Raw genomic sequence first — 42,920 nt, 5'->3', positions numbered from 1 at the left:
CAACATTTCTTACAGAAATGTTGCATTTTTTTGTTTACAAGTTCTATATCGGATATTCATTCGGAAACTTTACCCCTGAAATAAAATTTTTTATCAGATTTTCTCAAGAACGGATTTTCTCATGATTTTTTTATTACCTGTTTTCCTTCCAACATTTTTTGGTATGACCGCTCCTTAAAAAAATACAGCTGAAAACGGAAAAGTATTTTTATTTGCAGATACATGATTTAACAATGAAAATCCGCATGTTTCATGTCGAAAATGCAACATTTCTGTAAGTTATGTTGCAAAAAAAATCATGGATGTGATTACAAAAAACGTAAGTGTGCAGGGAGGTAACAGATTGCTCAAACTTTCATTGAAACAGGGTGAATATTTAAACATTGGCGATAATATCCGCGTGGTATATGCCGGAGGCGCCGGAAATCATATCAGACTTCTGGTGGACGCACCGAGAGATGTCAATATTGCCCGGAATAAAACAGAAACAAACCCGGAGCGCAGGAAAGATACCTATTATGCTGAGCCGGGAATTTCCAGAGAAGCACAGGCAGAGATTAAAAAGATTTTATGGAATGAACGCATGAAAGCAGAGGCAAAAAGAGATGCAGAAAAGATGAAAGAGTAGTTTTTGCATCACACGATCATCTGGTAATAGGCAGGGCAAAACCCGGGACGCCCTGTTTGTTATAAATAAGCCCGGGGAACGGATTCCCCGGAGAAAAACATAATAGCTCATCAAAAAGATGAGACAAGGAGGATTATATTATGGTAGTACAACACAACATGCAGGCAATGAATGCCAACAGAATGTTAAACATCACAACAGGAGCACAGAGCAAATCCACAGAGAAATTATCTTCTGGTTACAGAATTAACCGTGCAGCAGATGATGCAGCAGGATTAACAATTTCTGAAAAAATGAGAAAACAGATCCGTGGTCTTGATCAGGCTTCCACAAACGCTCAGGACGGCGTATCTTCTGTACAGACAGCCGAGGGTGCTTTGACAGAAGTTCACTCCATGTTACAGAGAATGAATGAGTTGGCAGTTCAGGCAGCTAACGGAACAAACTCTAAAGAGTCTGACCGTCAGGCAATCCAGGATGAGATTGATCAGTTAACAACTGAGATCGATCGTGTTGCTGAGACAACCAAATTTAACGAAATTTATCTGTTAAAGGGTGACAATGCATCTACAAAGAATGTATATATGAAAGGTCATGATGCAGGACTGAAAGGAGCATTAACAGATAGTGCAAAATCTGCAACATTTGTTATGGATACGCTTAAAACTGGTGACAAGTATAAGATTGCTGGAAAAGAGTATACAATTGGTTCATCTAAAACAGAAATCACAACTGCTATTAATGCATTTGCTACAGCAGACAATGAAATCACAATTGATGGAATAAGTTATACATACAAAGATGCTAATGGCGGTAAAGCAGCTGGTTGGTATAAAGATGGAGATCAGACTAATGGAACTGCAATTGTCGTAGCAGATACAGTGAAGGGTGGCTCAAAAGCAAGTGTTAACGGAAAAGATTATACAGCAATGACAGATCAGGATGCTAATGACATTGATGATGATGATTCATCTGTTATTACAGCAGCGGAAGCTAAAAAGAAAATTAAGGCAGAACTTCTGGCTGCTAATAGCATTGGAACTGTTAACGGCGATGCAACTGTTTCTGATGGAGCAGATGCAGCTGGAAAGACAACCTATACAATCACAAAAGGATATGCAACAGTAGCTGATACATTGTCCTTCAACTTACATGTTGGTGCAGATGCAGATATGACCAATAAAATCACAGTCGATATTGATGTAATGAACTCTGCAAATCTCGGAGTAAAAGGCTTGAATGTAACAGACGCTACCGGAACAGCTGCTACTTATGCGGTAGATGCAATTTCCGATGCTATCGCAAAGGTTTCTTCTCAGAGATCTGCTCTTGGTGCTGTACAGAACAGATTAGAGCATACGATCGACAACTTAGACAACATTGTTGAGAACACAACAACTGCTGAATCCCGTATCCGTGATACAGATATGGCAGAAGAGATGGTTGAGTACAGCAAGAACAACATTCTTGCACAGGCTGGACAGTCTATGCTTGCACAGGCTAATCAGTCTACTCAGGGTGTACTTTCTCTGTTACAGTAATTGAAAATTACAGCATAAATAACAAAAAGAGCTCACACAGGAGCAATGTCATTAAGTTAAGAATTTTGACATAATTATAAAACACATCATATTTGCAATTGTTTGATAAATATGATGTGTTTTTTTCTTTTGTTTATTTTGCAGCACAACAAAAAGACAGATTGATTATCTGTCAAAAAAAACTTATAATTATCTATGATTAAGCCACTCTATATAGAAAGCTTACAGATGCCTGGGGTTTGACTTTGCGAGGGTCTTTTCGACCAGGTCTTACTGGTAATACATGCTTTTCTATTAGGTTAATCACATCAGGTGGACTAAGATTGCGTTTATTACGGAGATATTCTCTACAAATATAAATGGCGATTGTAAAGTTCACCTGTTTTGTTTTATCATTGTTTTTCATTTGTTTTATTACATGTGTTGTTATTAATTCACAATAGTTATACAAAAGTAATCGCGCATATATTTCTTGTTTAATAAAATCTGGTTTTCGTGCATGGAAACTTGTTAATCCTATGGCATATTTTAATTCTCTGAATGAAGTTTCTATTCCCCATCTCAAATGATAGATTTCCTTTATTTTTTTTACATCAAAAATATTTCTATCAAGATTTGTAATTATTATTTCATAAGAATTAGACCCTATAGGAAATCTAATAATACGAAATGATAATTCGTATGTTTTATCACTTTTTCGTGGAAGATAATCAAACACTTGATTTACAGGCATCCACTTATAGCCTGCTTTTTTTGTGGTCTTTGTATTTTTCCTCGAAAAAATCTGAGTGATATCTATATCAAACTCATCATTTGGAGGAAGATTTAACCCAGATGCAATTCCATTACTATTTTTATCTTTGACACGTATAGCGAATTTCCATCCTTTTTCAATTGCATGTGCAAAAATGTTATAGTTTTCATATCCTCTATCAGCAACAAGAATAACATTCTCTAGTTTCGATCTGTCAATCATTGTTGCACATGCTCTAAACTCGTTGTAATCCGCTGCTGTTTGCACTAAAACATCGGTGTATATACGATTCAAAACATCATAAAAGGCATTCAGATGTAGTTTATTAACAATTGAACCATGCTGATTACGTTCCCAAAAAGTTTCTGGATCCTTTTGATTGGTTGCAATGGTCAAGTTACTTCCATCACATGCAATTAAACGATAACCATGATAATTATTAGTAGTTGGAAGGTTGTCATCCGTAAAAGATTTAAACAAATATTCAAAAGCCTCTGGAAGTACTTTTGAACGTTGTTGCGTAAATGCTGACACAGACGGAGTATTTTTGTCAAAATCAAAGAAATCAAGTAGTTCTTTACTCATAGTAGCTCCACCCGAATTCATCATGATTCCTATAAAAGTTTTGAAATCAATTTTCCGTTTTCGAGAGAAATTGACATTGGGGTTTCAAAGAAATAAACATGGATTGTTAGCTAATTCCGAAATATGATTCTTTAGAGAATCTGAAACTTGATTAATATAATTGCTCATATGCGTTACCTCCTTGCAATCAAGATGTTCTTAATTACAAGGGCCGCTTTCGCTACCTCATTATCATTCAATAGCGAAAGCGGCCGCACATTTCGAATCATATGTCAAGCATTTATTACAAAATAAAAAGACACTAGCATCATTTCTGATGCTAAGATCTTGATTGGTCATCTTAACTTAATGACATTGCTCACACAGGAGCTCTTTTTGTTATTTTAAGGGAATGATTCATTTAAAATTTATTGTAGTTTTTTTACCTCATCTAGAGACAGCCCGGAAATAGCAGCAATTTTTTCAAGTGAGAACTCCTGTAATTGAAGCATGCGCCTGGCAGTTTCAATAGAATTTAGTTCTATACCATACTTTTCGCCCTCGGAGAAACCAGTCTCACGTCCATGTTTTTCACCCTCAGAGAAACCAGCTTCCCGTCCAGCTTCATATTCTGCTTTCCGTAATTTCTTCTCTTCCAATTCTTTATCATACTCAAAGATACTCATACTGATGACCTCATTTCGGTTGCGGGTAAGAAATTCGGCTAAAATCCCTTCCCTGACACACTCGTCTACGGCACGTTCCACGGCCTGATCTAAAGACATATCCGCTGCATAGTGCCGCACTCTGGCAACATATTGTGCATATTCATTTAATGTATTGCAATGCTGCATTAACTCTGCATTGTGTCCCACATTGACATTTAAAACCGTGACAATTAATTCAAGCTTTGGTTCACCTGACAAATGTTCAAATGCCGAGGAAAGCCGAAGTTCTGTGCAGTCGGGAGCTGCCGTCGATCCATTGTAAAACTCAATAAAATTTGGTGCAGGAATTTTTTGCAGAGTCGAAGAATAAAGAGATTTCTTATCCACGAGTTTCTGATATTCACTGCAAATATAAAACAGATCACGAAGAGGCATATTTGGATTGTAGGTTGACTGATGCTCATACAGATACAAATTAGTATCCATAATAAATGCCAGATCATTTTTCATCCCCATATAAATAGCATTCTCTAATGTGACGATTTCCAGATCATCTGGATTATTATAATCGCTCTGGTTTACTGCATTATAGAGGGACAGCAGGTTCTTCCGGTCAGAAAACAACATCCGAAAAACGGTGTCTTTATAATTCCGGTTTGCCGTCGGTGTTTTGACTGTAAAATTTCTTTTTGTCTTGTTACGGTTTCTTTTGCATTTTGCCATAAATCGTTTCCTCCTGAAATTGTAGGACAGCTTATTTATAAAACTGTTCGTGATTGCAGGAGAATGTAATCATATATTTTCCTAAGTTCCTTCGTCTCCTGCTTTTCAATTGTTAAATGGGTAACAAAAAGCATAGATACGAATGAAGCATACAGATTATTTGGGGCTAATCTGTCGCCGTTAGAATATAGATGACAAAAATGTCATGAAATTTGTAAAATATGCTTTAGATTATTGTAACACAAGGGTAGGAAATGAAGCAAGAAATTTTATAGCAAAATCCGTTCCACGTCATATCCATTATCCGTCAATTCTAAAATTGCAATGCCTTTTCCATCTCCGCGGTCAGCCCCGGCGCTGCCCGGATTGATAAAAACTTTTCCGTAGCGGTCGTAGTGCGTGAATACATGGGTATGTCCGAAAATTATAAAATCCGCATCCGTGAGATCAAAAGGCAGGTCAGCTTTGTTATGGACAAGATAAAATAATTTTCCATTAATCGGCACGGAGACAAACTCATGCAGGTAGGACGCCCACTCTCCGTGGTCACAGTTCCCACGGACTGCATACATCGGAATGCCGCAGTTTAAGAATCTGTTATAGGTACGTTCATTGTCAAAATCTCCGGTGTGAATGAGATAATCACAATTTTTGATATGGTCAAATAATTCTTTACGGCATACACCGTGTGTATCGGAAACTAATGCAATTTTCATGAATCAGACCTCGCTTCGTTTGTTTGTAATTTTTTTATCTCATCTAAAGACAGCCCGGAAATAGCAGCAATTTTTTCAAGCGAAAATTCCTGAAATTTAAGCATACGTCTGGCAGTTTCAATAGAATTTAGAAAAGTACCACGTTCTATACCATACTTTTCACCCTCAGAGAAACCAGCATCATGTCCAGCTTCATATTCTGCTTTCCGTAATTTCTTCTCTTCCAATTCTTTATCATACTCAAAGATACTCATACTGATGACCTCATTTCGGTTGCAGGTAAGAAATTCGGCTAAAATCCCCTCCCTGATACACTCGTCTACGGCACGTTCCACGGCCTGATCTAAAGACATATCCGCTGCATAGAGCCGCACTCTGGCAACATACTGCGCATATTCGTTTAATGTATTGCAATGCTGCATTAACTCTGCATTGTGCCTCTCATTGACGTTTAAAACCGTGACAATCAATTCAAGTTTTGGTTCACCTGACAAATGTTCAAATGCCGAGGAAAGTCGAAACTCTGTACAGTCAGCAATTGCCGTCGAACCATTGTAAAACTCGATAAAATTTGGTGCAGGTATTTTCTCTGATTGACGGCATTGTAAAGAGAGAGCAGATTTTTCCGGTCAGAAAACAACATGCGAAAAATAGTGTCTTTGTAGTTTCTGTTTGTAGCTGGCATATTGACTGCTGAGTTTCTGGATACTTTGTTATGGTTTCGTTTGTGTTTTGCCATAGGCTTCCTCCTGATTGGTGAGACAGCTCTTAAATAATACTGTCTTGGCAGGAGAATAAATATATTCTATATCTGATTTCTTTCGTCTCCTGCTTTTAAATTCGTTAATGGGTAATTAAAAGCATAGATACGAACGAACAACGCAGATCATTGGGGATAATCTGACGTTTCCAGAATATAGATGGCATAACGCCATAAAGATTTTGTAAAATATGCTTTGGAATATTATAACATAAACATGGGAAACAAAACAAGAATTTTTATGTATTACTTGCCACAGGGAATGACATTGCTGAAGCTATCACGGGTGCTAAAGTGCAGACCGGAGGAATTGCTGGCATATGTGGATTGTTTGTGAAAAATTACCTATTGAAAATATTTGCCACTCATAGTACAATGCAATTGTTATATGACTGACGGAAATAGTGGGGTTTACCACGTGAAGTATAACAAAAGAATGCCGACCGTCTGGGCGAAGAGTCCAGACGTGCGGTTCTTTTTAAAAAAGTGTGATGAACCATGCAAGGCCACACGGTGGCAGAAGGAGAGAAAAATGCAGACAGAATGGAGAAGCTTCCAGGGCGGAGCCTGGGAAACAGAAGTAAATGTAAGAGATTTTATTCAGAAGAATTATCATCCATATGATGGGGATGATTCCTTCTTAGAGGGACCAACACAGGATACCACCGATCTCTGGGATCAGGTATTAGAACTTTCCAGACAGGAGAGAGAAGCCGGCGGAGTGCTGGATATGGACACAAAGATCATTTCCACGATCACTTCCCATGGTCCGGGTTATTTAGATAAAGAGAAAGAGAAGATTGTCGGTTTCCAGACGGACAAGCCTTTCAAACGTGCTCTCCAGCCTTACGGCGGTATCCGTATGGCGATCAAGGCGTGCGAGGACAATGGATACAAAGTCGATCCTGAGGTGGTAGAGTACTTTACAACACACAGAAAAACTCATAATGCCGGTGTATTTGACGCTTACACACCGGAGATGAGAGCGTGCAGAAGCGCACATATCATCACTGGACTTCCGGATGCATACGGACGAGGACGTATTATTGGTGACTACAGAAGACCGGCTCTTTACGGTGTAGACCGTCTGATCGAGGACAAAAAAGAGCAGCTGAACAACACACGTACCATCATGTACTCAGATGTGATCCGTGAGAGAGAAGAGTTATCCGAGCAGATCCGTGCGCTGGAAATGTTAAAGAAACTGGCAGAAATTTACGGCTGTGATATTTCGAAACCTGCAAATAATGTATTAGAGGCAACACAGGCTGTCTATTTTGCATATCTTGCAGCAGTAAAAGAGCAGAACGGTGCGGCAATGTCCTTAGGACGTACCTCCACTTTCTTAGATATTTATGCAGAGCGTGATCTCGCAGAGGGAACATTTACTGAAAAAGAAATCCAGGAGATCATCGACCAGTTCGTGATGAAACTTCGTCTTGTAAAATTTGCGCGTACACCGGAATACAACACGATTTTTGCCGGCGATCCTACCTGGGTGACAGAGTCCATCGGTGGAATCGGCGTGGATGGAAGACATATGGTTACAAAAATGTCTTACCGTTACTTAAACACCTTGAACAACATCGGGGCAGCACCGGAACCAAACATGACCGTACTCTGGTCTGTAAAACTGCCGGAAAACTTCAAAAAATTCTGTGCCGAGACATCCATCAAACACTCTGCAATCCAGTATGAGAATGATGATATTATGCGTGTTGTCCATGGTGATGATTATGGAATTGCATGCTGTGTATCTTCTATGAGAATCGGTAAGGAAATGCAGTTCTTTGGCGCACGGGCAAACCTCGCAAAATGCCTGCTTTATGCGATCAATGGCGGTGTCGATGAGATGACAGGAAAACAGGTCGGACCGAAATACCGTCCGATCACATCCGAATACTTAGATTACGATGAAGTATGGGATAAATACAAAGATATGATGAAATGGTTAGCAGGAGTGTATGTGAACGCATTAAATATCATTCACTACATGCATGATAAATACTGCTACGAAAAATTAGAGATGGCATTACATGACAAAAATGTGAGAAGATGGTTTGCAACCGGTATTGCAGGATTTTCTGTAGTAGCAGACTCCCTTTCTGCAATCAAATATGCAAAAGTAAAACCAATCCGTGACGAGAATGGTGTGACCGTTGACTTTGAGATTGAGGGAGATTTCCCGAAATATGGAAATGACGACGATCGTGTCGATGAGATCGCAAAACAGGTGCTCCACACCTTTATCGGATATGTAAAAGGAAACCATACTTACCGTGGCGGTATCCAGACAACATCGATTTTGACCATTACATCCAATGTTTCCTATGGAAAAAATACAGGAGCAACACCGGATGGAAGAAAGAAAGGTGTAGCATTTGCTCCGGGTGCAAACCCGATGCATGGACGTGATACCCATGGTGCGGTTGCATCCCTGGCATCTGTCGCTAAACTGCCATTTATGGATTCACAGGATGGTATTTCCAATACATTTACCATTGTACCGGATGCACTGGGCAAAGATGAGGCAGCACAGGAGAACAATCTTGTTGCAATGTTAGATGGCTATGTAGTCAAAGGCGGACATCACTTGAACGTAAACGTTTTAAACCGTGACACATTATTGGATGCACAGAAACATCCGGAACTGTATCCACAGCTTACCATCCGTGTATCAGGATATGCGGTCAACTTTATCAAACTGACAAAAGAACAGCAGGATGAAGTGATCGCACGTACCTTCCACGAGCGGATGTAGTGCAACAGGTGCGTTTTGCGAATGGCGCGTGTGAGCGTTATTCATAGAAAAAGGAGAACAACATGGGAAAAAATTCACTCGTTAGAAACATTTGGCACAGTGGACGGTCCGGGCGTACGGTTTGTCGTTTTTTTTCAGGGCTGCCCGATGCGCTGCCAGTATTGCCATAATCCCGATACATGGAAGATAGAGGATGGGGAAGAAATGACAGCGGATGAGATCATAGACCGTTTCGAGCGCAACCGTTCTTTCTATCAGACCGGGGGGATCACGGCAACGGGTGGAGAACCCATGTTACAGCTTGACTTTCTGACGGAGCTTTTTACGAAGGCAAAGGAAAAGGGTATTCACACCTGTCTGGATACATCCGGAATTATGTTTCCAAAGAAACATACAGGAACAGATCAGAACAGTGAGAGAGAGATCAGCCTCACTGGAATAAGTGAAAACATGGCATCAGACAGAATGGAAAAGATAGAACAGCTCATGTCCGTGACAGATCTCGTCATGCTTGATATTAAGCATATCAACGATGAGGAACATCAGAAACTCACCGGGCAGCCGAACAGCAACATTCTTGCGTTTGCAAAGTATCTTGATTCAATCGGCAAGCCGGTCTGGATCCGTCACGTAGTCGTGCCGGGCATTACATTTGATGAGAAAGAACTGATGGAACTTGGTCTGTTTTTAAAGACGCTCCGCAATGTGGAAAAACTGGAAGTCCTTCCATATCATTCTATGGGAAAGGTCAAGTACGACAACCTCGGCATGGATTATGTCTTAAAAGATACGCCGCAGCTTACCAAAGCAGAAGCAAAGGAAGCGGAACACATCATCCGGGCAGCAATGGAACAATAGCAGGAGAAGTAGGTTTTATGAAAAACATTTTTTTTGAAGAAAAGTATTTACAGATTTCTTTTTTTGCGATTTAATAAGAAGCAGGTATAGAGTTCCAAAGAAGAAAGGATGAAAAAATATGAAAATCAAGAATATCAAAGATGTCGACGGATTTTTTAAAGTAATTGATTCCTGTGCCGGAAAAGTAGAATTGATCACAGGTGAGGGAGACAGATTAAACCTCAAATCAAAACTTTGCCAGTATGTTTCTCTGACAAGCTTATTAAAATCTGATGTAGAGATCCCGGAACTTGAAGTTGTAGCTTACGAGCCGGAAGATACAGAGAGGATCATCAAGTTTTTAATGACAAACTAGAAATGAACAGAAGCTGATCGTAAAAAAGCGGTCAGCTTTTTTTATTACATAGGAAATTACTTCCCATGTAATAAAAACGCTCCGCGAGGATGCCATGTTCTTATTTTCTTCTCTTTACAACATGCTATGACGGTTGCAATTCACGGCATGAAATAGTACAATAAATCGTCTTAAAAATGGAATAATAATGTTAGTATATAGCGAAAGGAATTAAGATGTCAAAAATAGAGTTTCACGAAATTACATTAGATGATAAGGCATGGATGGATGCCAGATTTCAGGAAGATGACAGAAATGCATGCGAGTACACGTTTGCCAATAATTTTGTCTGGCGGAAAGTGTATCATGTTGAAGTTGCAGAAAAATATGGGTGTGCAGTCATTCGTTTTGAGGAGGAGGGAGTGGTGATGTATTCCTATCCGATCGGGGCAGGTGACCGCAGAAAAGTGATCGATGAACTGATAGAAATCTGCAGGGAGGAAGAGCGTCCGTTGATCATGAGCCCGTTGAGCGAAGCAGACCGGGAGCAGATGCTTACATGGTATCCGGAACAGTTTTTGATCCAAGGAGACCGGAACGATTATGATTACATTTATTCCAGAGAAAAATTAGCAACGCTTGCGGGAAAAAAGATGCATGGCAAGAGAAATCATATTGCGAGATTTCAGGATGAGGATGACTGGTGCTATGAGGAACTGAATGATTCCAATATAGAAGAATGCCGCAATATGACATACACATGGATCAAAATGAGGGCAGAGAAATGGAATGAAGAGATGGAACTTGAGATGTCAGTGCTTCATGAGGCATTTGACCATAGAAAAGAACTCGGGCTTGTTGGTGGGATTATCCGGAAGGCAGGACAGATTGTTGCATTTTCTATCGGGGAACCGTTAAACAGTGACACTTATGTTGTCCACTTCGAAAAAGCATTTCCGGATATGCAGGGCGCATATCCGATGATTAACCAGCAGTTTGTTTTACATGCGTGTGAAGATTATACTTATGTAAACCGCGAGGAGGATACGGGGGATCCGGGACTGCGAAAGGCTAAGATGTCCTATTATCCGGAAATCCTGCTGAAAAAATATGTGGCGATTTCAAGTGATGTCATTTTTGCAGATAAGGACAGAAACAGGGAAGAAATCCACAAAATATGGGAGACCTGTTTTGGTGACGAGGCGGAACTGGTAGATTTTTATCTGGATAAACGGATGACAGAGGATAATATGCTGCTCATCTGTCAGGATGGGCATGCGGTTTCCATGGCAAGCTTTTTAGATATTAATGTCAGGGACGGTGAGGAGTGGAAGCCGGCCAAATATGTTTATGCAGTGGCGACACTTCCAGAATACCGTGGCAGAGGTTATGCAGGGAAAATCTTAAAGAAGGCAGAAGAGATTTTTAATATGCCATTGGTGTTAGTCCCGGCCGAAAAAGAGCTTGTCGGTTATTACCGTAAGGTTGGGTTCACAGAGGCGTATCCATCGGAGCGTTTACTGGAAAAACAGGATGTGCCGGAACTTTCTGCAGCGGAATTAAACAGTTATTCTGTGGAGGAGATCACTGCGGCAGAATATCAAAAAATCCGGGAGCAGAAATTGATGAGAGATGGTTTTATTGCATGGGATGAGGCGGCAATCCGTTTTGCGATGGATTTTAACTGTTTCTGTGGCGGAAGAACGGTGAAGGTAGTGTGGAGTGATGATATTTCCAGAGACGAGAGTGCAGAGGACGCTGATATTCTAATGTACTGCCCAGAGAATGGGACGCTGCACATTATCGAAACGACACTGGGTGAAGAACAGTTTGAGGAACTTCTGCCGGAACTTATGGCGCAGACAAAAACAGAACGTCTGGTATATGACAGAAAGGGTATCATGGTGCTTTCTTCTGATGACCAGGACAGGCAGGAAAGACTGCTTGCAGATGGTTATTTTGCGCTGTCGCTGGCGTAAAGACCAATCTGAGATTCTGAAATTTTCAGAAATTATATAAAATATATAAAAAGTTTTCGGTTTAAGACAAAAAAATGTTGATAATGTATAAAAACATGCTATAATAAAGTCATGATATAAGTAAGCATTCAGAAAGCTATCTGACATAGCCTGGATTGGATCATTATATCAAATAAGCGACAAAGGGGTTGGACATCATGAGAATTAAGATCACAGGAAGAAACATCGAATTGACAGAAGGACTGAAAGCCGCAGTGGAGGACAAGCTGAATAAGCTTGAGAAGTATTTTACTCCGGACACAGAAGTGAATGTAACATTGAGCGTAGAGAAGGAACGCCAGAAAGTTGAAGTTACGATTCCTATGAAGGGAAGTTATATCCGTTCCGAACAGGTAAGCAGTGATATGTATGTATCCATTGATCTGGTAGAGGAAGTCATTGAACGTCAGCTTAAAAAGTATAGAACAAAACTTGTAACAAAGCAGCAGAATGCAGCAGCAGTTTTCAAACAGGATTTTCTGGATGAGAAGTCAGAGGATGATGAAGAGATCAAGATCATCAGAACCAAGAAGTTTGATATGAAACCAATGTATCCGGAGGATGCATGTGTAGAGATGGAATTATTAGGACATGATTTCTATGTATTCATCAACGCAGAGACTGAGGATGTCAATGTTGTTTATAAGAGAAAAGGCAATACTTACGGATTGATCGAGCCGGAATATTAAAAGTGAGATCAGAGGAGAGCGGGCAGCTCTCCTCTTTTTAGGTTTAGCATGAAATTACTGTAAAGTGCCGGTATACAGGATGGATATGCCGAGCTGATTTTTCTGTAAAATCAGGAAAACGTGCGGAAAAAGCGAATTGTGCTGCAGATACCGGTGGCGTATAATGGAATTACTTCATGTGTAGTAACTTTGAGAGAGATGGAGAAAAAATTTTTTGATATTTTAAGAATTGTACAGAAAAATCCGGTATTCGGAAAAACGTTAATGTGCGGCGGTATGTTAGATGAAAAGCGCATGGAAATCCTATATGAGATTCTCTATGCGATTGACAGGGGGGAGCTTACGGATACCAGAAATGACATCTTTCAGTATGGCAGTCTGATCGGAAAAAAGGACTTACTGGCAAGACAGATTTTTTTGTGTTTATTGATTCTCTTAGATGAGCAGGAACAGATGATCAGGAAATGATTTGCAGATCGTAATAACAAAAGATTTTTTACAAAAGAGTTCTGTGTAAGGCACAGAATTGCCGTGTGGATTTTTAGATGGAAAAAGAGTCTGTAGTTCGGCTCAGAATAACAAGGGAGGAGAAAGTATTACTACACAAGGGGAGAGTTTTTAGAATAGTCTTACCGGATGTTCCGGTGAGACTATTCTTTTTTATCTTGTCATGAGTTGGAAAAAGGGTTACTATAATAAAGATTTGATAGGCAGACATATAATGTTAAAAAGTTGGAGCAAAATCCAAAATAAAGTCAGAATAGAGGAGATTACACCATGAATATTGTTGTTTTAGCAGGTGGTTTAAGTACAGAGAGAGATGTGTCTTTCAAGACGGGGGATATGGTATCCAAAGCACTTCGTGAGAATGGACATAACGTTATTTTACTGGATGTTTTTATGGGATACAGTGACAAAGAGGAAAATCTGACCGGAATTTTTGACCGCACAGAGGAAGTCAGCGTACAGGTAAAGGATATCCCGGAAACAGCACCGGATCTTGCAAAGGTAAAAGCGTCAAGAAAAGATCAGTCGGACTGCTTCTTCGGACCGAATGTCATCAACATGTGCCGCATGGCGGATATTGTTTTCATGGCATTACACGGAGAAAACGGCGAGAATGGTAAGATTCAGGCAGCATTTGACCTGTTTGGGATCAAATATACCGGAACCGGCTATTTGAGCAGTGCGCTTGCAATGGATAAGGGAATGGCAAAACAGCTATTTATCGCTGGTGGAATCCCGACACCACAAGGTATTTCCATGAAGAAAGAGAACCGGAAAGATTCTGCAAAAGAACTTGGCTTAAAGCTGCCATGTGTTGTAAAACCATGCTGTGGAGGTTCCAGTATTGGTGTTACGATCGTGCGCACGGAAGATGAATTCAAGAGTGCTTTGGATGAGGCATTCAAATGGGAGGATAACCTCATTATCGAAGAGTATGTAGAGGGACGTGAATTTTCAGTCGGTGTTATTGACTATAAGGCACTTCCAATCATTGAGATCGCACCGATTCAGGGATTCTATGATTATAAGAATAAGTACAAAGCAGGCAGTGCAGTGGAGACCTGTCCGGCAGAATTACCGGAAGAGATCACAGAGCAGATGCAGCACTATGCAGAGCGTGTGGCAGAAGTATTAGGACTGAATACTTACTCCCGTTCTGATTTCTTATTAAATAAGAATAACGAAATTTACTGTCTGGAAGCAAATACACTTCCCGGCATGACACCGACAAGTCTTCTTCCACAGGAGGCAGGTGTTCTTGGAATCAACTTCAATCAGTTATGTGAGAAGCTGATTGAGATTTCCTTAAAAAAATATGAGAAATAATGATGAATGACATATCGCCACCAGTTTTGCAGAACCGGTGGCAGTTTGTTCTATAATAACAGGAGCATGATATGAAAAATATGACCTTAGAGCATATCGCGGCAGTCTGCGGCGGTACTTACATAGGAAATGAAGCGGATAAAACGCGTGAGATCCAAGGAGCAGTGATCGACAGCCGCCTTGTGGAAAAAGATTACTTATTTATCCCGGTACGTGGAGAAAAGGTGGACGGACACAGTTTCATCCCATCTGTTTTTGAAAAAGGAGCACTGGCAGTGCTCTCTGAAGAGAAGTTAGAGAATCCGGCAGGCCCATACATTCTCGTGGAAAACACCTTAGATGCGATGAAGAAGATCGCAGCAGATTACCGCAGAGGTCTGGATATTAAAGTAGTCGGAATCACAGGAAGCGTTGGAAAAACGAGCACTAAAGAGATGATCGCATCTGTTCTGGCACAGAAATATAACGTGTTAAAAACAGAGGGAAACTTGAATAACGAGATCGGACTTCCACTCACGATTTTTAAAATCCGGGAGGAACATCAGGTGGCTGTGCTTGAGATGGGAATTTCCGAGTTTGGTGAGATGGACCGGTTATCCACAATGGCAAACCCGGACATCTGCGTGATCACGAACATCGGACTCTGCCATCTGGAAAATCTCATCACAAGAGATGGAATCTTAAAGGCAAAGACAGAGAGTTTTGCGCATCTGACACCGGATGGAATTGCGGTATTAAACGGAGATGACGACAAGCTCTGCGATAAGAAAGTTGTCAATGGAAAACCGGCAGTGTTCTATGGTATCGAAAAGGCTGCCAAAGTGGCTGAAACAGAGGAAGGAACTAAGACGCTTGCCGAGAAAACGGTTTACGCAACGAATGTAGAGGCAGTTGACCTGACCGGAACAAAAGCAGCGATCCATTATCCGTCGAAAGAGACAGGCGGGGAAGTGACGATGGAAGTCACGATTCCAATCGCCGGAGAACACAATGTATACAATGCGCTGGCAGCGGTGAGCGTGGCAAGAGAATTAGGACTGACCTGTGACGAGATGAAGCGCGGGATTGAATCAGTGCAGACGATCGGCGGCAGAAGTAATCTGATCCACAAAAATGGCATTACGATCATCGACGACTGCTACAATGCAAATCCGGTTTCCATGAAAGCATCCATCGATGTATTGTCCAACGCACCGGGCAGAAAAATCGCGGTACTCGGAGATATGGGCGAGCTTGGCGCAGAGGAAAAACAGCTTCACTATATGGTGGGAGAACATTTTGCAGGAAAGGGAATTGACGCACTTTACTGTGTGGGAACACTCTCACAGGAGATCACTAAAGCAGTGCGTGCAAATAGCAGTGCGACAGAAGTCCATCATTATGAGGACAAAGCAGACCTGATCAAAGACCTTGTGAAAGAGGTGAAGAGCGGAGATACAGTGCTTGTGAAAGCGTCACATTTTATGGGATTCCCGGAGATTGTGAAGGAATTGACGAAGTAAAAATAGGAATGTCCGATGCGACACGCCAAAACCCCCAGTGCCGAAACACTGGGGGTTTTCAAAATAGATTATTTTATGTTCTAATATGGTCTGACAGATACCTAAATCATAGATTTATTTTTCTCTAACATCTCAGCAATCACATCCTGACAGTAAGCTCCGATTTTTTTCTTCTGTTCCTTATCCAGCTCGTTCGGATAAATTGGTTTTCCGTATTCTACAATTACATGTGCTTTTTTGACACGAGGCATATGAGCCTCCAACACATCTGCGGAGTTCGTGATCGCCATCGGGATAATCGGACAGCCACTCTTTTCCGCAATCTTGAAACTTCCCTCTTTGAATGGGAGCATCAAATCGTCCGTTTTATTTCTTGTGCCTTCCGGGAAGATACACATGGAAATTCCATTCTTTACATTGTCGATTCCGGCAAGGATCGTTTTTAACGCTTCTTTTACATTCTCACGGTCGATAAACAGACAGTGCAGACGCCGCATCCAGGTGCGCAGCAACGGCACTTTTTCCATATCCTTTTTCGCAATGTAGCCGGTGAGACGCGGGCAGCGTGCATAGGTGATGATAATATCGAAATAGCTTCTGTGGTTTCCGATGTATAAGACCGCCTGATCTTTCGGGACATTTTCTTCACCGATGACGGTCACTTTCGTTCCACAGATAAATAAAATCACACGGAATGCCCACTGCACCATGCGAAGCTGGCCTAAGTCGGCAGCCTGTTTGTTGAATTTTGCAATGATCCATTCCACGCCGAGCACCGGGATTCCGATGATGAGGTAGAGAATTGCAAAGAGTAATGCAAGGATTAATCTTATCATAAGGAAAATTCCTTTCTACTTAATAAAATGTTTTATAGATAATTACGAAACTCCTCCTATTCTTCTTTTAATTGTTCAAAATCAACAAAAACATTCAAGACACGCTCTCGCTATGTGTCACTCGCAACGATTCCCCAATGTCTTTCATGTCTTTTGTTGATTTTTCACAATATGATTTAGGTTTTCAGGAGTTTCGTAATTGTCTATAAAATTAAAAAAATACGATGATACATATTGCACTGAAATATCAGCCTCATCTCATTATAAGGGTTGGGGAAGAGAAAAACAACTCATAAATTAGGAATATAGAAAGGTATGCCGGCATACAATGGTATAAGAGGTTACTGGAATGAGGTACGGGTGAACAGTAACTATAAGAGCAAAAATGCTGTGCCGCAGGGCACGGAACTGGAGGCGGGTATGCAGACGAAAAGGAAAAAAAGCAGGTATGTTTTTTGGAAAACGGAGGTTCTTTTTACGACGCTTTTTTTTGCAGCACTTCTTTTTGCCGGATGCAGTGTGGAACAGACGAACCGGACAAAAATCAGTGATCTTGATTACACGATCGCCGCAGAGGCAGACATACCGGAGGAACTGCAAAATGATATTGAGGAGAAAAAGGCTGCAGATTTTAAAATGACGTACAAAGACAGCGAATTTTTATACATAGTAAGAGGCTACGGAGAACAGGAGACCGGAGGGTATAGTATCTGTATCCGCAATCTGTATCTGACATCGAATGCGATCATTTTTGATACGGAACTGATTGGTCCGCGCAAGGGGGAAACCATCAGTAAGAGCCCAAGTTATCCACATATTGTGGTGAAAGTGGAGCTGCGGGATGAGAATGTAGTGTTTGAGTAGATTTGTATGAAAAAACATTCAAAAATAGAGAAAAATTGCAAATATTCATGAATTTTGTACAAAACACGCAAATCCGTTTGACAAAATTTTATTACAGTGCTAAAGTAAAGCGTGAAATAAGGAGGTAGAAAAATGCAACAGGCAGACATCAGTAAGGTACGTGCATCCGTACACCAGCAGTGTGGCAGTAAAGTTATGATCCAGCTTGACCGTGGGCGTAATAAGGTTGATATCCAGCAGGGCGTGATCCAGCATGCATATCCAAGTGTTTTCACGATATTGGTAAATGATGAGCGTGATGACAATCAACCTCAGTTATTATCCTTTAGTTACAATGATATTATTACAAAAGATATTCGCATGAAACTCTGCTAAGAAAGTGTGCAGATGGCTATTTTGTGAGCAAATAGTGATAAAAGCGTGTATAAAATTCTCTCTATTCGAATACAATGAAAAAAAGGATTTCGGATCGGGGGAATTTTTTTGCAGTTAAATAAAATAAAATTACATAGTTGCACGACATTTGCCAGTGCACAGAGCCAGATTACATTAGATGACGATTACAACGTGCCGGACTACCGGCCGGATATTGTAAAAGTGTTAAAAGAAAAGGGAGAACTTCATTTTGATGAGGCGAAGGCGGCAGCAGGCGCAGCGTGGTTAAAGGGACGCCTTGTTTTCAGGGTATTGTACCGCAGCGATCAGGAAAATGGAAAAATAAGCTGTCTGAAAGGAGAGATACCGTTTCAGGAAAAACTCAACATGGACGGTGTACAGGAATATGATGTGATACAGGCATCCGGAGAGATTGAGGATCTCACGATCGGAGTCATCCATTCCAGAAAGATCAGCGTGCGGGCAGTCATTTTGTTAAAGACAGAAGAACCGCGGGAAAAAGAGGATGAACTCTGTGTTGGGATAGAGGCGGATGACGGATGTGAAAAACGTTATCGGAACACAAATATCTTACAGCTTTTATGTATGAAGCGCGATCAGTGCCGCCAGAAAAGCGAGATCACACTGCCGTCAAGCAAACCCAATGTGCAGGAAATTTTATGGAAAAGCTTAGAAATCCGCAATCTGGATACAAAAATGGGGCAGGACGGTGTAAAACTGAGTGGCGAAGTGCTCATCTCCGTTTTGTATCAGGAGGAAGAGGAAACAGACCGCGTGCAGTGGTATGAGATGGTGATTCCATTGGACTGCGGTGTGGAATGTGACGCAGGAACGGAGGCAGATATTATTTATAAAGTGAAGGCAAGACCGGCTTCCATGGAACTTGAGGTAAAGCCGGACTACGACGGTGAGGAACGCGTTCTGGTCCTGGAACTTGTGATGAATCTGGATATCCGGGTGTGGAAAGAACAGGAGATTTCCATGTTAGAGGACGTTTATTCTCTGAAAAAGGAGATCATTCCGGTCTGCACAGGCGTGACTTTACATCATATTTCTGTGAAAAATGACAGCCAGTGCCGCCTGACCGAGCAGATGGAGTTAGCGGAAAGTCAGGAGAAGATTTTACAGATTTGTTCCTGTGAGGGAACGGTTCATTTAGAGAGCACGGAATTGACCGAACAGGGCGTGCGTGCAGAGGGGATTCTGGTCACAGAACTGCTTTATATCACGACCGACGATCAGATGCCAATCGGTTCTGCCAGAGAGATTTATCCATTTGAACAGCTCATTGAAATCCCACAGCAGACGGCGCGGACAGAGCGCAATAAGCCGGAAGAGTTGGAGGCTTTGGAGCGGAAAAATAAACTGCAGACAGAGCTTGATTGCAGGATCAGCCAGTTGTCCGCGGTCATGCTCGATCAGGATCATGTGGAAATAAAAGCGGTGATCGGATTAGATTTGCTTGCATTTGAGCAGGAACAGATAGATAATATTACTGATATGCGTGAGGAGGCTCTGGATATGGAGCAGTTACAGAAGCGTCCGGGACTGGTCGGTTACATTGCAAAAGATGGGGATTCGCTTTGGAGTATCGCAAAGGAGAATCACACAACGGTGGAAGATATTCTGCGGGATAATCACCGGACGGATGAGGATCTGCGCAGAGGAGAAAAAATTCTGATTGTAAAGAAAGTAGAACTGAACAGTTACGAATCGTAATTGTGAAGTACTGAAAAATCACAAAAAGACAATGAAAAGCAGATTAAGAAGAATTGAGATAACATGATAGAGGTAACACAGATTCGAAAAAGTTATGGAAAAAGAAAGTACTGTCCGATATCACCTTTCAGGTTAAGCCGGGGGAGTGCGTTGCGATCGCAGGGAAAAACGGCTGCGGCAAATCTACCTTAATGCAGATCATGGCGGGCATTTTAAAGCCGGATGGCGGTGAACTATGCTATTTTGGAAAAAAAGCAGCCTACAAAAGCAGTACATTTCGTCGGTTTTGCGGTTATGTGCCGCAGGAAAATCCGTTGATGGAAGAACTGACGGTGCAGGATAATCTGAAACTCTGGGGCGGCAGCCACAACGCCAACACAAAAGAGCTGGTCGCACAGTTTCAACTGGAGGATTTGTTGCAAACAGAGGTAAGCAAACTTTCCGGTGGTATGAAACGGCGTTTGAGCATTGCGTGTGCACTTGTGGAGAACCCGCCATTTTTACTGATGGATGAACCGACGACAGCTCTTGACCTTTATTATAAAGAGAGCATTCACCAGTGGATGAAAACCTATCAGCAGAAAAATGGAATCATCCTTATGACGACGCATGATGAGAGCGAGATACGCAATGCGGACAGATGCCTTTTTATGGATGAGGGCAAAGTGCAGGAATTAGATGCAGAAGATATTTTGCAAAAGTTTGCAGGCATGTCAGAATGACAATCAAGTACAAATACTAAGGAAACAGAGAAAAACAAGGGAGGATTCGTTATGAACGAACAATTTGAAACACAAAATCCGGTGGAGAATACTGTGACACCGGCAAACCAGATGGAAACACCAACACCGGAAGCACCAAAAAAGAAAGGAAACAAAATCTCCATCATTGCGGGCGTGGTGGCAGCAGTGGTTGTCGCGGGCGGCGTTGGCGTATTTGCAGCGGTCAAAACAGGAGCTTTTTTAAGCCCATCAAAAAAGGTATTGCTTGCAGGTGCAAAGACTGTGAGTGACATGGGAAGTTTGGGAGAGACATTAAAAGACTGTGTTTCCCTGTATTCGGATGAGTATACACTCAAAATGGATCTTTCCATGAACGAGGGCGATATTTCCATGGAGGGGCGCAGTTCGAAGGAACAGAAGCAGATAAAAGGAAATCTCAATATTTCCGGTGCACCATCGATTGATTTTTTAGCAGACATTGGTGCGGACAGTGTGCAGGTGGAAGTCCCGACAATCAGTGAACGCCTGTTTACCTATGATTACAGAAATGAAAAGAGTGGATATCTGCTGGAAATGGTAGACCAGGATACGCTCGATGCAGTGGATGCGACGCTTAAGGCTGCTTATGATAACCAGAATTCAGATGAGTTCCGCAAGAAAATGTTAAAAGTTTACGCGGATGAATACAATACGCTGGAATTTTCCAAAGTGGACGCAAAAGACTTTACCATCGACGGAACAGAGCGCAGTTGTAAGGGATATCAGACGGTTGTGACCAAAGAAAATGTGAATCATGTGATCGATGGACTTGAGACACTTTACGGGGAAGATTATCAGGAGCTGATGGATGCACTTGATCTGACCGCAGCAGATTTTGTCGCGTCTATGAGAGAGGCAGTGGAAGAGTTTGACGACAGCACGACACTTGTATTCTACTTATACAAAGGTCAGTATGCAGCGATTGATATTATACCGGAAAATGATGTTTCCTTTGAAGTCCAGTTCCTCGGCGGTGACACGAGAATGCAGAACATGATCCTCCTTGCAGATGATGAGAAAGTGGTCGAGGTTCAGGGAAGTAACGAGGGTAGTGTCGAGACAATCACGATGATCGCCGAGGAAAACGATACCGTAAAGTTCACGTATGACAGTGACAGCGGAGATATCACAATGGAAGCAAAATATGATGAAGAATCTTATAATTTTGCAGGAAATCTTGCAGTCGATAAGAACAGCATGGTCATTACCATTGATGATCTCGGAAGTGCCTCTGAAGATGTGAGCGGTAGTATCACTTGGAAAAAAGGTGCCCAGTTTGAGGAAGTTTCCGGCGATACCTTTGACCTTGGAAATGCAACGGAAGAGGAATGGCAGGATCTTCTTCATGAAATCTTTGCAGCAATGTTAGGTGGATTTTAATTCATGAGATTTTTTCTTCGATATCTGTCACTTGAGGGTAAAAAAAGCCTGATAGCGGCGAGAAAAAGCATGGTAAAGTTTATAGTAATGTTATTACTGATCGCAGGCGGAGTGCTTGCGGTCAGTCTCGTTATGAAGGATGCAGGTGTGTTCCAAACGGCGGAGATTGGCGTTGTGATCCCTGAGGATGAGGCACAGACGAAGATGGTGGCACAGTTTATCTCTGCGATGGACAGCGTGAAAAGTGTCTGCCACTTTCAGTACCTGAATCAGGATAAAGCGATGGCATCGCTGGAAAAAGGCACATTAGATGCGGTGCTCTCACTGCCGGAACAGTTTTACGAGGATGTGGATTCCGGGAAAAATACACCGGCAACCATTTATTTCCCGGAAAATGCTTCGTTAAACACGAGAGTGTTCGGTGAACTTGTGGCGGACGGCGTCTCCCTGCTTCGGACGGCGGAGGCTGGTGTCTATGCCACCTACGATACCGCGCAGATTTATCAGGCGGAAATCTCAAGGGATCAGATTGGGGATGTGATCTCCGAACTTTATATTTATGAGGCGTTTGACCGCACTTTGGTTTTCCAGAAAAATGTGTATTCTTCGCTTGGAAAAGCAGACCTCCATCAATACTATTTTTCTGCGGCTGTTTTGCTCCTCTTTCTGATGATGGGGGTCAATTATGGTTATCTGTATCAGAAGCAGAGCCGTGCTGTGGAGGATAAAATCAGAATTTACGGTATCGGCGAAGGGAAAAATGCGTTGGTCAAAGTGCTTCTTATGACCGTTCCGCTGTGGCTTGTGGGAGTTTTGGTGTATGCTGTGGGCTGTCTGGTATCAGGGAAGTATCATCTGTCTTTTTTGTGGTTTGACCGGGAGGTGCTGCCTGGAACACTGCTTCTTGCAGCGGTGATCGCAGCGTATTTTCAACTGATCTATACGATTTCGGGAGAGAGCACCAGAGGAACGATCGTGCTGCTTGCGGTCAATGTTTTTCAGATCATGGCTTCCGGTGTTGTGATCCCTACTGCATATCTGCCGGAACTTTTTGGAAAAATCGGAACCTTTTTTCCACTGACCTTTTGGGACAGCTATTATCTGAAATTATTGTTTTTCGGAATCAAAGGGCAGGAGACAAGGCAGCTGATTCTCATGTTTGTTGTGCTTTTTGCGGCCAGCGTGTTATGGGCAAAAGCGGCAGGATATTTTGGAAAGGTGGAACGGAAGGAACAAAAAAAAGGAGGCAGTCTGACCGTCGGAGGGTTTGGAAAATCAGCGCTTTTCAACTGGTACTTTTTACAGTTGAAAGCGTGGCTGAAACGCGGGACAAGCTTGCTGTTATTAGCGTCCATGTTTTTTGTGGTCTGGTTTGCCGGACAGATCTCCATGCCGCAGTCTGACAATGTGACCGTTGGAATTGTGGAAACAGACGGAACGCATGGAAAAGAAGTGCTGGAACATCTGACACAGCGTGAAAGTCTTTTTTCCTTTGTGATGTACGACAGCAAAGAGGCGTTGCAGGAGGATGTCATTGCAGGAAAACTGGAATGTGGTTTTTATTTTTCCAACAATTTTGAAAAGAAATTTGAGCATGAAAAGTTAAAAAACAGTGTGTCGTATCTCTGTACTCCGCTTACCACAAAGGGCGAGGTGGCGCGTGAGACATTTTATGCGGCGCTGTTTGAGGTGTACGGAGCACAGATGCTGAGCGCAAGGACAGAGCAGTTGTTTGGAGATGATGCAAAAGCAGCATGTGATGTTCTGCTTGCCAATTATGAAAAATATCTCAAAGGAAACGAAGTTTTTCAGGTTAATGTGGAGCAGACAGAGGCGGTGGAGACGACAGAGAAAGAAAAACAGGTATTTCCACTTCACGGACTTGTGGCATTGTTTCTATTTTTGAACTTATTTGTGGAATACGGACGACGCTTTGAAGCAGGCAGTGGAAAACCATATCTGGCACTTCCGGCGCCACTTGGCCAAGGATTTCAGATGATGGGACTTCTCGCAGCGGGAACCGTTCCGGCGGTGGCTGGCTTGGTGTTACTGCTTTGTTCCAGGGAGAGCCGCGGACTCCTTCGGGAGATCAGTGCCATGCTATTGTTACTGGCAGCCTGTATCGTGTGGATATGGATCGTTGGAAAATGGATACAAAATCTGACCAGTTTTACATCCCACATGTTCCTGCTTGTGTTGATAAATCTGGTGTTCTGCCCGGTTCTTGTGGATATTGCAGCCTACATCCCGGCTCTGAAATTCGTGCGTTACTTCTTCCCGGTAGGCATTTATTTAGCTTTTATCTCCTTGTAAAATTATGGAAATGCTATCCACTATATAGAAAAATGTGTTAAAATAGGTACGACATTGTAGATAGAATATCAGATAATTGTGTAACTCATCATAACGTAAATTGAATTGTGAAAAATTAACAAAAGACATGAAAGACATTGGGGAACCGCCGGTTCTTAGAAAGCAGGTACGACATTTTTAATCAGGTCTGCGCATTTACTGCACAGACCGTGCGAAGATGATTCAGGTGTGAGCAAATTCCTATCTGCGTAGCAGATTTTAAATGAATTTGCGAAGTACTGCGAAGAATGAGCAGTACCGCTGCGAGTGACACATAGCGGGAGCGTGTCTTGAATGTTTTTGTTGATTTTGAACAATTTGAAATAAAGGTAAGAGGAGTTACACAATTATCGTTCATTTATTTTCACACAAGGAGATTAACGCTTTTATGAAATTTTTACGAGCGATGAAAAAGATAAAGATAAAAAAGCAGATCATAGCGGCAGTTATGGCATGCGTGCTTGGCATTGGAGGCATATACTCAGTTCATGCGTCCGTTATTAACGATGCAAAAAATAAGAAAAATGAAGCGCAGCAGGAGTTGGATAATCTGAACAGCCAAATTGATGAGATCCAGGCGGCACAGAGTGATCTTCAGGAGGAAATGGACGCTTATGATGACCAGCTCATGGCACTGCTCACAGATATGGATCTTCTGGAAAACGATATGGATGCAAAGCAGGATGAGATTGACCAGGCGAATGCTGATCTGGAAGTCGCACAGGAGAAAGAGCAGACGCAATATAACGCGATGAAAACGCGAATTCAGTATATGTATGAAAACGGTGACAGTAATTACTGGGAAGCGATGATGGGAGCAACGAGCATCACCGACCTTTTAAACCGTGTGGAATATGTATCCGAAGTGTATGATTACGACAGAAAGCAGCTTACTGCTTATCAGGAGACGGTACAGCAGGTGGCAGATCTGAAGGATCAGTTAAATGCACAGCTGGCAGAGATGGAAGAGCTAAAGATCAGTTATGAAGATCAGGCATCTTCCCTGCAGGCTTTGATCGCAGAAAAAAGCGCTGCGATGGATAATTTTGACGCCCAGCTTGCAAGTGCAAAAAGTCTTGCAAGCCAGTATGCAGATACGATCAAAAAGCAGAACCAGATCATTGCAGATGAACAGGCGCGTCAGGCAGCAGAAGAGGCAGCCGCAAGGCGGGCAGCGCAACAACAACAGCAAAATGCAGGAAATCAGTCAAACACAACGGGCAGTGACACAAATGCGTCAGCTTCAGGTTCAGGAACCGGTTTAACATCTTCAGGTTTAAATCCTGCACACACTACAAATGTCAGCGGAAGTGATGTGGTGGCCTTTGCGAGCCAATATGTCGGTTATCCGTATGTGTACGGCGGCAACAGTCTGACGGAGGGGGCTGACTGCTCTTATTTTGTCATGGCATGTTTCGGACAGTATGGAATCTCACTTCCGAGAAACTCTTATTCCATGCAGAGCTGCGGACAGGCAGTAAGCTATGACTGCGCACAGCCGGGAGATATCATCTGCTATCCGGGACATGTTGCAATCTATATGGGAAATGGAAGGATCGTGCATGCTTCCAGCCCGACAAACGGAATCTGTTACGGAAGTGCGACGTATCGTACGATCCTGACGATACGACGGGTGTTATAAAGGAATTGTAACTTTCTGGAAAAAGTGATATAATATCTTGCAGAGTTTGTCTATACTAACAGTTGGATAATTGCGAAACTTCTAATAAACGAACAGGGGATTCGCAGCTATCGGAAACTGACAATGAAAGAAGGAGAAATATTATGCAGTTTGAACAGTTACAAAAAGATATGATAGCAGCCATGAAGGCAAGAGATAAAGTTCGTAAAGATGCGATTTCCGCACTGGTATCTGCAGCGAAGAAAGTGGCCATTGATGAGGGATGCAGAGACAACATCAGCGAGGAGATCGTCGACCGTGTCATTTTAAAGGAAATCAAATCTGTAAAAGAGCAGATTGATACATGCCCGGCAGAGAGAACAGATTTGAAGGAAGAATATCAGGCAAGATACGATATTTATCAGGAATATGCACCAAAAATGATGTCCGCAGAGGAAGTGGAAGCATTTATTACTGAGAAATTTGCAGATATCGTTGCGGGCAGGAACAAGGGAATGATCATGAAAAATGTGATGCCTGAATTAAAAGGCAAGGCAGAAGGAAGCGTGATCAATCAGGTAGTTGCAAAACTTTGTCAGTAAGCACCATACAGAAGGGCGCGGCGATAATATGGAGAAGCGAATACGTTTTACGATCATTCTTGTACTCATTTTGATCGTTGTTATAGCGTTTTCTTTCCAGTCGAAAGAGAAGAAGGAATATCTGGTTTACAATGAGGCATTAGATAAGATTGCGGTTACCGTGGATGATGTATCATTGACTTTGAAAGATATCGCATTTTATGTAGCTTATGAGGAAAAAACAGTTCAGGAACAGGCAATACTCTATAATCCGGACAACCCAAGACAGTACTGGAATGTTTATACAGACGGGCAGTTTGTGAAGCTTACTGCAAAACAGGCGGCGTTGGATATGGCTGTTCATGATGAGATTTTTTATCAGATGGCTGTGGCAGAAGGTCTGACGCTGGATGCAACGGAGCAGAAATATCTTGAAAATGATGAGAGTGATTTCTGGTCTGATTTAGAGGACTGGCAGAAAGAACAATTGGGGATTTCAGAAGAAGAACTGGATTCTGAAATGGAGAAAATAGCATTGGCTGACAAATATCAGAGTATTTATGCAGAGATGAACCAAAAAGAGTACGAGGCGTATAATTTTAATGGGGAAGCCTATGAGGCACTTTTGTCGGAACACGAATACAGTGTGAACGAAAAAGTATGGGACAGAGTGGATTTTGGCTCTGTCACGCTTGATAATTAGAAAGTAGAAAAGAGAAAAATTATGTCAGTAAAAATTGGAAGAAATGATCCATGCTGGTGTGGAAGTGGCAGAAAGTACAAGGCATGCCATGAAGCATTTGATGAGAAGATCGCAAGATATGCGTCACAGGGACATATCGTGCCGCAGCGTAACATTATTAAAAATGCAGAGCAGATCGCAGGCATTAAAGAGAGCTGTAAAATTAACATTGCAGTGCTTGATTACATTGAGAAAAATATCCATGAGGGTATGAATACGGCAGAGATCGACAAAATCGTTTACGATATGACAACAAGCATGGGTGGAATCCCGGCGCCACTCAACTATGAAGGATATCCATTTTCTGTGTGTACCTCTGTGAATGATCAGGTATGCCACGGTTTTCCTTCCAAGGATGTGATCCTAAAGGCAGGGGATATTATCAATGTTGACTGCTCTACCATTTTAAACGGATATTTTTCTGATTCTTCGAGAATGTTCTGTATTGGTGAGGTCAGCCCTGAGAAGAAGAAACTTGTTCAGGTGACCAAAGAGTGTGTCGAACTTGGATTAAAAGAAGTAAAACCATGGGGATTTTTAGGTGACATGGGGCAGGCGGTCCATGACCATGCATTTTCCAATGGATACACAGTTGTCCGTGAAATTGGCGGACATGGTGTAGGCCTTGAGTTCCATGAGGAGCCGTGGGTAGGATATAATTCCAGACGTGGACAGGAAATGCTGATGGTTCCTGGCATGATTTTTACAATTGAGCCGATGGTGAACATGGGACAGCCGGATATCTATGTTGATTCCGATAATGACTGGGAAGTGTATACAGATGATGGACTTCCATCCGCACAGTGGGAGATTATGGTACTTGTGACGGAGGACGGACATGAAGTCCTGTGCTGGTAAGCTGAATAGTGTGGAGAAGAAAAAACAGCATAGCCGTGAGGCTATGCTGTATGTTTGAAAAGCCGTATGTGGAGCGGCTCGCCGAGGTATTTGATAAAATGCCGGTAGATCACGATTGCCGTGATCAGAAAGCTTCCAATCTGAATCGATGGAACTTTTACGGTAAACAGCACACAGAATGCAAACAGTCCGAAAGTCACGACGGACCGGAAAGAATGTGGGCTGACCACAACGATCAGGGAAAAGAAAATAAAGAAAAATGCAAGGTACACTGCCGGACGCATCTCCGGAAACAGACCAAGCAGAACTCCAAAGGAGGCGGTAATTGCTTTACCGCCTTTTTCTTTTTGAAAAAATGGAAATGCGTGTCCGAACACCGGCGCGATGAGCACCGGGATAAAAAGCAGCGAATGCACATCTAAAAAGTGCTGTCCAAAAAATACCGGCACAAATCCCTTTGCAAGCTCTAAAATCAGGGAGAGCATTCCGCAGAAAAATCCGCCATACATAAAGGCATTGGCAACGCCCGGATTGTGGTCTGCCGGAAGTTCCCGGATATCAACGTGCCGGATGATTTTTGGCACCCAATAAGCAAACAATGTGCTTCCAAGGACGAATCCAAGAAGCGTAAAAAAGAGATATAACATAAAAACCCCTTTCTATTCATGAGAAACAAGCCGTTCTAACAGACTGACAATCTGCATGGCGGCTTCAGGCTTACGTTCTCTGCACTGTGCCTCTGACATCTGTTCACGCAGCGAATCATTTTCAATCAGTGCTTTGCCAAGCTGTACCTGCTTTGCAAGATGCTTCGATGAGACAGAGAGATGTCTTGCACCAAAAAACTGCAGGTTTGCAGTTTCACATCCAGGAATCGGAGCCGTGTGGACAATCGGAATATTTTTTACCAGAGATTCTGTCGAGGTAAGTCCGCCCGGCTTTGTGTAAATGACATCGCAGGCATCCATAAAAAGGGATACATGATTGGTATATCCGATAATATGGACCCGTTTGTTAAAATGAAATTCTTTCCGCAAAATGCGTTCGATCTTTGCATTATTTCCACAGATGATCACAATGTGTTCTCCGTTCCGGCAACGGAGTGCTAACTCAGCCGCAAAAACAGCCAGTTTTCCAAATCCCATACTTCCGCTCATGACGAGAAACATCGGAACATCCATCGGGAGGTGCAGTTTTTTTCTTGCAGCTTCCTTAGACAGATTTCTGCAGAAATCCTGCCGCACCGGAATGCCATAGGGAAGCAGTTTCTCTTCCGGAACGCCGCGTTTTACATACTCCGGGATCAGATCCTCGTGTGGAATCACATAATAATCGAGATTTGTCTCCTCCCAGAATGGAATACAGGTGTAGTCTGTTCCAACCGCAACTGCCGGCATATGCAAAAGTTTTTTCTTTTTCATGTAAGTCATTGTCTCCGCAGGATAAAGGTGCGGAGTGAGAACAATGTCAAAATCATGTCCGTCAATATAGGAGGCTAATTTTTTTCCCAATAAGGCGTTGGCAAAATAGACGGGAGATTTCCGTCTGGAACTTGAGATCAGCATTCCTGCTTTATAAATAAATCCAAAAAAGAATGGAATATGTTTTACTATGCCAACATACGCTCCGGCAACGGCATGGGAGGTGCGTTTCCCGGATAAAAGAAACATATCCATCATTTCTACTGTATGCCCTTTTGATTCGGCGGCCTCCTTTACAGCTCTTCCGGCACTGTTGTGTCCTTCACCCGTATCACAGGATAATATCAAAATTTTCATAAATCTATAGAATACCTTTCAAATTTCGGCTATAATCAGTGTAGCATATCGTATGTAAAATTACGAGAGAGAATTCTGGCGTAAGAATATCATTCAGGAGAGAGAGCATGAAACTATCAGAAAAAAAGGGAACAGAACAGTCAAAAAAGAAATCCGTCGGAAAAGCAAAGAAAGCATCTGAGGTAATAAAAGTTCCGGGAGACTGGCTTTATATGACACCACAGGAAATCGGTGTAAGACAGATATATGAAGCATTTGGGGAACAGGATGGCTATGAATTGGAAATCTGGGAAGATGCCGGAGTTCTTGAGATTGGAATGTCAGATGGAGCTTCTGTAGATATCGAGACAGCACAGATCCATCCAAAAGACGAGGTTACGGCTTCTTTTGCAGCAGAACATCAGGTGAAAACGGTTTTCCTAGTGACCTTTAAGCCGGAAACTTATGAGGAGGCAAAAAAGGTCATGCGCAGGATCATGGATAAAACCGGCGGATTTTTCTGCGGAGATACCGAAGACTTTACACCGATGTTAGCTTGATAAAATGGAATGGTTGAAACACAGGGAAGCCAGAATAGATAAATGAGAGGCAGGATACGGATGTGAACTTTGATTACATAAAAGAGGCAGAGCCTTCTACAGATGACTTGAGACAGCTATATGATTCATTGTATCAAAATTTGGAAAAAGCAGAGGAATTATATTGGACAAAACCACAGAGATGTGGCATGATGCTGCGCAGGGCAACGGAAAAGATCTGCCGTATTTATAATGGCTATTATGAGATCCATTTTCCGGAGAGTGCTACGCTGGAAGATTATCTCTGTTATACAGGAGATGATGATCATAATGCCATGGTCAGCCGTTTTTTAAGTGTTGTGCGCAAAGAGCAGAGAGATCGTCTGGAGTGGCTTCGCGTGTGGGGCGATGAATGTGTTTTTATGGAGGAAAATCCGGATCAGATCAGGCATAATGCGGATAAACTTTATCTGAATGTCAAAAAAATGATGGTGTACATGATGGAGGCAACAAAAGAAATGTGCCTGCGCATCGATCATATGGAGAATCTGCAGGGAAGAAGTTTTGCAGATGATATTTTGCCAGGTTATCAGTCAGAAGAAGAATTAGAGGCTTTGGAAGAACAGCGGCAGAAGGAACAGCGGAAGAGTTTCTGGTCATCCCTGTTTGGAAAGAAAGAAAAGTAGAAAATACAATGAAACAGTTTTGCAGGGCTGCCAATACGGAGGTGTAAATGAAAAAAATATTATCAGGTTCCTACTATATCGTATCACTTCTGGGCGTGCTGTTTGTTGTCGGCAGTTTTCTGTTTGCAACAAATGAAACACATTTCCGGAAGGGGGAGATCGCAGGACATCAGCAGATCACGCCCCAGAGCATTACACAGGTAGATGAAATGACAAAAGAATACATTTTCTCAGGAGAGCAGTTTACGGGGAAAAATATATGTCTTGCTTTTTATTCAATCCATCTTGGTATTGAAGTGTATGAAGATGGCGAGCTGATTTATAATCTGAAGCCGGTTTCAGGTATTTTTGGCACAACACCCGGGTCTGTCTGGAATTTTCTGGAGATTGATCCGGATTGTGGGCAGGTCATTGTGAGGACACATGCTGCGTACGAGAGAGTGGGCGGCGAGACCCTGTCTTTTTATATCGGCGAGGCAGTCGATGAGGTGCTGTATCTCATACGCAATTCTGCAATAGGTGCGTGTGTGTGTCTGTTGGAACTGGCAATCGGTATATTTCTGATCATGTATTTTATCATTGGCAATAAAGGGATACGCATTGAAAACTATGTTTTGTATTTTGGATTATTTGCTGTGCTGATGGGCGCATGGTCTTTGAATGAGACGGTGATGATGGCGCTTCTGGTCAAAAATACAGTGGCAGGTTCTATTCTTGGGTATATTTTGATCATGCTTATGCCAGCACCTTTTGCGATGTTTGTGCAGGGTTTTTTAATGCCGGAAGATAAATGGGCTGCCGGATCAATCACATTTTTAAGTGTTTTGAATATGGCGGCATGCGTTCTGCTCCATATGACAGGAGTACTTGAATTTCGGAATTCTGTAACATTTACCCATATATTAATGGCTATGGATATCCTATATCTGGGATATGCATTGGTTCATTACGTGAAGAAGCACGGCATGGATAGAATCGCAAAGACGAATATTGTGGGAATTATCATTCTTTTTGCTGCATTTGCTGCAGATATTATATTTTTTTATGTTATTTCAACTGTTGTGGATATTCTGGGAAGAACAGGATTCCTTGTTTATATCTGTCTGCTGGCATGGCTTGCAGCATCAGATTCCATGGAAAAACTTCATGAAGGACAGAAAGCTGCCATCTATAAAGAACTTGCATTGAAGGATATTTTGACCGGACTTTACAGCAGGAATGCCTATGATGAATGGGAGAGAGACAATCAGCATCCGGACAAGACCGCCATTGTCATGTTAGATCTGAATAACCTGAAAAAGTGTAATGACCGGTATGGCCATGAGGCAGGCGATACCTACCTGAAAAAGGCATCGGAGATGATCACAAATGCATTTTCACAGGAGAATACAGTATATCGTATTGGTGGAGATGAATTCTGTGTGATCATGCCGGATGCCAAGGAAAATAGCATAGAAGGAGCAATGGACAGACTGAAAGAGCTTCAGAAGCAATACAAAGGAACAGATCATTCAGTGGAAGTGGAGATCGCCTGCGGCTATGCGTTCTATGATGACAATGTGGATCAGAGTTTTGTGGATACAAGAAAGAGGGCAGATACGCATATGTATGAAAATAAGCGTATGCTAAAGGGAAAGGAACCGCGTTAATTTAAAAATTGAATAATAAAAAGGATTCCCCTGCATACAATGTAAAAACAAGTATTGCAGGGGAATTTTTTTGAAAGGTTATATTGAGGAAAGAGCAATTGAGATAGCAAGATATATTATCGACAACAACACGACGGTAAGACAGGCAGCAAAGTATTTTGGGATATCGAAATCAACGGTACATAAGGATGTTACAGAACGTCTGGAAAAAATCAATGCATCTCTGGCAGCTGAGACAAGAAAAGTATTGGATGTCAATAAATCCGAGCGTCATATCCGCGGAGGGCTGGCGACGAAAGAAAAGTATTTACATATGCATGGGTAAAAAACGTATGCGTTGTACGTATTAATTTGAAACAAACAATCATTTCATGATTATGCACCACACAGGAAGTGTCAGCATTGAGAGAAAGGTAGAAAAAAGATCATTCGGGAGGCGTATGGATTTCCGGGCGGTCTTTTTTTGTGTTTTACAATGCACGTTTTTAGTGTGTACAAGCTAATGATAGAAGTAAATACAGGAAAACTATATATTTGAAAAAGATAATAGAAAAGGTAAAATATAATAGATGAAATGAAATGACAACTGAAAAAATGATGTCCAAATTTGACTTTGTTTTAAGATAATATTTTAAAAATAAAAGGAACTTAAATTTTAAGAATATAATTTGAGTTCGTTTTTGTAGATTAAGAATATTATTTGAGATCGTTGCATATAAGTAAAGAGGATGATAGAATAGAAAGAAATGGAGGAAGTTAAATGACAGAGGAAGAATTAATCGGAAAACTTGAAATGATTCAAAGAATGAAATCGGAATCAAATATTCTTGAATTAAAAAGTGCAGAAAAAGGATGCCCACAGCATTTGTATGATTCTTTGTCCAGTTTTTCAAATCAGGATGAGGGCGGAATCATTATTTTCGGAATTGATGAAAAGCAGGATTATAAAGAAGTAGGAGTTTATGACCCACAGGACATACAAAAAAAGATAAATGAACAATGCCTGCAAATGGAGCCGATTGTCAGGCCGTTATTGACTGTTGCACAAAAAGATGGAAAGGCTTTTGTTTCAGCTGAAATCCCGGGCGTTGATTTGACGGATAGACCAGTGTTTTATAAAGGAAAAGGACGTTTGAAAGGCTCTTATACGCGTGTGGGCGATAGTGATGAACCAATGACAGAATATGAGGTTTATAGTTACGAAGCGTACAGAAAGAAGTACCAAGATGATATTCGCGGAGTGCAAAGGGCAACATTATCGTCGCTAAATAAAGAAAAGTTAGCATTATATATTGACTTACTTAAAAGCGGAAAACCCAATTTATCGAACATGGATGACGAAAGTATTTATGAGTTGATGAGTGTGACTAGAAATAATGAGATAACATTGAGTGCAACGATGATTTTTAGTCCATATCCGCAAGCGTATTTTCCACAGCTGTGCATTACTGCAATTGCTGTACCAGGAACAGAGATTGGATGCATTGGCGATTCAGGAGAGAGATTTTTAGACAATCAACGAATTGAAGGCAATATTTCAGAGATGCTTGATGAGGCAATTAGTTTTGTAAAAAGGAAAGTACAGTTTACAAGGGACTACACAGGGTAGGTATCTGACGGGAGGGGTGCCGCCAGTCAGATTTTCCATGTGATGTTCAAGCTGTCGCTTGTGGCGGCTATGGTGGTGATCATCAAATCCACCACACGCCGCTTGTCATCAAAAGATACATTCTCCCAGGTATCGAGGTAGCCGGAAATCTGGCTGACCTGTTCCGGGCTGATGGCCTCCACAGTCAACTCCGCTATCCTTGCCAGAAGTTCCTGCTTGCGCCCGTCCAGTTCCGCTATCTTCACATTCACATAGGAGAACAGGACATTGTTTGCCCCCGTCAGACTGTCCACCAGCTTTTCAATCTCGCTGTCTACATGGGCAAGTTCCACTTGCAGGGCGGTGATTTTCGGGTTTGCCTTTGCCGCTTTCTTTTTCCTGTCAGCGTCTTGTAGCTTGCCAGCTTCTTTACCATCTGCTGATAAACAACCGCTTCCAGTTCCGAAGTGATGATTTTCCCACAGCCAGGACAGCTTTTATTGTCCAGCCGTTTCGTGCAGCGGAGATACTGTTTGCCGGAGGGATTGTAGATACTCATAAGAGCATACCCGCAATTCCCGCACTTGATTTTTCCTGCCAGCCATGTGTGGGTGGCTTTCCGGGCAGACTGGATTTTCATGTTGTTCATCAGCTTCTTGCGGCAGGTCAGCCAGGTGTCGGAGGGGACGATACCCTCATGGGGAGCCAGTACCAGCATTTGGTCTTTTAAGTCGTTTTTCTTGCTGGCCTTTACATCTCGCCCTTGATACAGATAGCAGCCGTTCATGCCCGTAAAATCGGCAACGTCATTGACAATGACTGTACCTTGACTTTTGAAAAATTCGTACACATCAAGGTCTGCCTGCACATAGACAGGATTGCGTAACATCTGCGCCAGCGTGGGGCGTATCAGCTCTTTGCCATGGAACAAAATCCCCTGTTCGGCAAAGTACCGGGTAATGTCCCCGTAGGAAGTTGTGGGCTGGGCGTACATCTCAAACATCAGCCGGATATTGGCCGCTTCCTCCGGGTTTACCACCAGCTTCTTTGTGTTGATACCGTCCATCTTGATAGGCTCCGTATGGAAGCCGTAAGGGGCTTTCCCGCCCATCTTAAAGCCCCGCTGACTGCGGGAGTAGTAAGCGTCCGTTACCCGCTTCTGTATCGTTTCCCGTTCAAGCTGGGCGAACACGATACAGATATTCAGCATGGCCCGTCCCATCGGCGTGGAGGTATCAAACTTTTCCGTAGAGGACACAAACTCCACATTGTACTGCTGGAACAGCTCCATCATGTTGGCAAAGTCCAGAATGGAACGGCTGATACGGTCGAGCTTGTAAACCACGACCTTTGCAATCAAGCCCCGCTTGATGTCCCGCACCAGTTCTTGAAACTTCGGACGGTCTGTGTTCTTGCCGCTGTACCCTTTGTCTGTGTATTCCTTGCAGTTACCGCCTTTCAACTCGTATTTGCAAAATTCAATCTGGCTTTCAATGGAAATGCTGTCCTTTTTGTCTACCGATTGTCTTGCATAGATTGCGTCTATCCGATTGTTCATATTGTCGCTCCTTTTCTTAAAAAAGAAACGGAGCTGCTGACAGTTCTATTATACCGCCAGCAGCCCCGCAAATCAATGATGGGTTTGGAAAACCTTATGTCCCGGCTTCCTCACTCTCCCGCTTGTCGGCGTACTTGCGGAACACCTCATAAAGCTGCTGTTCCAGTTCCCGGCGTTTGGCTGCTTCCTGTTCCGGCGTGAACACCGGGGAGAGATTTTCCAGTGTGATTTCCTTTCCCTGAAAAGTCACGATTTCGATTTCCTTTTTGTATCTGATATTACTTATAAGATCACCTTTCCTTTCCATGCTGCCGCTGTTGCCGTTTCAGTTCCGCTAAAATCTCCGGCGGGATACGGTCAACCAGCCGCCGCATATCGTCCAGTTCGCTTTTTAACTTCGCCCGTTCCATCGTGTCATTCATCTTGCCTTTTTCGCTGGCCTTTGCCCTGACTTCCAGCTTTTCATTTTCCGCTAACAAGTCATTGATTGTGACCTTGTATTTTTTCAGTTGCCCGGAGAAGTTCTCCATCTGCGGAAACCACTTTTTCAGCATGGAGAGGGCTTCCTCTTTCTTCTTTCCGGCGTTCAGCGGGGTAATGCCGGAGAGAACCGCTTCAATGGCCCTCGCCTGTTTGGAGAGGTTGACCGCCTGTTTGAACAGCCGGGTGGGGATATGCTTCCGGCCCGTCTTGCTGGCGCTTTCCCCACGCTCCAGGTCGGGGTACTGCTCCACCATACAGGCGTGAAAATCGTCCTGCCACTTCGTCAGATTGGCCCGGTTGCCGATAATTTCTTTGGCGCACAGGCGGTTGTCCTTTGTCAGCGGCACAAAGACCAAGTGCAGATGGGGCGTTTTTTCATCCATGTGTACCATAGCCGAAACGATGTTCTCCCGGCCCACCCGGTCAATGAGGAAGTCCGCCGCCCTCTGGAAGTAGGCCGCTATCTCCTTTGGGGACTTGCCCTTGAAAAACTCCGGGCTGGCGGTAATCAGCGTGTCCACAAACCGAGTGCTGTCCTTGCGGGTGCGGCATCTGGCCTGCTCGATGCGGCTCTGAATGAAATGGTAGTAGCGGCCATCCGGCTTGACGATGTGGAAATTGTACTTGCTCCGGCTGGTGTCAATGTCCGGGTTGCTGGCGTACTGCTCCTTTTTCCGTTCATGGTGGGCTTCCAGCGGCCCCGCCGGGTGGCCCTTGTGCTTCTCAAATCGCAAAATTGCGTGTTGTGCCATTGAACTCCTTTCCCCATTCCATTCCTTTCCGGCGGGTTTTCCCGCCGAAAATATCTCTGATAGGATTGGAATGGAATGAATGTAAATAGATGGTTTTAATCTCTGTATTTCTATATACCGTCAGATTTCCGTACTTCAAGAGGATTGATTTTCGTACTCGCCAAGTACGGTTTTCAGCCCTCCGGCGTACCATAACCGGATTTCTTGAAGTCGGTGTTTGGAACCGCTTCATAGGATTTCGGGTAAATGCGGTTGGGTTTTCCACAGCCCTGTTTCTGGATTTCCACCAGCCCCGCATACTGCAACTCCCGCAGGGTGTTGACCGCTTTCTGCCGCCCGCAGCGGAGCAAAGCGACCACCTCGCAGATGGGGTAGTACAGGTAGACCCGCCCGTACTCGTCCGCCCAGCCGTTCTTCCGGGACAACTCCGCCCGGCGCAGGACAAAGGCATACAGCACCTTCGCTTCGTTGCTCAAGGGCTGGAATGTGGGTGCTTCAAAAAGGAAATTGGGGAGCCGGGTGAAACTGAACGCCTTTTCCGGCTGGTGAATATAAATCGTGTTTGTCATAGCGTGTTTTGTGGACGGTTAGAGGCCCGTTTTTCCGGGGCGAATGATAAATGATACCAGCCGCCCCGGTTGAGGGCTTGCGGAGCCTTGCAAATCAAGGCTTTTCCCGCTCTTAACTGTCCACAGCAGACCTCCTTTTCCGTTCACTTTCTGTTTTCTGCCGCCTGTGAACTCTGGCGGCGCAGTCCGGGCAGTATTTGCCCCGGTTGGACTTCGGGACGAACACACCGCCGCACTCCGCACAGCGTTTCAAGTCCCTGTCCCGGTAAATCTCCGCTTCCAGCGTCCTGTCCAGCGGCAAGACCGCCCAGCGGAACCACTTGCAGCAGACGGAGAACGAAATCATCTGCGGACAGGCGCAGGTGTCGCCATCGTCCAGCGCAAGGCAGTTTCCGTCCTCGCAGTTGCAGCACTCCCGGCGTATCAGGCCGCTGGCTCGTCTCTTCTGGGGCGGGGTTATGCGGTAGGGGGAGCCGTCCGGCCTGTGTTCCAGCGGCGGCAGGTGTTGATAGGGTCTTTTGCTCATGCGTCCCTCCGTTTTCTTTGGCGTGTTCTGTTTCCAAGGTGCTTGTCCATCGATGAACTATCCCAAGTCTACACCTTTTTGACCGCCTGTGCCGTATATCCAAGAGGTAGGAAATCAGCCTGAAAAACTCCCTATTTCCACGCTCTCGGATTTGTGATATAATCAAAAAAAGATAAAAGACAAATTCAGGTTTCTGGTCTTCTTGCACAAAATAAAGGAGGAGCTATTATGCAAATTGTTTATATTCCAAGCGAATCAATGTCTGTTCAAGGTAAAAAAGATGAAATCTATAAAAGATATGGGAAAGACTGGAATATTAGAGAACAGGGAGGAGGTAACGGAAATTGGTTGTTGACCAGAAAAAGTGATGTGCTTGTAGATGGAAAAAGTTATCGTACTTTTGTACTTGAACACTACGGTAAATCCAAGCTGACAGCGAAGCTTGTTGATAAATTTCGTGAAGATGTAGCAAATGGTAAAATAAAACTGTAAATGCCTATGCCGTTATGCTATGAGCATAGTACATAGCATAACGGCTTCTCTTTCGTTGAGCTAGCAAGGAGGGTGAATATGTCTTTATCCATACAAGAGCGATTAAAAGACCTACGTGTGGAGCGTGGCTTGACGCTGGGGCAGCTTGCGGAGCAGACCGGGCTTTCCAAGTCTGCGCTGGGCAGTTACGAAACGGAAGACTTCAAGGACATCAGCCACTATGCCCTTATCCGGCTGGCGAAGTTTTACGGTGTGACCGCTGATTATCTGCTGGGGCTGTCTGAAATGAAAAATCACCCAAACGCCGATCTTGCAGACCTGCGTTTGAGTGATGAAATGATTGACCTGCTGAAAAGCGGGAGGATAGACAATACCCTGCTGTGTGAGCTGGCGGCGCACCCGGATTTCCCCCGGCTGATGGCTGACCTTGAAATCTATGTGAACGGAACGGCACTGAAACAGGCGCAGGGTGCAAACGCCATAGTGGACACGATGAGCGCAACTGTTATAAAAAAGCATAATCCTGGCATGAGTGATACGCAGTTAAGACAGCTTATCACCGCCCATATTGATGAGGACGAGTTTTGCCGCTATGTGATACAACGGGACATAAACGGGATTGCCCTTGCTCTGCGGGAAACACACAAGGACGATTTTTTCAGCGTCCCAGAGGATAACCCGCTAAAAGAAATGCTGGAAACTGCTGGTGAAATCGTCAGCCAGGACAGCGACACGGAACAAGCGTACTTGGCGTTTATCTGCAAACGGCTCAAGCTGAATTTTAGGAAGCTGTCAGTAGAAGAACGGAAGTGGCTGAAAAAGATTGCGGAAAAATCCGACTTGCTGAAGAATCCAAAACCGCAGAGAGGACGAAGATAAAAAATGCCTGAACGGCGGTTCTGGTTTTTCAGAACCACCATCCAGGCATTTTGTTTAGTAATAGAAAAAGGTGCAGTTGATTATTGCGTATTGTCAATCTCTCTCAAACCGGGTAGTAAAAATACGGCAAGCGCAACGATGATAATGCCAATTCCGCAAATGACAAACCATTTCTCAACTCCCAGCCGCTCCGCCAGAGGCCCGGAAATGACAAGGCCAAACGGCATGGCGAGGGAAGCGGCGCTTGTCAGTAGAGAAAAAACTCTCCCCAGATATTCTGGTTTGACCGTTTCTTGAAAAATCGCATTTTGCACACCGTAAAATGGAGCGGAAATTCCCATAACAGTACAGCACACAACAAAGACAAGAAATGCGTCTGGCGGCAAAAAGCCCGGAGAGCATATTGCTAACGCCCATCAGGAGAACGGAAAGACCGATGGTGTACCGCCGTTTCTTAAAACCGCCCCAAATGCTCAGAATGACTCCGCCAAGCAGCATACCAACCGCAAAAGCAATTTCAGCGGCAGAGGCATGGGCCGGTGTTCCTTTGAAGTATGACATACAGATGAGAGGAAAAAGCGTACTGATTGGCATATAAAAGAACATATAAATTACACCAATCCAGAGCAGAGCAAAGAGGCCCCTGTTTTGCTTTAATACCACATACCCCTCTTTCATATCCTGTAAAAACTGTTGTCTTTTCGTTTCTGGACATAGTTCAGGCGTTGGTATGGACGAAATCGCAACAGTCACACAGGCAAGGATTGCACCCACAATATCTAACAATATAATTGCATTAAGAGGCCAAACAGCATATAAAAACGCTGCGGCAGCTGGACTGATAATCGCACTTACTGCTTGCATGGTCTGCGTGTAACCAGCGCATTTTGTAAGTTCCTCTTTTGGCACAATCATAGGTGTTGCTGCGCTGAATGCTGGAGAATGAAAAGCAGTTCCCGCACTTCGGATTAACAGGACAACCATAATAGACCATACGGGCAATTCCATGTAAAACGCCACCAGCGCCAGAATACCGCCAGCGGCGGCAATTATCAAATCCGCACCAATCATTACGCTTTTACGGCTGTGCCGGTCAACAAAAGCACCTGCAAACGGGCCTAAACAGGCTTGCGGCAAAAATCCAATCAGTGTTGCCGCCGTCAATATGATTGCAGAATTAGTTTTCGCAACCAAATAAAAGATAATGGCCATTTGCAAAATACCGCTGCTAATAAAGGATATTGCTTGTCCGGCAAGAAGTGTAAAATAAGTTTTTCTCCATGAATTGTTGTTTTGGGTCATAATGCGAACCTCCTTTTTTATTGCATTGTTCCTTTGTTTCTGCAATAAAAAGCAGGCGTTGTCCCACAGAGAGGGCAGACGCCTGCATAACAACAAAGCACGAAAAACACCACGATACAGTTCAAAGACTGCTCGTGTCAAACCTACGTGTTCCTTTGCATACGCACGCAAAAAAGCCCACCATCATGTGGAAAGGTACTTCTACTTTTTATTGCTTATTAGCGTACACAAATTAACACACGTAAGCCTCCTTCCAATCTCAAACTGTCGCACAGTATAACACACATCCGATAGACTTGTCAACCATTTTTAACCTTGTTTTCCATCTTGTTTTTCCATCTCTTACGGGCAGTAGCAAAGCCAGGCGAGCCAGTCAACGGTCAAGATGAACGGCGCTTTCAGCGCCGCCGTTGACAGTCTCGCCCGTCTTTGCTAATGGGTAATCAAGGCGGGAAAGCCATTTTAGGGCTTTCCCGCCCATTTCAATTTTGGGAGAAGAAAGGCCCCAAAATGAACGAGTGCGGCCAAACACTTTTAGGGATTGGCCACCTTGTCCACCCATCCAGCGGGGCGGCGGGGAACGGTCAAGGCCGGGCGTCAGCCCATTCATTTCAGCCTTGACGGTTTCCTGCCGTCCTGCTACTTTTCCCGGAGTGTGGCCACACATCTGGTCACGGTGTCCAGAGCTTTGGGACTTTTTGTCCCATAGGCCGGGGGCGGAGGACGAGGGACGGGGGCTTTCATAATACGCCCTGTCTGCTGCTGAAATCAGCCCTTTGTTTCCGGCTTACCAGCCCCAAACAAAGCCCTGCTTTCCTGCCGCGTCAAATGCCCTTGCCCTCCCCGGCGGCAACGGTATTTTCAGGGCAACGCCGACAGAGCGTATAACACACTACACTTTGCTCCGCAAAGTCGTGTGCCAAATGGGGCGCTGCCCCCTTTGGAAACCCCCGCAACAAACAGGTGCTATGCACCCAGCCGGGAGCATAGCGCCGTTTGTTGTCAGCAGCCCGTTTCACGGTCTGCGTGTAGTTCCTTGTAAACTGACCTAATATGAAGAATAAAACAATTATTAATCCAGAAACTGGAGTGCGCGAGGATCGGACAGATTATCCTATTACTGCAGTCAGGGAGGCAATTGTTAACGCATTGGTGCATCGCGATTATAGCATACATACAGAGGGTATGCCGATACAAATTATCATGTATGAAGACAGAATGGAGATAAAAAATCCAGGAGGTATATACGGAAGAATAAAAGTTGACCAGTTGGGTAAAATGCAGCCGGATACGAGAAATCCTGTATTGGCGTTAGCATTAGAAACATTACGTATTACAGAAAATAGATATTCCGGAATACCGACAATTCGCAGAGAAATGGAAAAGTTTCATCTTAGAGAACCGGAGTTCGCAGACGAGAGAGGCAGTTTTACAGTGACATTTTATAAGGCAGGAAATATCAGTAAAGAGGAGCCAGAACCAGAAGAAGCAAACAATCTTTTGGTATTCTGTAGAACACCACGTACAAGAAAAGAAATATGTGAATATCTGGGACTATCTTCTGTTACTTATGCTATTCAGACACATGTTATGCCGTTGGTAGCAATTGGAAAGATTAAAATGACAAATCCTGAGAAGCCAAAGAGTCCAAAACAGTTGTTTTATAGTGAGTAGGTTTGAG

The 42,920-nt window shown here is 43.3% G+C and carries 38 protein-coding genes, 3 pseudogenes and 1 riboswitch; of the genes and pseudogenes, 28 read left to right on the top strand and 13 right to left on the bottom strand.

Annotation, left to right across the window (positions count from 1 at the left end; all coding sequences use genetic code 11):
• Positions 1 to 343: 343 nt before the first annotated feature.
• Both ROSEINA2194_RS09435 and ROSEINA2194_RS09430 read left to right on the top strand, forming a co-directional pair.
• Positions 344 to 628 (top strand): carbon storage regulator, encoded by a 285-nt coding sequence (locus tag ROSEINA2194_RS09435; RefSeq protein ID WP_044927561.1) that lies wholly within the window; start codon positions 344 to 346, stop codon positions 626 to 628.
• A gap of 140 nt (positions 629 to 768) precedes the next feature.
• Complete coding sequence (locus tag ROSEINA2194_RS09430) at positions 769 to 2,169, top strand: flagellin N-terminal helical domain-containing protein (RefSeq protein WP_007886088.1); 1,401 nt, start codon at positions 769 to 771, stop codon at positions 2,167 to 2,169.
• Between the two features lie 199 nt (positions 2,170 to 2,368).
• Here ROSEINA2194_RS09430 and ROSEINA2194_RS09425 read toward each other — a convergent pair whose 3' ends face one another.
• The 4 genes and pseudogenes from ROSEINA2194_RS09425 to ROSEINA2194_RS09410 form a co-directional block, all read right to left on the bottom strand.
• Positions 2,369 to 3,559 carry an IS4 family transposase gene (locus ROSEINA2194_RS09425; protein WP_227970573.1) on the bottom strand — a complete coding sequence of 397 codons (1,191 nt, stop codon included), beginning with the start codon at positions 3,557 to 3,559 and terminating at the stop codon, positions 2,369 to 2,371.
• Positions 3,560 to 3,915: 356 nt separating this feature from the next.
• The gene (locus ROSEINA2194_RS09420) at positions 3,916 to 4,878 is read right to left on the bottom strand and encodes an RpnC/YadD family protein (RefSeq protein WP_007886086.1); all 963 of its coding nucleotides are present in this window, start codon (positions 4,876 to 4,878) and stop codon (positions 3,916 to 3,918) included.
• A gap of 269 nt (positions 4,879 to 5,147) precedes the next feature.
• A complete protein-coding gene (locus ROSEINA2194_RS09415) occupies positions 5,148 to 5,594 on the bottom strand; it encodes a metallophosphoesterase family protein (RefSeq protein WP_007886085.1) in 447 nt (148 codons plus the stop codon).
• Positions 5,591 to 6,333: pseudogene (locus ROSEINA2194_RS09410) on the bottom strand (hypothetical protein). The gene ROSEINA2194_RS09415 and the pseudogene ROSEINA2194_RS09410 overlap by 4 nt, the downstream one beginning before the upstream one ends.
• A 399-nt stretch (positions 6,334 to 6,732) precedes the next feature.
• A riboswitch (ZMP/ZTP riboswitch) is annotated at positions 6,733 to 6,814 on the top strand.
• Positions 6,815 to 6,886: 72 nt separating this feature from the next.
• Here ROSEINA2194_RS09410 and pflB point away from each other — a divergent pair.
• The 8 genes from pflB (at position 6,887) to ROSEINA2194_RS09370 (ending at position 16,349) form a co-directional block, all read left to right on the top strand.
• Complete coding sequence (pflB, locus tag ROSEINA2194_RS09405) at positions 6,887 to 9,115, top strand: formate C-acetyltransferase (RefSeq protein WP_044927557.1); 2,229 nt, start codon at positions 6,887 to 6,889, stop codon at positions 9,113 to 9,115.
• A gap of 21 nt (positions 9,116 to 9,136) precedes the next feature.
• Positions 9,137 to 9,973 carry a pyruvate formate-lyase-activating protein gene (pflA, locus tag ROSEINA2194_RS09400; protein ID WP_007886077.1) on the top strand — a complete coding sequence of 279 codons (837 nt, stop codon included), beginning with the start codon at positions 9,137 to 9,139 and terminating at the stop codon, positions 9,971 to 9,973.
• Between the two features lie 118 nt (positions 9,974 to 10,091).
• Positions 10,092 to 10,328 (top strand): hypothetical protein, encoded by a 237-nt coding sequence (locus tag ROSEINA2194_RS09395; RefSeq protein ID WP_007886075.1) that lies wholly within the window; start codon positions 10,092 to 10,094, stop codon positions 10,326 to 10,328.
• Positions 10,329 to 10,543: 215 nt separating this feature from the next.
• Positions 10,544 to 12,286, top strand: a complete 1,743-nt coding sequence (locus tag ROSEINA2194_RS09390; protein WP_007886073.1) for a GNAT family N-acetyltransferase — start codon at positions 10,544 to 10,546, stop codon at positions 12,284 to 12,286.
• A 197-nt stretch (positions 12,287 to 12,483) separates the two neighbouring features.
• On the top strand, positions 12,484 to 13,014 hold the full coding sequence (gene hpf / locus ROSEINA2194_RS09385) for a ribosome hibernation-promoting factor, HPF/YfiA family (RefSeq protein ID WP_007886071.1): 531 nt from the start codon (positions 12,484 to 12,486) through the stop codon (positions 13,012 to 13,014).
• Between the two features lie 138 nt (positions 13,015 to 13,152).
• Entirely contained in the window at positions 13,153 to 13,482 is a 330-nt protein-coding gene (locus ROSEINA2194_RS09380) for a hypothetical protein (RefSeq protein WP_156333793.1), read from the top strand.
• Positions 13,483 to 13,791: 309 nt separating this feature from the next.
• The gene (locus tag ROSEINA2194_RS09375; RefSeq protein WP_007886066.1) at positions 13,792 to 14,847 is read left to right on the top strand and encodes a D-alanine--D-alanine ligase family protein; all 1,056 of its coding nucleotides are present in this window, start codon (positions 13,792 to 13,794) and stop codon (positions 14,845 to 14,847) included.
• 71 nt (positions 14,848 to 14,918) lie between these two features.
• Positions 14,919 to 16,349 carry a UDP-N-acetylmuramoyl-tripeptide--D-alanyl-D-alanine ligase gene (locus ROSEINA2194_RS09370; protein ID WP_007886064.1) on the top strand — a complete coding sequence of 477 codons (1,431 nt, stop codon included), beginning with the start codon at positions 14,919 to 14,921 and terminating at the stop codon, positions 16,347 to 16,349.
• A 101-nt stretch (positions 16,350 to 16,450) separates the two neighbouring features.
• Here the strand turns inward: ROSEINA2194_RS09370 and ROSEINA2194_RS09365 are convergent, their stop codons facing one another.
• Positions 16,451 to 17,185, bottom strand: a complete 735-nt coding sequence (locus tag ROSEINA2194_RS09365) for a lysophospholipid acyltransferase family protein (RefSeq protein WP_007886062.1) — start codon at positions 17,183 to 17,185, stop codon at positions 16,451 to 16,453.
• Between the two features lie 315 nt (positions 17,186 to 17,500).
• Here ROSEINA2194_RS09365 and ROSEINA2194_RS09360 point away from each other — a divergent pair, with 315 nt between their 5' ends.
• From ROSEINA2194_RS09360 to ROSEINA2194_RS09315, 10 genes are all read left to right on the top strand, one after another.
• Positions 17,501 to 18,049 carry a protease complex subunit PrcB family protein gene (locus ROSEINA2194_RS09360; RefSeq protein WP_007886061.1) on the top strand — a complete coding sequence of 183 codons (549 nt, stop codon included), beginning with the start codon at positions 17,501 to 17,503 and terminating at the stop codon, positions 18,047 to 18,049.
• Between the two features lie 132 nt (positions 18,050 to 18,181).
• Positions 18,182 to 18,424, top strand: coding sequence for a Veg family protein (locus tag ROSEINA2194_RS09355; protein WP_007886057.1), 243 nt, complete (start codon positions 18,182 to 18,184; stop codon positions 18,422 to 18,424).
• Positions 18,425 to 18,532: 108 nt separating this feature from the next.
• The gene (locus tag ROSEINA2194_RS09350; protein WP_007886055.1) at positions 18,533 to 20,164 is read left to right on the top strand and encodes a DUF3794 and LysM peptidoglycan-binding domain-containing protein; all 1,632 of its coding nucleotides are present in this window, start codon (positions 18,533 to 18,535) and stop codon (positions 20,162 to 20,164) included.
• A 110-nt stretch (positions 20,165 to 20,274) separates the two neighbouring features.
• Positions 20,275 to 20,886 carry an ABC transporter ATP-binding protein gene (locus ROSEINA2194_RS09345; RefSeq protein WP_330370399.1) on the top strand — a complete coding sequence of 204 codons (612 nt, stop codon included), beginning with the start codon at positions 20,275 to 20,277 and terminating at the stop codon, positions 20,884 to 20,886.
• Positions 20,887 to 20,937: 51 nt separating this feature from the next.
• Complete coding sequence (locus tag ROSEINA2194_RS09340) at positions 20,938 to 22,305, top strand: hypothetical protein (RefSeq protein ID WP_007886053.1); 1,368 nt, start codon at positions 20,938 to 20,940, stop codon at positions 22,303 to 22,305.
• A 3-nt stretch (positions 22,306 to 22,308) separates the two neighbouring features.
• Positions 22,309 to 24,618: an ABC transporter permease gene (locus ROSEINA2194_RS19730; protein WP_007886052.1), complete on the top strand. Its 2,310-nt coding sequence runs from the start codon at positions 22,309 to 22,311 to the stop codon at positions 24,616 to 24,618.
• 427 nt (positions 24,619 to 25,045) lie between these two features.
• Complete coding sequence (locus tag ROSEINA2194_RS09330) at positions 25,046 to 26,299, top strand: C40 family peptidase (protein WP_007886051.1); 1,254 nt, start codon at positions 25,046 to 25,048, stop codon at positions 26,297 to 26,299.
• 143 nt (positions 26,300 to 26,442) lie between these two features.
• The gene (locus tag ROSEINA2194_RS09325) at positions 26,443 to 26,880 is read left to right on the top strand and encodes a GatB/YqeY domain-containing protein (RefSeq protein ID WP_007886050.1); all 438 of its coding nucleotides are present in this window, start codon (positions 26,443 to 26,445) and stop codon (positions 26,878 to 26,880) included.
• A 28-nt stretch (positions 26,881 to 26,908) separates the two neighbouring features.
• A complete protein-coding gene (locus ROSEINA2194_RS09320; protein ID WP_007886049.1) occupies positions 26,909 to 27,562 on the top strand; it encodes a hypothetical protein in 654 nt (217 codons plus the stop codon).
• 21 nt (positions 27,563 to 27,583) lie between these two features.
• The gene (locus tag ROSEINA2194_RS09315; RefSeq protein ID WP_007886046.1) at positions 27,584 to 28,459 is read left to right on the top strand and encodes a methionyl aminopeptidase; all 876 of its coding nucleotides are present in this window, start codon (positions 27,584 to 27,586) and stop codon (positions 28,457 to 28,459) included.
• A 41-nt stretch (positions 28,460 to 28,500) separates the two neighbouring features.
• Here the strand turns inward: ROSEINA2194_RS09315 and ROSEINA2194_RS09310 are convergent, their stop codons facing one another.
• Both ROSEINA2194_RS09310 and ROSEINA2194_RS09305 read right to left on the bottom strand, forming a co-directional pair.
• Positions 28,501 to 29,106, bottom strand: a complete 606-nt coding sequence (locus ROSEINA2194_RS09310) for a glycerol-3-phosphate acyltransferase (protein WP_007886045.1) — start codon at positions 29,104 to 29,106, stop codon at positions 28,501 to 28,503.
• 12 nt (positions 29,107 to 29,118) lie between these two features.
• Positions 29,119 to 30,237, bottom strand: a complete 1,119-nt coding sequence (locus ROSEINA2194_RS09305; RefSeq protein WP_007886044.1) for an MGDG synthase family glycosyltransferase — start codon at positions 30,235 to 30,237, stop codon at positions 29,119 to 29,121.
• 107 nt (positions 30,238 to 30,344) lie between these two features.
• Here ROSEINA2194_RS09305 and ROSEINA2194_RS09300 point away from each other — a divergent pair, with 107 nt between their 5' ends.
• The 5 genes from ROSEINA2194_RS09300 (at position 30,345) to ROSEINA2194_RS09280 (ending at position 34,699) form a co-directional block, all read left to right on the top strand.
• Positions 30,345 to 30,776 carry a hypothetical protein gene (locus ROSEINA2194_RS09300; RefSeq protein WP_007886043.1) on the top strand — a complete coding sequence of 144 codons (432 nt, stop codon included), beginning with the start codon at positions 30,345 to 30,347 and terminating at the stop codon, positions 30,774 to 30,776.
• A 62-nt stretch (positions 30,777 to 30,838) separates the two neighbouring features.
• Positions 30,839 to 31,441, top strand: coding sequence for a hypothetical protein (locus ROSEINA2194_RS09295; RefSeq protein WP_007886042.1), 603 nt, complete (start codon positions 30,839 to 30,841; stop codon positions 31,439 to 31,441).
• Between the two features lie 47 nt (positions 31,442 to 31,488).
• Positions 31,489 to 33,090 (top strand): GGDEF domain-containing protein, encoded by a 1,602-nt coding sequence (locus tag ROSEINA2194_RS09290; RefSeq protein WP_007886041.1) that lies wholly within the window; start codon positions 31,489 to 31,491, stop codon positions 33,088 to 33,090.
• Positions 33,091 to 33,160: 70 nt separating this feature from the next.
• Positions 33,161 to 33,415, top strand: a complete 255-nt coding sequence (gene spoIIID, locus ROSEINA2194_RS09285) for a sporulation transcriptional regulator SpoIIID (RefSeq protein WP_007886040.1) — start codon at positions 33,161 to 33,163, stop codon at positions 33,413 to 33,415.
• Positions 33,416 to 33,850: 435 nt separating this feature from the next.
• Positions 33,851 to 34,699 carry an AlbA family DNA-binding domain-containing protein gene (locus ROSEINA2194_RS09280; RefSeq protein WP_007886039.1) on the top strand — a complete coding sequence of 283 codons (849 nt, stop codon included), beginning with the start codon at positions 33,851 to 33,853 and terminating at the stop codon, positions 34,697 to 34,699.
• 26 nt (positions 34,700 to 34,725) lie between these two features.
• Here the strand turns inward: ROSEINA2194_RS09280 and ROSEINA2194_RS09270 are convergent.
• From ROSEINA2194_RS09270 to ROSEINA2194_RS09250, 5 genes and pseudogenes are all read right to left on the bottom strand, one after another.
• Positions 34,726 to 36,236 (bottom strand): annotated as a pseudogene (locus tag ROSEINA2194_RS09270) (recombinase family protein).
• Between the two features lie 94 nt (positions 36,237 to 36,330).
• A complete protein-coding gene (locus ROSEINA2194_RS09265) occupies positions 36,331 to 36,486 on the bottom strand; it encodes a hypothetical protein (RefSeq protein WP_002575863.1) in 156 nt (51 codons plus the stop codon).
• A gap of 40 nt (positions 36,487 to 36,526) precedes the next feature.
• Complete coding sequence (gene mobV, locus ROSEINA2194_RS09260; RefSeq protein ID WP_002575862.1) at positions 36,527 to 37,471, bottom strand: MobV family relaxase; 945 nt, start codon at positions 37,469 to 37,471, stop codon at positions 36,527 to 36,529.
• A gap of 173 nt (positions 37,472 to 37,644) precedes the next feature.
• Positions 37,645 to 38,040, bottom strand: coding sequence for a replication initiator protein A (locus tag ROSEINA2194_RS09255; protein WP_002575861.1), 396 nt, complete (start codon positions 38,038 to 38,040; stop codon positions 37,645 to 37,647).
• Positions 38,041 to 38,152: 112 nt separating this feature from the next.
• A complete protein-coding gene (locus tag ROSEINA2194_RS09250; RefSeq protein ID WP_002575860.1) occupies positions 38,153 to 38,566 on the bottom strand; it encodes a cysteine-rich VLP domain-containing protein in 414 nt (137 codons plus the stop codon).
• 228 nt (positions 38,567 to 38,794) lie between these two features.
• Between ROSEINA2194_RS09250 and ROSEINA2194_RS09245 the strand changes: the two genes are divergently transcribed.
• Positions 38,795 to 39,058 carry a hypothetical protein gene (locus tag ROSEINA2194_RS09245; RefSeq protein WP_002575859.1) on the top strand — a complete coding sequence of 88 codons (264 nt, stop codon included), beginning with the start codon at positions 38,795 to 38,797 and terminating at the stop codon, positions 39,056 to 39,058.
• Positions 39,059 to 39,136: 78 nt separating this feature from the next.
• Positions 39,137 to 39,937 (top strand): helix-turn-helix domain-containing protein, encoded by an 801-nt coding sequence (locus ROSEINA2194_RS09240; protein ID WP_002575858.1) that lies wholly within the window; start codon positions 39,137 to 39,139, stop codon positions 39,935 to 39,937.
• Positions 39,938 to 40,017: 80 nt separating this feature from the next.
• Here the strand turns inward: ROSEINA2194_RS09240 and ROSEINA2194_RS09235 are convergent.
• Positions 40,018 to 41,239, bottom strand: a pseudogene (locus ROSEINA2194_RS09235) (MFS transporter).
• A gap of 1,053 nt (positions 41,240 to 42,292) precedes the next feature.
• Here ROSEINA2194_RS09235 and ROSEINA2194_RS09225 point away from each other — a divergent pair.
• Positions 42,293 to 42,913, top strand: a complete 621-nt coding sequence (locus tag ROSEINA2194_RS09225) for an ATP-binding protein (protein WP_007886028.1) — start codon at positions 42,293 to 42,295, stop codon at positions 42,911 to 42,913.
• Positions 42,914 to 42,920 lie beyond the last annotated feature (7 nt).

Source organism: Roseburia inulinivorans DSM 16841 (assembly GCF_000174195.1).
GTDB lineage: Bacteria > Bacillota > Clostridia > Lachnospirales > Lachnospiraceae > Roseburia > Roseburia inulinivorans.
The sequence above is the reverse complement of the archived record's forward strand: the minus strand, read 5'-3'. Positions and strand labels throughout refer to the sequence as shown.

Coding starts and splice junctions, on each gene's coding strand:
- ROSEINA2194_RS09430 (WP_007886088.1), top strand. CDS start 769: ATGGTAGTACAACACAACATGCAGGCAATGAATGCCAACAGAATGTTA.
- ROSEINA2194_RS09420 (WP_007886086.1), bottom strand. CDS start 4,878: ATGGCAAAATGCAAAAGAAACCGTAACAAGACAAAAAGAAATTTTACA.
- ROSEINA2194_RS09415 (WP_007886085.1), bottom strand. CDS start 5,594: ATGAAAATTGCATTAGTTTCCGATACACACGGTGTATGCCGTAAAGAA.
- pflB (WP_044927557.1), top strand. CDS start 6,887: ATGCAGACAGAATGGAGAAGCTTCCAGGGCGGAGCCTGGGAAACAGAA.
- pflA (WP_007886077.1), top strand. CDS start 9,137: ATGGCGCGTGTGAGCGTTATTCATAGAAAAAGGAGAACAACATGGGAA.
- ROSEINA2194_RS09395 (WP_007886075.1), top strand. CDS start 10,092: ATGAAAATCAAGAATATCAAAGATGTCGACGGATTTTTTAAAGTAATT.
- ROSEINA2194_RS09390 (WP_007886073.1), top strand. CDS start 10,544: ATGTCAAAAATAGAGTTTCACGAAATTACATTAGATGATAAGGCATGG.
- hpf (WP_007886071.1), top strand. CDS start 12,484: ATGAGAATTAAGATCACAGGAAGAAACATCGAATTGACAGAAGGACTG.
- ROSEINA2194_RS09375 (WP_007886066.1), top strand. CDS start 13,792: ATGAATATTGTTGTTTTAGCAGGTGGTTTAAGTACAGAGAGAGATGTG.
- ROSEINA2194_RS09370 (WP_007886064.1), top strand. CDS start 14,919: ATGAAAAATATGACCTTAGAGCATATCGCGGCAGTCTGCGGCGGTACT.
- ROSEINA2194_RS09365 (WP_007886062.1), bottom strand. CDS start 17,185: ATGATAAGATTAATCCTTGCATTACTCTTTGCAATTCTCTACCTCATC.
- ROSEINA2194_RS09360 (WP_007886061.1), top strand. CDS start 17,501: ATGCCGGCATACAATGGTATAAGAGGTTACTGGAATGAGGTACGGGTG.
- ROSEINA2194_RS09355 (WP_007886057.1), top strand. CDS start 18,182: ATGCAACAGGCAGACATCAGTAAGGTACGTGCATCCGTACACCAGCAG.
- ROSEINA2194_RS09340 (WP_007886053.1), top strand. CDS start 20,938: ATGAACGAACAATTTGAAACACAAAATCCGGTGGAGAATACTGTGACA.
- ROSEINA2194_RS19730 (WP_007886052.1), top strand. CDS start 22,309: ATGAGATTTTTTCTTCGATATCTGTCACTTGAGGGTAAAAAAAGCCTG.
- ROSEINA2194_RS09330 (WP_007886051.1), top strand. CDS start 25,046: ATGAAATTTTTACGAGCGATGAAAAAGATAAAGATAAAAAAGCAGATC.
- ROSEINA2194_RS09325 (WP_007886050.1), top strand. CDS start 26,443: ATGCAGTTTGAACAGTTACAAAAAGATATGATAGCAGCCATGAAGGCA.
- ROSEINA2194_RS09320 (WP_007886049.1), top strand. CDS start 26,909: ATGGAGAAGCGAATACGTTTTACGATCATTCTTGTACTCATTTTGATC.
- ROSEINA2194_RS09315 (WP_007886046.1), top strand. CDS start 27,584: ATGTCAGTAAAAATTGGAAGAAATGATCCATGCTGGTGTGGAAGTGGC.
- ROSEINA2194_RS09310 (WP_007886045.1), bottom strand. CDS start 29,106: ATGTTATATCTCTTTTTTACGCTTCTTGGATTCGTCCTTGGAAGCACA.
- ROSEINA2194_RS09305 (WP_007886044.1), bottom strand. CDS start 30,237: ATGAAAATTTTGATATTATCCTGTGATACGGGTGAAGGACACAACAGT.
- ROSEINA2194_RS09300 (WP_007886043.1), top strand. CDS start 30,345: ATGAAACTATCAGAAAAAAAGGGAACAGAACAGTCAAAAAAGAAATCC.
- ROSEINA2194_RS09290 (WP_007886041.1), top strand. CDS start 31,489: ATGAAAAAAATATTATCAGGTTCCTACTATATCGTATCACTTCTGGGC.
- ROSEINA2194_RS09280 (WP_007886039.1), top strand. CDS start 33,851: ATGACAGAGGAAGAATTAATCGGAAAACTTGAAATGATTCAAAGAATG.
- mobV (WP_002575862.1), bottom strand. CDS start 37,471: ATGGCACAACACGCAATTTTGCGATTTGAGAAGCACAAGGGCCACCCG.
- ROSEINA2194_RS09255 (WP_002575861.1), bottom strand. CDS start 38,040: ATGACAAACACGATTTATATTCACCAGCCGGAAAAGGCGTTCAGTTTC.
- ROSEINA2194_RS09250 (WP_002575860.1), bottom strand. CDS start 38,566: ATGAGCAAAAGACCCTATCAACACCTGCCGCCGCTGGAACACAGGCCG.
- ROSEINA2194_RS09245 (WP_002575859.1), top strand. CDS start 38,795: ATGCAAATTGTTTATATTCCAAGCGAATCAATGTCTGTTCAAGGTAAA.
- ROSEINA2194_RS09240 (WP_002575858.1), top strand. CDS start 39,137: ATGTCTTTATCCATACAAGAGCGATTAAAAGACCTACGTGTGGAGCGT.
- ROSEINA2194_RS09225 (WP_007886028.1), top strand. CDS start 42,293: ATGAAGAATAAAACAATTATTAATCCAGAAACTGGAGTGCGCGAGGAT.